Genomic DNA, 57,206 nt, shown 5'->3' on the forward strand with positions numbered 1-57,206 from the left:
AAACCGCTCTATCTCCTGCGATTCAGCCTATAGCGCTGTAGGCGAATTCTTGGTAATTTCCGCATCGGAGATCACCACGGAGTTCTAATAATGAAAAAAGTAATGCTCAAAACCACTTTCAGTCTCGCTGTTGCCGTGGCATCCACGCAAATTTTCGCCAGTGGCTTTGCCCTTAACGAACAAAGCGTCAGCGGCATGGGCACGGGTTTTGCCGGGCGATCCTCTTCTGCCGAAGATGCCAGCACTGTATTTGGCAACCCAGCCGGCATGTCACGCCTCAAGCGCGAGCAGGTTTCGATCGGCGCAGCCGCCATTGTCGCCAAGTCCGATATCAGCGGCAGCGGCACCTTCGGTGGCAGCAATGACGGGGACATGGTTCCAGTCGTTGCCGTACCCATGGGTTACTACGTCAAGCCAATCGACGACCACTGGGCGTTCGGTTTCGGCGTTTACGTGCCGTTCGGCCTGGTCACCGACTACGAAAGCGGCTTTGCCGGCCGCTACTTCGGCGACGACAGCGAAGTTCAGGTCGTCACCCTGCAACCGACCATCAGCTATGCCTTCAACGACAAGGTTTCGATCGGCTTCGGCCCGACCATCAACCGCATCGATGGCAAGCTGGAATCCGCAACCTTGAACCCTGTTACCCCGGGCACGAACGACGGCCGGGTAAAAATCAAGGGTGACGACACCGCCATCGGCTTCAACGTCGGTGTCCTGGTCCAGGCCACCGACAGCACGCGCATGGGCCTGACCTACCACTCGAAGGTCAAGTACAAGCTCGAAGGCGACACCAAGATCACTGGCACAGGCTTCGGTCCGTTCAGCGGCAACAAGTTTGACGCTTCCCTGGACATCGATACGCCAGAGTCCGTCGACTTTTCGGTCACTCACGAACTCAACGCAGACTGGACCCTGTACGCCGGCAGCACCTGGACCCGCTGGAGCCGCCTGGAAGCCATCACCGTCAACAACGAGGGCGTACCTCCACAGCTGGGCGGCAGCGCCGGCCCGATCGGCATCATCAACGAAGAGCAGAACTGGCACGACACCTGGGCCCACGCCATTGGTGCAGCCTACAAGCTGAACAAGGAATGGACACTGCGCACCGGCCTGGCAATCGACCAGGCGCCAACCAACAATGAAAACCGTTCGCCTCGCATCCCGACCGGCGACCGTACCGTGTTCAGCGTTGGTGCCGGCTGGAGCCCGAACGACGATGTCACTGTCGATCTTGCCTACACCTACCTGTGGGAAGAGGACGTCAATGTCAACGACGCCAGCCCTACCAAAGGCGCTTACGACGCCAAATATGAAAACAGTGCGCACGGTTTCGGTACGTCGGTGACTTACCGCTTCTGATTCAGCACCCGCCACATGTAGATTGGGCCGCGCAGCGGCCCCATGCGCCCCTCGTCCTTTACGGCTTTGAGGCAATGGCCTTCTCGATAGCCGCAATCAACTCCGGGTCATCCGGCTTGGTGAAACTGGAAAAACTGGCAATCACCTTGCCCCGGCGATCCACTACATACTTATAGAAGTTCCACTTCGGCGCACTGCTCTGCCTGGCCAGCACCTTGAACAAGTGCGTGGCCTTGTCACCCCTGATGACCTGCGGTTCGGTCATGGTGAAGGTCACGCCGTAGTTGGCGTAGCAGACCTTGGCCGTCTCGGCGCTGTCCTGGGCTTCTTGCTTGAAGTCGTTGGAGGGCACGCCGATCATTTCCAGGCCCCGCCCCTGATAGGTCTTGTAAAGCGCTTCAAGCCCGTCGAACTGCGGTGCAAAACCGCAATAGCTGGCGGTATTGACCACCACCAGCGGCTTCCCGGCAAAGCGCTCGCACAGGTCGATCTGCTCCTTGCCGCGCAATTTCGGCAGTTGCCCCTGCAACAACTCGGGACAGCTGTCCGCCAGGACAGGCAACGCAGTTATCAGCAAGAACAATGAAAGGACAAGGCGGCGCATGGTCTTCTCCCGGAGCCATTAAATGACTGCAAATTACTCGCCCTGGGCGCCGACTAGCAAGCGCCCATGCCCAATTGCATGAGCGCCAGGCCACCGCGCTGCCAACCCCACCAGATAACGGCGAGCAGCAGCCCGCCCAGGACCAGGCCGCCAAGCCAGAGTCTGGCGCTGATCACGCTGCACCTGGCTGCGCCTGCAGCCGCGCTACGGGGCGCTCGCGCACCGGCCAGTTGAGGGCGGCTGCGATCACACTGAGCAGGATGGATATCTGCCAGACCAAGTCATAACTCCCGGTTTGGTCGTAAACCACACCTCCCAGCCAACCGCCGAGAAATGCACCCAATTGATGGAACAGAAACACTATGCCACCCAGCATAGAGAGATTTCTCACGCCGAACAGTGTGGCCACGGTGCCATTGGTCAGCGGCACCGTCGATAGCCAGAGCAGGCCCATGGCAATACCGAACAGGTAGGCACTGGTGACCGTTACCGGCACCGAAATGAACGCCACGATCACCACCGCGCGAATCAGATAAAGCGCCGTCAGCAAACGCGGCTTGGACATACGGCCGCCCAGCCAACCGGCAAGGTAAGTACCGAAGATATTGAACAACCCTACCAGCGCCAGCACCGTGGTACCCACCGCGGCCGGCAAATGCTGGTCGACCAGGTACGACGGCAAATGCACGCCGATGAACACCACCTGGAAGCCACAGACGAAAAAGCCCAGCGACAACAGCCAGAACCCCGAATGCGAACAGGCTTCGTTGAGCGCCTCACGCAAGGCTTGCTCATGCCCCAGGCTTGGCAGCGGGCGATCACGCAGCAAGCCCACCAACGGCACGATCAGCGCTACCAGCAAGCCCAGCGCGAGCAATGCCGCCGACCACCCCAACCAGCCGATCAACCCAAGGGTACCAGGCAGCATGGCGAACTGACCGAAAGAGCCGGCAGCACTGGCAATGCCCATCGCCATGCTGCGTTTCTCGGCTGGCACGGCGCGCCCGACCACGCCCAGAATCACCGAGAACGATGTACCGGACAAACCCAGGCCAATCAGCAGCCCCGCGCTCAGGGACAACGACCAGGCCGAATCGGACAGCCCCATCAGCACCAGCCCCACCGCATAAAGCACGCCACCGATCACCACCACCCGCGCCGCACCCCAGCGGTCAGCCAGGGCACCGGTGAATGGCTGCGCCAGGCCCCAGATCAGGTTCTGCAAGGCGATGGCGAAGGCGAACACTTCACGGCCCCAGCCGAACTCCGCACTCATGGGCGCCAGGAACAGGCCGAAGCCATGCCTTACGCCGAGCGATAGCGCCAAAATCAACGCACTGCCCAGGAGTATCCAACCGCTGGTACGCCATACCGATGTCATTATTTTCTCTCCAGGCATCCGTGTAGAAATGCGGGTATATACCCGCTTTCAGCAAAAACGATAACGCTTCTACTCCAATAGCTCGAGGGTCGCGAACAACGCATTGCGCCGTTCGACACCGAGCTTGTCCAACAACTGCTGCTGCGCCTCTTCCCAGGCCGGCAATGCTGCCTGAAGGCGCGTGCGCCCCTCAGGGGTCAACAGCACCAGACGATTGCGCAAGTCCTCACCTTCAGACAACTGCACCAGCCCTGCACTCTCGAGCACACGCAGGTTGCGCCCAAGCGTACTACGATCCAGGCCGACCGCTTCGGCCAGGCTGGAAATGCTCGGCTGGTCGAGCCGCTGGATACTGCGCAGCAGGGAAAACTGGGCAACGTTGATCCCGAAGCGTTCGAGCGCATCGTCGTAGTGCCGGCTCACGCCACGGGCCGCGCGGCGCAGATGGGTGCAGAAACATTCGGTCGTCAACATAATGCGTGTATATACCCGCAACTGGCCGAGTGCAAGGACTTTCTCGAAAACCGGGGCTTGAGGAGCAATGGAACCAAACCAACGCAAGCCCTGCCAACATGTGCATTCCAGCGATTGCGACCCACCAGCGCTGATGATTCTGACCCACCAGATTCTTTGGGGTTAAGTGTTTTTCGGAAATTTCCTATTTTCTTCCGATGACCACGACCCCAAGGTACAGCCTGCTAACTTCACATCCTCTCTTTCACTGCCATCGCCCCGATATTCCCCCGGCATAGTGCTCTCGCCGAGGTGAAAAGGGGAAAGCAGCCAAAAAGCGCCCAAGGATTAGGATCATGGAAATGAATGCACCCTTGTACCTCTCGTATACCAACGAAGTCTCCCCCGAATTTCTCCGCACGCTGGACGACTTGCAGGAGGCTGACGCTAAAGCTCAACCCCCTCTCGCCATTTACCGGTTGGCAGCGGATTTTTTGCCGCTGATCGAGGGCTGAGTCATGAGTCGTGGAGCTGTCAACGGAATAGGACAAGGACTGCACGGTGACCTGACGACCACTGGCGCGGTGTGCCTCAGCAGCCTGCCCAATGCGGCACATGGGGGGCGAGGGGTGTTGCGGCTCGGGGATAAAACCACCCCTTGCAAGAAATGCGGCAAAGCCGGCGTCATCGTCGACAGCCTGCCCGCCATGAAATGGCATGGGGTACCGACCGTGCTGCATGGTGCGGAAGTCCGCTGCGGCTGCCCGCTAGGCCGCAACACGCTGATTGCTCCGCTCGAGCGGCCGCAGCGGCCCAGCGCCCGCGCCAATACAGCATCGAACCAAAGCGCTGCGCCACAACCTTCCAATGCTGCGGCGCAATCGGTAAACGCTCCTGCTGCCTCTGCAACAACGAAAGCCCAAGCAGCGCATCCGAAATTTTCCGAGCAAACCACGACTCCCTCTTTCGCCAATCCCTCTGCTTGCAATCACCCAGACCAGATGGAAGCACTGGCGAGTTATATTGCTGGTGAGATGAATCGCAATATCAAGCATCCCGCCGTGCTAAAAATGAAAGAGCTGATCAACTACGACAGCAGAGCGCAGGCAAAGAAATTCCTGGAGCGTCCCTGGTATGCCAGGCTGGCCGGACAACCGAATTTCAACGCGATCGCGTTGGCGAAGAAGCTTGAGGCGATGGCGATCTGGACTAAGCAAGTGGGGCAAAATATGGAGTGGGATCACAAGCCGAAACTGGAGGCGATGTACAACGGTGTCGTCTGGCACAAACAAGGTAAGTACGTGTACTTTTACGACATCTGGTCGAACATCCACTATGGATATGTTGGCATTGCAGGTGGGCTCTCAGAAAGCATGCTACTGGATGGCGCTGGGGCTGAACAAATTGCCTCGGACACCGTGCGGAAGCTCGAAGAATTACTGAAAAAGCCCGAAGAGAAGAGAGAGCGCCCCGGCCCTCGCCCTACGGCCAGCCCATGGACGGAGCTGCGATCATGGGATGATGTCGCTGATAGAGTGTCGATCAGCATCGGCGTTAAACTCTACAAGCAGCACCCAAACGGCGGGATAACAGCGAAGATGATCATGGACGAAGTGCTGGCAGTTGCTCCAGAAAACTGGGGGGATGGCGTCCGTGTCCACGTCTGCAAGTAAGTCACGATCACGACACTTGAAGTGGCTATGGATTCTGTTGTTGCCGTTGTTGCCATTGTTGCCGCTGCTGCTGATTGCCCTCTGGAATATTATTGTACTACCAACTGCAACCGTCCATTACTCCAAGGAAGGTGTGCTTGAACTGCGGTACATCTGGAACGTGCAACACCGGATATACAAAGGGCGGATGCAACCCGGGGGCGGCACACACGATAACGGCTTCTTATTTCCTGATGATAAGTTTTTTATGGAAATTTACTGGTGGAACGATAACGGACTCCGACACTGCGTCAACATAACCCCGAAGTGGCCCAACACGCACATCTACCTCGACGCCAATGGCGACATTGATCACAGCGAAGGCAGCGGTACGGATTCGGATCGACTAAAACAGTGCATCACGGATACCGCGAACCCTTGAAAGACGCAGAAGCCTGAAAAAATAGGTTTTTCGTTTTTTCCAGCGCCCCCGAGCAGGTGCAGGCCTGATCAACCAGCTCACACTATCTGCAAGTTCGGAAAACCTTAGCGAATGATTTTTTCCGTATTCTGCAGGCTCCATTAGATCAGCGCCCAGCTCAACAACACGGCCAATTCAAGTAATTCCAACAAGGCGCCGGCCGTATCGCCAGTGGTGCCGCCCAGGCGTCGCAACATCAAATGACGCAGCCAGAAGAACACCACGCCCGCCGTCACTACTGCCCAGGCGCCCGGCCAACCCGCCAGCGCCACGCAAACCAGCACCACCACCAACAACACCCCATGTGCCGGGTTGCGCGGCAGATGCGCCGAGAGTGCTTGCCCCAGCCCACCCGCACGCACATAAGGCGTACTCAGGAACAGCCCGAGCATCGCCGCGCGACCGATGACCGGCGCCAGGATCAGGGCAATGCCCTGTTGCGCCTCGATCAGTGCCAGCAGGGCGCAGAACTTCAGCAACAGGACCAGCACCAGGGTTACCACGGCAATCGGCCCGCTGCGTGGGTCCTTCATGATCTCCAGGGTACGCTGGCGATCACCGAAGCCGCCAAGCCAGGCATCGGCGCTGTCGGCCAGGCCGTCCAGGTGCAGCCCACCGCTGAGCATTACCCAGGCGCTGAGCAGCAACGCCGCATGCAGCAGCACCGGTGCGCCGCCAAGCAGCTGGTCGAGCACCCAGAGCAGCAGCCCGAACAACAATCCCACCAGCGGGTAGTACAACAAGGATTTGCCCATTTCCCCAGGCTCAGGCATCCCTGGCAGACGCACCGGCAGGCTGCTGAGAAACTGCAAGGCAATCCAGAATGGCAGCATGGTCAGAGGCGCTCGCTCAGCGTGCAGTGCTCACCTACGCGGAGGTGGAACAGGCTGCCGTAGCCGACCTCGACCTGCAGCAACTGTTCGCGCGGCAACCCACGCGCCCGGGCCAGCAGCAGGCGCATCACCCCGCCATGGCTGATCAGCAAGACGCGCTCACCGGCAAACGTCCGCTGCAAGCGCTCGACTGCCGCCAGCACCCGCGCGGAGAAATCGGCGACCGGTTCGCCTTGCGGCGGTGTGAAGCCATAAGGGTCAGCCCAGAACAGACCCAGCCCACGCTCATCGGTGAGCATCAAGTCCGCCGCGCTGCGCCCCTCCCAGTCACCAAAATGCAGCTCCTGCAGGTCCTTGTCCAACTGCAAGGGCAGCGCCAGGCGCTCGGCCAGCTCCTGGGCGAACAAGGCGCAGCGTTGCAGTGGCGAACTGATCAGGCGGTCCCAGGGGCCGCCCTGCTCGACCGCCGCGCGCATCTGCGCCCAGCCGGTCTCGGTCAGGGCGTCGTCGAGGCTGCCACGCAGGCCACCGCCGAGTTCGGTTTCACCGTGGCGCAGCAGGTCCAGATGCAGAATCATTGGCCGCGATCGGCGACGGCCGCCTCGGCAAACGTCGCCATCTGCCCGTGCAGGTCGCAGGCCAGGCGCAGCAAGGGCACTGCCAGGGCGGCACCACTCCCCTCACCCAGGCGCAAACCGAGGTCGAGCAGCGGTTGGGCTTGCAGCGTCTGCAGAATGTGCCAATGGCCAGGCTCGGCACCGCGATGACCGAACAGTAGCCATTGCCGGCACTCAGGATTCAACCGCACCGCCACCAGTGCCGCCACGCTGCAGATAAAGCCATCGACCAGCACCGCCACGCCGGCCTGGGCACAGGCCAGATAAGCACCGACCAATGCTGCGATTTCAAAACCGCCAAAGCAGAACAACCGCGACAAGGGATCGCCCGGCAAGGCCGCATGCTTGTGCAATGCCCCCTCAATGACCTGGGCCTTGTGGCTGACACCCGCCGCATCGAGGCCGGTGCCGGGGCCGACCAGATCGGTCACCGGGCAGCCCAGCAGTGCGCACGCCAGCGCACTGGCTGCCGTGGTGTTACCAATCCCCATTTCACCGCCGATGAACAGCTGCGAGCCGGCCGCCACAGCACGCAGCGCGCTCTCGCGTCCGGCCTGCAATGCCTGCAGCCCCTGGGCCGGGGTCATGGCCGGGGTCTGGGCAAAGTTGGCCGTGCCGGCGCCGATGCGCACATGGCGCACGCCGGGCAAATCATCGAGCGGGGTCGCCGTGCCCAGGTCGATCACTTCCAGCTGCGCATTCAACTGCCGCGCCAGCACACTGATTGCCGCGCCGCCGTTGACGAAGTTGTGCAGCATCTGCCCGGTGACGGCTTGCGGATACGCAGAAATACCTTCGGCCACCACCCCGTGGTCTGCGGCAAAGATCGCAATCCAGACCTGATCCAGGTTCGGCTTGACCCGCCCCTGCAACCCGGCCAGTTGCACGGCAACCGTTTCGAGCTGGCCCAGTGAGCCGGCGGGTTTGGTCAGCTGTTGCTGGCGCGCCAGTGCTTGTTGGTGAGCGTCGCGATCAATCGGTCGACAATCCTCCAGCCACCAGGAGTGACTCATAATGCAGGTCCTTTCAAGGTAAGGGGCAGGCCTGCCACCGTCAGCACCACGCGCTGGCAGCGCTCGGCGATGGCCTGGTGCAACCAGCCGGATTCATCGACATAGCGCCGGGTCAATTCACCCATCGGCACCACGCCCATGCCGGTTTCATTGCTGACCAGAATGATCTCGCCAGGCAACTCGAGCAGGCACTCGAGCAGCGCCTGGCGTTCGTCTGCCAGACGCTGGGGGTTATCGAGCATCAGCAGATTGGTCATCCACAATGTCAGGCAATCGACCAGCAGGCAGCGCTCGGGCCGGGCGTTTTCACGCAAGACACGCGCCAGTGCCAGCGGCTCTTCGATCAGTGCCCATTCGGATGGGCGTCGCTGGCGGTGCATCTGCACCCGCTCGTTCATCTCACCATCAAGCGGTTCGCTGGTAGCGATATAGGTCACGGCCAGCGTGCTTTGCATCGCCAGTTTCTCGGCCAGGCGGCTCTTGCCGGAGCGAGCGCCACCGAGGATCAGTTGCAGCATGTCAGTGGGTTTCCTGTTCCAGCCCGCACAGCTTGCTCAGCTGCCGGGTATCCAGATGCTGCTCGACCAGATCGGCCAGGCGCTCGATATCCAGTTCGCGCAGCGCGTGATAGTCGACTTCCTGCACATCGCGCAAACCGGCCCAGCGCAACAATGCGCTGCACGAGGGGCCCGATTCGAACAGGCCATGCAGGTAAGTGCCGAGCACCTGCCCGTCTTCACTCATGGCGCCGTCGCAGCGGCCATCGTCCAGCTGCACCGCGGCCCGCTCCAGGGCGGCGCCCCGGGTGACCCCGGCATGGATTTCATAACCGCTGACGGCCGTATCCTCAAGCAGCAGCCGGCCACGCACATTACGCAGCTGCTTCTCGGCTTCGAGCGTCGTGGTGAAATCCAGCAGACCCAGCCCAGGGCTGGAACCGGCGGCGCCTTCAAGGCCCAGCGGGTCATCCAGTTGCCGGCCGAGCATCTGCAACCCACCGCAGATGCCCAGCAGCTTGCCGCCGTAGCGCAGGTGACGAGCAATTGTACTTTCCCAACCCTGGCTACGAAGGTGGGCCAGGTCGCTGCGCACGCTTTTGGAGCCGGGCAGAATGATCAGGTCGGCAGGCGGAATGCTGTCGCCCGGGCCGATGAACTGAAGGTCGACCTGCGGGTGCAGGCGCAGCGGGTCGAAATCCGTGTGATTACTGATCCGTGGCAGCACCGGCACGATGACCTTGAGCACTTGCGCGGCCTTGTCCGACTGGCGCCGGTCGATCCCGTCCTCGGCCTCCAGGTGCAGGTCCAGCACATAGGGCAGCACGCCGATCACCGGCTTGCCGGTGCGCGCCTCCAGCCAGTCCAGGCCCGGTTGCAGCAGTGCGATATCGCCACGAAAGCGATTGATGACAAAGCCTTTGACCCGCGCCTGTTCGCTCGGCGAGAGCAACTCCAGGGTGCCGACCAGATGCGCGAAAACCCCGCCGCGATTGATGTCGGCGATCAACAACACCGGGCAATCCACCGCTTCGGCAAAGCCCATGTTGGCGATATCGCCCGCGCGCAGGTTGATCTCCGCCGGCGAGCCTGCACCCTCGACCATCACCACCGGATACTCGGCGCTCAAGCGCTGGTGCGAGGCCAGCACTGCCTGCATCGCAATGGCCTTGTAGTCGTGATAAGCCACCGCGTTCATGCTGGTGACCGCGCGGCCATGGATGATGACCTGGGCCCCGGTGTCGCTATTGGGCTTGAGCAGGACCGGGTTCATGTCGGTGTGCGGTTCAAGGCCCGCCGCCTGGGCCTGGACCGCCTGGGCCCGGCCAATTTCGCCGCCGTCGGCCGTCACCGCGCTGTTGAGCGCCATGTTCTGCGGCTTGAACGGCACCACGCGCACGCCCTGGCGCGTCAGCCACCGGCACAACGCCGTCACCAGCGTGCTTTTGCCGGCATCGGAGGTGGTGCCTTGCACCATCAGGGTGGTCATGAAATGTCCTTGAGATAATCATCGAGCGCCTGTTCGAGGCGCTGCCAATCGGCTTCCTCGGCAGGCAGGCCGAAACGCAGGCTGCTGCTCTGTACAAACAGGCGCAGCAAGATCCCGCGTCGAGCCATGAATTCGTGCAACTGCTCGGCGCGATCGGTCACCAGCCACTGGAACAAGTCGCAGCCACCCTGCGGGTTCAGGCCAAAGCGGCCGAGCAGTTGCGCCAAGCGTTCGCTGGCCTGGGCACAGCGCAGAATCTGCTGCTGATGCCCTTGCTTGTCGAGCAGACAATCCTTTCCCAACACCCGGGTCGGCCCGCTGACGGCCCATGGGCCTATCTGTTCGGCCAGCAGGTTCAGTAGCTTGCGCTCGGCCAGGACGAACCCCAGCCGCACACCGGCCAGGCCGAAAAACTTGCCGAACGAGCGCAGTACAATCAAGCCGATCAGCCCGGTACAGGCCGCCAGGCTCAACCGCGGCGTGTTGTCCATGAAGGCTTCATCGACCACCAGCCAGCCGCCGCGCGGCGCCAGGCGAGCATGCCACTCGAGCAACCGCTCAGGCGGCAGCATGCGCCCGGTCGGGTTGTTCGGGTTGACCACCACCAGCACGTCGAGGCTGTCGAGAAAGAAATCCACTTCCGCTTCGCTGATCTCACGCACGACATGCCCACCGCGTCGCCAGCCTTCGGCGTGCTCGGCATAACAGGGCGAGAGCACCCCTACCTTGCCACTGCGGCGCAAGCGCGGCAGCGCCTGGATCGCGGCCTGCGAGCCCGGCACCGGCAGGACCTGGCTGGCGCCGTAGTAGACGCACGCCGCCACTTCGAGGCCATCGTCGGTTTCCGGCAGGCGCGCCCAGGCGCGCACCGGGATCGGCGGGATATCCCACGGCCAGGGCGCAATGCCGCTGGACAGGTCCAGCCATTGATCCAGCGCGATACCGTACAGCTGAGCGGCGCGCTGCAGGCGACCACCGTGTTCAAGCATAAAACTCAGCCCCCAGGCACAAAATCAGCAACCACAACCAGACACCATGACGGACCAGGCGCCAGCCGCGTTCGATCGCATCGGCATCGGCCGCCGGGCCTTCGCCCAATTGCGCGCGCTCGTGCAGTTCGCCGTGATAGACCGCCGCGCCGCCCAGTTCCACGCCCAGCGCACCGGCACCTGCCGCCATCACCGGGCCGGCGTTGGGGCTGTCCCAGGCCGGCGCCTGGGTCCGCCAGCATTTGAGTGCCAGCCGGGTTTTGCCCAGCAACGCGTAGGTCAAGGCAACCAGCCTGGCAGGAATATAGTTGAGTACGTCGTCGATACGCGCAGCGGCCCAGCCGAACCGTTCGAACCTCTCATTACGATAGCCCCACATCGCATCGAGTGTGTTGCTCAGGCGGTAGAGCACGACACCGGGTGCACCGGCCACGGCAAACCAGAACAAGGCGGCGAACACCGCATCGCTGCCGTTTTCCAGCACCGACTCGGTAGCCGCACGGGCCACGGCGGTGGAATCGAGCTCGCGCGTCTCGCGGCTGACCAGATACCCCACGCGCACGCGCGCCTCATCCAGATCATCACGGCGCAGCGCCTCGGCGACCGGCGTGATGTGTTCGCCCAGGCTGCGCAGGCCAAGGGCACAATACAGGGCCAGAATCTCGACGATCCAGCCGATATAGGGCAGCCATGACAGCAGTGTCGCCAGCAGCGTCAGCGGGATCACCGCCAGGAACCAGGCGGTCACGCCGTGGCTGCGCCAACCGCGGCCACCGGCATTGAAGCGCTGCTCGAGACGATCGGCAAGGCGCCCGAAGGCCACCAGCGGGTGCCTGCGCTTGGGCTCACCCAAAAGCGCATCCAGCGCCACCCCGGCGACACTCAGCAACGCCACGCTCATCGATTCACTCCCCAATGGTTTTCATACAGCATGTCGGATAACGGCTTGGGCTCGGCCCAGCCTTCCAGGGCCAGCATGGGCGCCGGATAGAACGCCTCGACCGGCCCCAGGCAAAGGATTGCCAGCGGCTTGGCGCCTGCCGGCAGGCCGAGCAATTGGCTCAGGGCCTGCGGCTCGAACAGTGACACCCAGCCCATGCCCAGGCCTTCGGCGCGGGCCGCCAACCAAAGGTTCTGGATAGCGCAGGACAAGGACGCCATGTCCATTTCCGGCAAGGTCCGGCGGCCGAAGATATGCCGCTCGCGGTCATCGGCAAGCGCGGCAACCAGGACCTCGGCACAGTCGTTGATGCCTTCGACCTTGAGTTTCATGAATTCGTCGGAACGCTCGCCGAGGGCGTCGGCCGTACGCACCCGCTCCTCTTCGACCAGTGCCTGGATGCGTTGGCGCAATGCCCGGTCGCTGATGCGGATAAACCGCCATGGCTGCATCAGGCCGACGCTTGGCGCCTGATGGGCCGCGGCCAGCAACTTCGCCAACAGCGCCGGCGCAACGCTGCCACCGACGAAATGACGCATATCGCGCCGCTCGGCGATCGCCCGGTAGACCGCCGCCCGTTCATCCTCGCTGAATGCGTGCTCGCTCATGGCTTGAACAGCGCCGCCACCGCCTGGGGGTTGGAGGGAAAGTAGAAATGCACATAGGACGCGGTCAAGCGCCCGCACCGATAGACCGCCTCGGCGCCACGCCCGCCGTTGGGGCTCTGGCCCCTGGCGATCGGCGCAAGTTCGGTACTGGTCAGGGAGTGATGATAGGTATGCCCGCGCAAGCTCCCTTCCGGCAGTTCGACCGCCTGCAGGGCCAGGGCTGCCAGACGCTTCTGCATCACCGCCTCGCCCTTGAGCAGGCCGGCCAGCTCAGCGCGCTGGCCCTGGACATCGGTCAGGGCATCGAGCAGGTAGAGCATGCCACCGCACTCCGCCAGCAGCGGCTTGCCCGCTTCATGGTGGGCACGTATATCGGCGAGCATGCTGGCATTGTCCGCCAGGGCCAGGTGATGCAGCTCCGGGTAGCCGCCAGGCAGGTACAGGCTATCGGCGCACGGCAATGCCCGATCGTGAACCGGCGAGAAAAACGTCAGTTGCGCGCCCATCGCTCGCAGCAGGTCCAGGCTTGCGCCATAGGTAAAGGCAAACGCCTCGTCCCGCGCCACGGCGATGCGCACGCCGGCCAACAATGGCTCGACGGCGACCGGCACAGGTGCCGCGAATTCCACCGGTGGCGGCAGGGCCGACTCGCAGCTTTCGGCCAACGCGGCGGCGGCCGCATCGAGGCGCACATCCAGGTCATTGAGTTCGCTGGCCTGGACCAGGCCCAAGTGCCGGCTCGGCAGTTCGATACCGGTTTCCCGAGACAAGCCGCCATACCAGCGCAAGCCTTCGGTCAGGCTGCCTTCGAGCAGTTGGGCATGTCGCACGGTACCGACCCGATTGGCCAGCACCCCGGCAAACGGCAGGTCCGGCTGATAGCGCGCAAGGCCCAACGCCAACGCACCGAAGGTCTGGGCCATGGCCGTACCGTCGATGACGGCCAGCACCGGCACACCGAAGTGGCGCGCCAGGTCGGCGCTCGAAGGCGTGCCATCGAACAGGCCCATGACCCCTTCGATCAAAATCAGGTCAGCTTCGGCAGCAGCCTCCCAGAGCAGACGCCGACTCTCGTCGGCACCGACCATCCACAGGTCCAGCTGATACACCGGCGCACCACTGGCGCGCTCGAGGATCATCGGGTCGAGGAAGTCCGGGCCGCACTTGAACACCCGCACCTTGCGCCCCTGGTTACGGTGCAAGCGGGCCAGTGCGGCGGTCACGGTGGTCTTGCCCTGGCCGGAAGCCGGCGCGGCGATCAACACCGCCGGGCAATGACGCGCATCACTCATAGTTCGATGCCTTTCTGGGCACGAATGCCGGCCTGGAACGCGTGCTTGAGCATGCCCATTTCCGTGACGGTATCGGCCAGTTCGATCATTTCGGGCTTGGCGGCGCGGCCGGTCACTACCACATGCTGCATGGGTGGGCGTGCCTGCAGGTCGCCGAGCACCTGATCGAGGTCGAGGTAGCCGTGCTTGAGGGCGATGTTCAGCTCGTCGAGCACCACCAGACTGATCGACGGATCGCTCAGCAACTGGCGGGCCACCGCCCAGGCTGCTTCGGCCGCGGCGATATCGCGCTGGCGATCCTGGGTTTCCCAGGTGAAACCCTCGCCCATGACATGGAAGCGAACCTGCTCTGGAAAGCGCCGGAAGAACAGCTCTTCACCGGTGCTGGTGCGGCCCTTGATGAATTGCACGACACCACATTGCATGCCGTGGCCCATGGCCCGGGCGAGCATGCCGAAAGCGGAGCTGCTCTTGCCTTTGCCGTTGCCGGTCAATACCAGCAACAACCCACACTCGTTCGGCGCATTGGCAATGCGCTCGTCGATCACGGCCTTTTTGCGCAGCATGCGCGCCACATGGCGCTCATCACGTTCGGTGGTTTCAGTCATCGCAGCTCTCCGCTAACGCGCAGATGGCCGGCATCGACGAAGCACCACGACAGACGGGGCGCCAGCCCTGGCCTGGTGGCAGGAAATCGTCAATGCCGCTCTCACCCGCGCGACAGATGGATGGATCAAAGCAGACGCAGCGTGCGGCGGCCGTGCCCGGATCGGGCCCGGCGCGCGTCAGGCTGCGTGATGCCGTGGGATGTTTCAGGCCGGTCTCCGGGCTCATGAGTGGGGTGCGCACACCCAGGTCACACGCCTTCCCGGACCCGAACCGCATCCAGTGGCCACTGCGCGACCTTGACTCATTTACCGTTGCGGGGGCAGCGCCGGAATCGCGCGCCATGCACGCCCACCGGCTTCCCTGTTTCACTCCGGCAACCGAAACGATTGCAGAGCACCTGGAACAAGTCGCGAAGGTTAGAGGGTTGGGGATGGAGCGTCAATTATTGGTGGCCGATGACGTGGGCAACAAAATCTGGCGGGTAACGGCTGCCCGGTGACGCTCAGCGTTTACGGCACAGGGTCAGGCCATCGCCCAGTGGCAAGAGCGAAAGATCGACGCGCGAGTCATCCTTCAAGGCGCGATTGAGCGCCTGGATGGCCCGGGTATCGGCGCTGTCGGGTTCGCTCTGCAGCACCCGACCGCTCCATAATGTGTTATCGAAAATGGCCAGGCCGCCAACCCGCAGCAGACGCAAGGCGTATTCCAGATAAACCGGGTAGTTGGCCTTGTCGGCGTCGATGAAGATCAGGTCGAAACTGCCGCCCTGACCTTGCCCCTCCAGTTGTGCGAGGGTGTCCAATGCCGGCGCCAGGCGCAGATCGATCTTGTCGGCCACCCCCGCCTGCTGCCAATAACGCAGGGCCGTCTGGTTGTAGTCTCCCGGAAGATCACAGCAGATCAATCGCCCCTGCGCCGGCATCGCCTGAGCCATGCACAGGGCGCTATAACCGGTGAACGTGCCGACTTCAAGCAGCCGCTGCGCCCCGATCAAGCGCACCAGCAAGGCCAGGAACTGACCCTGTTCGGGCGCAACCTGCCAACGCGCCATGGGCATCGCCTGGGTTTCGGCTCGCAATTGTTGCAGCAGCGGTGTTTCGCGCAGCGAGACGTCCTGCAGGTAGTGGTACAGCGCGTCGTCCAGGTAGAGCGTTTGGGCGGTCATGCCGGCCTCCCTTTGTCAGGGGTTACGCGCCAGGCTGGTCGGCTGCAGGACGCGCTTGGCGTTGAGGTAGGTCTTCTGCCAGTAGGCATTGGACAGGTAATCCAGGCGTACCGTACCACCAGTGGCCGGCGCGTGGACAAAGCGCCCTTCGCCGACGTAGATACCGGCATGGCTGACCTGCGACCCGCCGTTGGTGGCAAAAAACACCAGGTCGCCGGATTGCAGCGCATCGCGCCCGACTTCGGGAGCGCGCAGGCCGATCATTTCACGGGTAGAGCGCGGCAGGGAAATACCGGCAGCATCACGGTAGACGTAACCGATCAGCCCACTGCAGTCGAAGCCCGAGTCCGGTGTATTACCGCCCCAGCGATAGGGCGTGCCGACCAGGCCCAGTGCACGAAACAGCACATCTTCGGCAACCGGCGAGAAATATTGTTGAGGGGCCATGACGGCCGGCTCGGTGACCCGAGGCGACGGGGCATGACTGCTACAGGCACCGAGCAGTGCTGCGAAAAGAACAAGGGCAAAGCGCGCAGCCATCGACATAAACAGAACAATCCTGATCTGATCCGGCTTACTCCGCCGAGAGCCTGGCCATGTGCCAGGAGGTTATAACCCGTTAATACTAGTTGCTATTGCCAAAAACGCACACGGCGACGTGCTTTTTTGAGCTACGTCGCCGTTTTTGCTGCGAAACTGCTGAGCTTAATTGCGCGAGATAACCGTGCTCGGGGCCATGGCCAGCGCACGCTTGGCTTCGATAAAGGTCTTGCTCCAGTAGCGGTCGCCAAGGCTGTCGATGCGCACGCCACCGCTGCGGCGGCTGCTGGAGTGAATGAACTGATCATCGCCCAGGTAGATGCCGGCATGGCTGACACGACCACGACCGTTGGTGCTGAAGAACAGCAGGTCACCGGGCTTGAGGTTGTCGCGAGCGACCAGCGGAGCGTTCACGTTGATCATTTCACGCGTGGAGCGCGGCAGTTTCAGGCCAGCCTCTTCGCGGAACAGGTAACCGATGAAGCCGCTGCAATCGAAGCCGGACGTCTCCGAGGTGCCGCCGAAACGGTAGCGGGTACCGATCAGGGACATGCCACGCTCGAGGATGCTGTCAGCCAGGGCGGGCAGTTGGTAAGGCTTGCTGCTGGAGAATTCGGTCAGCTCTTTTTCGCTCATGAGCTCTTCCTGGAGAATCAGGGAAGGCTGAGCCGAAGCATTGGCGGTAACCGGGTTGCTGACCTGCTGTTGCGAAACCGGCGTATGAGCCGCGCAGCCAAAAAGCAGGGTAACGAGTGCGAGGGGCACGAGGGGTGCGAAGCGCTTTAGCATGGGCACGACCGTGTCAAAATCCATAAGAAGGCGCGACTATGCCTTCTCTCATTCTCATTTGCAAATTCAATCGAAAAAAATGTGACTTGTGAGTTTCCCCATAACCTCTAAGGCCCTCCCCCTCAGATAAATGTCCATGTCACCACTCAGTTCGGTCGGCACCGGATTTATCTCGATCGTGAAGCCACCGCTGGCCCGCGTGCGCAACACCGGTTCGTGAATATAAGGGAAGCTGGCGGTGGTGCCAATCACCAGCACGGCATCGAAACCCAAGGCCATCTGCTTATACAGGGTTTCCAGCGCAGGCTCGGGCAGCAGCTCCTCGAACAGGACCACCGGCGGGCGCAAAATGCCCGAACAGACCCGGCAAAGCGGCGGCAAGGGTTGCTGCAGATGCTCTTGCAAGGCATCGCTGACCGCACCACAGGACTGACAATAAAGCGGGGACAGCTGCCCGTGAATTTCAATCAGGCGCTGCACCGGGCTACCGGCTGCACGGTGGTAGCCGTCGATATTCTGCGTCAACACCCAACAATCGGGCTTGGCCTGCTGCAAGCGGGCGATGGCCTCATGCGCCGCGTTCGGGCGCGCACCCAGGCAAGCGGTGCCCAATTGGGCCAGGTATTTCCAGCACAAGGCCGGATTACGCTGCAGCATGGGGCCGGACAAGGCCTGCTCGATCGGGATGCCTTCAGCCGTTACGCCGTTATACAGCCCACCCAGGCCCCGATAGGTCGGCAGCCCGGAATCGGCGGAAAGCCCCGCACCGGTAATGATCAGGATGCGCTGGGCCCGGCGCAGCACGGCGGCGGCCTGGGCAATCAGCTGTTGATCTACCAACCCAGGGTTTCTTTGAGAAAGGGGATGGTCAGCTTGCGCTGGGCCTGAAGCGACGCCTGATCGAGGCGCTCGAGCAAGTCGAACAAGGCGCTCATGCTGCGGGTGCCGCGGGTGAGGATGAAATGCCCGACTTCATCGGTCAGGTGCAGGCCGCGGCGCGAGGCACGCAGCTGCAGGGCGCGCAGCTTGTCTTCATCGGACAAGGCACGCATCTGGAAAATCAAGGCCATCGTCAGCCGCGACTTGAGGTCGGGCAGCTTGATCGGCAACTCACGCGGTGAGCTGGAAGCGGCGATCAGCAAGCGCCTGCCGCTGTCGCGCAAGCGGTTGAACAGGTGAAACAGGGCTTCTTCCCAGTCCGGCTTGCCGGCGACCGATTGCAGGTCGTCCAGGCAGACCAGCTCGTACTGCTCCAGGTTGTCGAGCAGCTCGATGCCGCGATCGATCAGTTGCGCCAAGGGTAGGTAAACCGCCGGTTCGCCCATTTGCTCGAACCGCAGGCAAGCTGCCTGCAACAGGTGAGTGCGCCCCACGCCCTGCTTGCCCCACAAATAAATCAGGCTTTCAGTCCACCCGGCGTCGGCTTCGCAAAGTCGCTCGACGTAGCCTAGGGCTGCGGCATTGGCGCCTGGATAGTAATTGACGAAGGTTGCGTCATCACGCAGACGCACACCTAGGGGCAGCTGAATCGGTTTCATGCTGGCTGAACAGTTCAAGCGAACCGTAAGGGGCCTCTGTGTAAAGTTAGCAAAGTTTATACCCGTGAAGCCGGGTGCACAATGCAACAGACCACAAGCAAAATCAAAGGTTTGCGGTCACTGCACAATTATTTGAGGGCTATTTGACATCATTCTTGCCACGCCAGGGGCCGCAACCCCCGGCGTGCGGCTACAAATCCGGATCAATCTCACCGCCGTACATATCCGACTCTTTATAGAGATCATTGATGTGTCGCAGCAGCACCATGATCACCGCTGCCACCGGCAAGGCCAGCAACACGCCGGTAAAACCGAACAATTCACCGCCAGCCAGGATGGCAAAAATCACCGCCACCGGATGCAGGCCGATACGATCACCCACCAACAGCGGCGTCAGCACCATGCCCTCGAGCATCTGGCCGACCATGAACACCGCAACGATACCGAGCAAGGGGTACAGATCACCGCCAAACTGGAACAGCCCGGCAATCGTCGCCGCGCCGATGCCGATTACAAACCCCATATAAGGCACGATGGCGGCAAGGCCGGCGAGCATGCCGATCAACAGCCCCAGCTCCAGGCCCACCAGCATGAGCCCGCCAGCGTAGATCACGCCGAGCGCCACCATTACCATCAACTGCCCACGCACGAAGGCACCGAGCACTTCATGGCACTCGCCGGCAAGCGTCACCACCTGCGCTTCGCGCTGGCGCGGCAACAGGCGGCGAAGCTTGGCCATCATCAGGTCCCAGTCACGCAACAAATAGAAGCTCACCACCGGAATCAACACCAGGTTCGCCAGCCAGCCGAGCAAGGCAAGGCCCGAGGCCGTGGCCTGGGTCAGCACGACGCCGACGATGTCGGTGGTCTGCCCCATGTGCTCGGATATCGCCGCCTTGATCTTGTCAAACTTCCAGAAGCCATCGACCAGCCCCAACCGGACCTGCACCCAAGGCAACGCCGTGTGCTGCAACCAGTCGAGCATTTGCGGCGCCAGCTCGTACAGGCGCACCAACTGCCTGGCGAGCATGGGTATCAGCACCAGCAGCAAGAGCGCCAGGATCAGGCTGAACAGCGCGAACACCACGATCACGCCCCAGGTGCGCGACAGCCCTCGCCGCTCCAGTCGATCGACCAGCGGGTCGGCCAGATAGGCCAAAAGAATACCGACCAGAAAGGGCGAAAGGATCGGGTGCAGCCAATATACAAAGGCTGCGAACACCAACACCACAGCCAACCACACCCAGCGACGCGTATCAGTCATCAAAGGCTCCAGACCCAAAGTCAAACCAGGGTGCACTTACCAACGAAAGCGCAGGCCCGTGAAAGGTTGTGGCGCAGCCACGGGTGGCGCGCCCGGGGTTGCGGCAGGGACGGTCGCAACCGGTGCGGTCGGTGCCTCGGCGGGAAGCTCCTGCAATTTGGCCAGGCCCAGCTGAGCCCGCAGCTGATCGGCGCTGCCGGTCACCTGGTAGGTGAGTTTGTCCCCCTCGACGCTCTTCAGGCGCGAGCCGTAAGGTTCGAGTATCCGGCTCAGTTCGGCATAACGCTCAAGGTTCATGCCCTGAACTTGCAGCAGCATGACGCTGCTGGCCCCGGGCTTGGCGACGAAGCGCGGCGCAAGGCGGCCATGAATGGCCAGCATCACCGCATCGGCCAATGCTGCCGGGTCGGCGCCCTGGACAGTGCCCTGCTCACGCTGATCGCCCAGCCACAGGCGCCAGGTGGCCTGCCATTGACCGTTGGCCTCGGTGGCGTGCACCGCCAACAAGGCATCGGCGTCATACCGTGCGGAAGCCGCGCGCAGGGGCGCAGGGTCAGTACCCTCAAGGTTCTGGGCGGTGGCAACGACCTGTTCGTCAAGGTCCGCCAGTGGCAAGCGCAGTGGCAGCCCGCGATGCTGGGCAGCACGGCGCAGCGGCTGGGCGCTGCCCTGGCCGTCGCCGACCAGGCTGGAGCCTTCGGAGCTGTCATTGAGCCACCAACCGAGAATGGCCGGACGGTTGTTGCCCCATTTTGCCAGGCCGGCCTTGCGCAAGGCCCGGTCGGTGGTCACCGGGTCGAAATCCACCAGCAGCGACTCGGGTGGGCCGGCTTCGTAGCCGAACTGGCTGATGATTTGCTGCGGGTCCTTGCGCAATTCGGCGAGGCCTTCGCTCTGGAATGCCTTGGGGTCGCCGGTCAGGCGCAGCACCAGCGTCTCCAGTGCCCGTTGGGTGGCCTGGGCCTTCTCCTCGGCGGATTGGCCATCGACCGGTTCGCGCACCTGGTACAGGTTGCTGACGGTTTCGGCATGCCCGGACAGGCTGAGCAGGAATAAGCAGCTGACCAACAAGTATTTACACAGACGCATGAAGGGTTCCCGACGGGCAGAGACGCGAGCCTGGCAAGCCGCGTGCAAACGATTGAACAGCCATTGTGACCACACTTTCGAGCAAAACATTCAAGCCGCCAGCGCAAGATTTTGTCACGAAGTCACTGCTATACCTTATACAGCCCCCGGCGCGCCAACCAGTCGGAGAGTTCAAGCAAATATTTTTCTGCCATATCGGGCCTGCCCGTCGGCCTGAGGATGGCCGCTACCGGGTAACCCTGATAAAATCGCGCGCCTTCGCAGACCGGAGACGGTCAGGCAGCGGGAACAGAAGGCTGTTCCGCAATCCCTGACAGGTCACGGTCGATTCCACGAATCCCCCCTAAAGGCCTGGATCATGAGCAAGCAACCCTCCCTGAGCTACAAGGACGCCGGTGTAGACATCGACGCCGGTGAAGCATTGGTCGAACGCATCAAGAGCGTCGCCAAGCGTACTGCGCGCCCGGAAGTCATGGGCGGCCTGGGCGGTTTTGGCGCCCTCTGTGAAATCCCGGCCGGCTACAAACAGCCGGTTCTGGTCTCCGGTACCGACGGCGTCGGCACCAAGCTGCGCCTGGCGCTGAACCTGAACAAGCACGACAGCATCGGCATCGATCTGGTCGCCATGTGCGTCAACGACCTGGTGGTATGCGGCGCCGAGCCGCTGTTCTTCCTCGACTACTACGCCACCGGCAAGCTCAACGTCGACACCGCGGCCCAGGTCGTTACCGGCATCGGCGCCGGTTGCGAACTGTCCGGCTGCTCGCTGGTGGGCGGTGAAACCGCTGAAATGCCCGGCATGTACGAAGGCGAAGACTACGACCTGGCCGGCTTCTGCGTCGGCGTGGTGGAAAAGGCCGAGATCATCGACGGCTCCAAAGTCGCGACCGGTGACGCACTGATCGCCCTGCCATCGTCCGGCCCGCACTCCAACGGTTACTCGCTGATCCGCAAGATCATCGAAGTCTCCGGTGCCGACATCGAGAACATCCAGCTCGACGGCAAGCCGCTGACCGACCTGCTGATGGCCCCGACCCGCATCTACGTCAAGCCGCTGCTCAAGCTGATCAAGGATACCGGCGCGGTCAAGGCCATGGCCCACATCACCGGTGGCGGCCTGCTCGACAACATCCCGCGGGTACTGCCAAAAGGCGCCCAGGCCGTGGTCGACGTGGCCAGCTGGCAACGTCCGGCAGTCTTCGACTGGCTGCAAGAGAAAGGCAATGTCGATGAAACCGAGATGCACCGCGTGCTGAACTGCGGCGTCGGCATGGTCATCTGCGTGGCCCAGGACCAGGTCGACACGGCCCTGAACGTATTGCGCGAAGCCGGTGAGCAACCATGGGTCATCGGCCAGATCGGCGTCGCCGCCGAAGGCGCAGCCCAGGTCGAGCTGAAAAACCTCAAGGCGCACTGATGCCCACAACGATGCCCGCAACCTGTGATGTAGTGGTGCTGCTGTCGGGCACCGGCAGCAACCTGCAGGCGCTGATCGACAACCTCCAGGCCGGGGACAGCCCGGCCCGCATCGGCGCGGTGATCTCCAACCGCGCTGACGCCTACGGCCTGCAACGTGCCCGCGATGCGGGCATCGAGGCCCGGGTGCTCGATCACAAGGGGTTCGAGGGTCGCGAGGCCTTCGACGCCGCCCTGATGGAACTGATCGACGGCTTCAATCCAAAGCTTGTCGTGCTGGCCGGGTTCATGCGCATTCTAAGCGCCGACTTCGTCCGTCATTATCAGGGCCGCCTGCTGAACATCCACCCTTCCCTGCTGCCCAAATACAAAGGCCTGCACACCCATCAACGGGCGCTGGAAGCCGGCGACCACGAGCATGGCTGCAGCGTGCACTTCGTCACCGAGGAACTCGATGGCGGACCGCTGGTCGTACAAGCTGTAATACCGGTAGAGTTGGACGACACACCAGAGACCCTGGCACAGCGGGTTCATACCCAGGAACATCAGATTTACCCGCTGGCCGTACGCTGGTTCGCCGAAGGCCGTTTGAGCCTCGGCGATCAAGGTGCACTATTGGATGGCCAGCCCCTGGCGGCCAGCGGCCACTTGATTCGACCCTAGGAGATTTTATGCGTCGCGCCCTGCTTTTCGCTGTCGCTCTGCTCGCACTGCCCGTACACGCGGCGGACCTGAAGCCCTTCTCCGCCAGCTACACCGCCGACTGGAAGCAGCTGCCCATGAGCGGCACCGCCGAACGCAGCCTGAAAGAAACCGGCAGCGGCGTCTGGACCTTGAGCTTCAAGGCCTCGATGATGATTGCCAGCCTGACCGAAGTCAGCACCCTGCGCGTCGACAAAGATGTACTGATGCCACAGTCCTACCACTTCGAACGTGGCGGCCTGGGCAAGGCCAAGAAAGTCGACCTGGATTTCGACTGGTCATCGAAAAAGGTCACCGGCACCGACCGCGGCGATGCCGTCAATCTGCCGCTCAACCGTGGCATCCTCGACAAATCGACTTACCAGCTGGCCCTGCAACATGACGTTGCCCTGGGCAAGAAGAGCATCAGCTACCAGGTGGTCGACGGTGACGAAGTCGACACCTACGACTTCCGCGTACTGGGCACGGAAACCGTCGAGACCAAGGCCGGCAAGGTCGATGCGATCAAGGTCGAGCGCGTGCGTGACCCGACGCAAAGCAAGCGCATCACCGTGCTTTGGTTCGCCAAGGACTGGGACTACCTGCTGGTCCGCCTGCAACAGGTCGAGACTGACGGCAAGGAGTACAACATCATGCTTCAGGACGGTACAGTTGATGGCAAGGCTGTGAAAGGCAACTGAAGCTGATGGGCCATACAAGGGCCCTGCCTTGTCAGATTGGATAGACCTCAATCTGCGATGTACTCAAGGAATGCCCCCGTATTGAAAGGTATGGGGGCATTTTTTTATGGCCAGCGTACTAAAAGTGCCGAATTTGTAGGAATAGGGGACAGACCACGATTTCGCAATCGTCAAAAAATCGTGGTCTGTCCCCTATTTCCACCCCTGAACATCCAATTGTATTGGCTCGCGGGACCAATACTTTCTCTACCGACCAAAAGAACAGTCGCTTCTTCTAGGGCCGCTACTGCGTCTTTTACTCCAATTAATAAGTTTCAAACAATTGAATCAGGCTTATACCCATCAATCAGATAAACATCTGCAACATCGCAATCCGGATAAACCCACTTATCCCAATTAGAAATCAACCAAGCCTTACTTACTCCACCACCATCCAAACAGCCTTCTTTGGGAAGACGAATCAATATCAGCCCAGCTTTATATCCTGAACTTATCATCAACCCATATGGCCTATCTTCATCCTGCGTTTCAAAAATCATAAAATCAACACACTTTTCATAAGGCCACTTCCCAGGAACCCTCAATATACTTCCGCGCAAAACAAAATCCCCCTCAACCGCAATCAACTTAAAATATTCTCCCATTTTACCTCACCCTTAAATCATGACCACCTGACCTATCAGGCAGCTTAGTTTGACTTAAACCAAAATCAACCTCTCCCAAATGCTTGCCGCTCTTTGAGCTCACCACTTCAAAGCGCCCATGCTGCGTATCTAATGCGTATAAATTGCCATCCTTCCCTTTATAAACATCACGACCATTTAATTTAGACAACTTATTATCTTTTACCATGCCATTAGCTGCTGTAATAACTGATGCAACACTCTTAATTTGAGCAACCCTTTCTCCCGGTGGTAGATAGGACAAACCTTTCTCGAACTGAGCAACAGTCTGATTACCTGGTAGAAGTAGGGAGTTATTACCTTTTACACCGACAACCCGTCCCGCCGCCTTATCACCAACAATACCTAGCAAAAACCCCGCCATCAAGACGCCGCCGCCGATGAGCTGTCGCTCACCCGGATTCGCTGGGTCTAGAGGGCGACCTTCAATTTCCTCCGCAAGCCTCTGGCCGGCCAGATTGTTCAGCTCGACAAATTTTTCGCCCAGTGGGGAGCCGCTCAGTACCTCATTCAGCGCATAAGTAATCACCCCCTTCGGACCTTGTGCTGCCGCCAGGATGATGTTGACCGCATTGATCTGGTCGGGATGCTCCTGCAGGTAATTATTGATCTTGACTGCTTTATCGAGTACCTGCTGCTGAACCGTTGGTCCCTCGGCATTCACATCAGTCGGCGCAAGCTCTATCGCGCCTGCAAGATCGATCCCAGCAGCGATCAAACCGTTCTGCGCTTGCTCCAAGTCCGCAGGCTTGAGGTCATTGATTTTCTTCAGCTCAGCCAGCACACCATTGCGGACTTGCGGATTGGAAAGTATGTCGCGGGCCTCCTGCCGGCTGTAGCCCGCTGCGATCAATGCATCCAGCGCTTGTCCGACGATTTCTTCGCCTCCCGCCTTGACGGCGGAGGCAGGCAGTCCTGGGTGCAACAGTGTGTCGAGTTGATTGAGAGTCCCACTGATCAACGCGCCCGCCTGGTCAAAGTTGGCGATCGCTGCCTGGTCGTAGTACTGGAGCTCGTTCCCCCACCGCTCTGCGGTCTCCGTCGGATGCGCAACACCCTCCAGCGAAGACTTGCTGATATAAAGATCGGTCTGTTCTTCGTGATCCTTGGTGACCTCATAGGCCTTGTTGATGTCGCGGTTCAGCCCAGCGCTGGAGTCCTGCCCTGTTTGCGCATCGTTGCGAACGACAATGTCACCTGCACCCACGGTCGCGCGGACGATTTGCTCGCGGTCCTTTTCGTAGTTGTACCCGCTGACGCTCCAGGCAGTGCCACCGCGTTCGCCCCGACCTTCCATACTGCCGTCAGTGGTGATGGTGTTGGCCGTGGCGGCTTTGCTGTCGCCGCCGCTCCAGCCCCAACTGCCACCAACGTTGATGTAGTAGTTGTGCTCCTTGTCGACGCCTTCGATGTCGCGGAAACCGAGGGTGTTGGTGTCGAGTTTGAGGTTGCCGCTGTCGGAGGCGATGAGTGCCCCATCGAGCTGAGTGTGATTTTCGGTGCGGATGTCCAGCTTGTCCTTGGCGGTAATGCTGGTCTGCTGCTCGACCCAGTCGGTCTTGCCGGTGGCCTTGCCGGTGCCAACCGAACCACTGAGACTCCCGCCCGCCAAGCCAACACTCACCGTGGCACTGACGTCCAACTGCTTACCGCTGACCTCGCCCGTATCCGGCAGAGAGGCAACGGTGAGATTACCGCCAACACGGCCAATAACATCGTACCGCGCAAGGTTGCGACGGCGATGGTGGTGTCATTGCCGCTGTTGAAGCGCAGTTGGTCCCCGGCAAAGAGGTAGGCTTGCTGCTGCTTCTGGCCGTCGCGCTCCAGCTTGCCTCGGCCCATGTCGACGCTGGCGTAAACGGAAATGAGGTCCTTGCCGCCGACAGCAGGAATAGGGGAAGCAGGAATAGGGGACAGATCACGATTTTGCAATCGTCAAAAAATCGTTCTCTGTCCCCTATTTCCCCTGTCCCCTATTTCCCCGGCGCGAGGCTGGTGTTGGGTGATAGCATCACTGTACATCTCGTGCTATCAAAAGCGCGCGATCTATCATTTCCAAAGTGATATACGGAACAAACCCTAATCTGTCACCCTGTTCGAAGCTGCGTTGATAGCTTGCAAGGCGGCCTACGTCTCCAGCCATCGCCAAAGCAGCCAAATGCCGCAACGGCATAGCCCCCTTCGAGTTTGTTGGCAAAGCTCTATAAGCTGCCAAGCCTTTTTCTATATCTTGAGCAGAAGCCCAAGATATAGCCGCTTGAGAAAGTCTAGTTACATCATCCAATGAGAAATCGACTATTTTCTCCGGCACGTCATTGCTCACAATTATTGGATCGAAACCTCCAGCCTCACCCAATATAAATTCAACAGTCTCTGTAAAAGTCTTCGTAGAAAGGGACGGCATTAATGAAACCCTGAAATGGTCAGAACGCTTCCCTATAGCCGGAATAATCTGAACCTGCACCTTGCCAAGGTCCATGAGGCAAAAATAGTCTCCAACCTCATCTTTTCTGCATCTCCAGCCAAGCTCTTCTAGGGTTGGCAATATTTCCTTTTCTTTCACTTCTTAGCCCCTGGGAAGTTCATTGTCTCAACCGGAATTCCATTGGGATAACCTTGCTCTCTGAGTGGCTTGCCTGGAATTAGACCAAAATCTCTCGCCACTTTCCCTCGCGGAATGGAGCTACCATCACGAATCTGCGGAAAAATTTCAGACTGGCGAATACTAAGATCAGTACTACCAGTCTTGACCTCAATAATACGAATACTTCCATCGGGCGCTCTCGCCACAATGTCTGGCCAGCAGCGACCAACTCCGCATGCACTGTCAAAAGAAACTTCCTTCTGGCTCACTTTATATCCATGAGAATAGCGAAGAGCCTCCCTTTCTCTGGAATCTGATCAATCACATAGCTGGGAGCACGATGAAGCGGGTCATATTTAAGCGCACTTCCGACAGGTTGTGCATTTCTTATTTCTTGGGCTGCATAACCTGCACGCTGCCTCTCGAAAAGAACGACATTTGATGCAGAGCCCGTCCCTTTACACTATCTACATAGCTTTAATCTCTGAGACCAGAGCCAAAAATTCAGACTCAGTTAACTCAAACTCCTCGCCCTCCTCCATTGCCATCAGTGTGAGCAGTGCACGATCCATAGATGCTGTAATTTCTAGACCATGGTCTTGATAAATTTCGAACGCCACTTTAGCAACCCTAGCGACATCGAAACCTCTAACCATTGTTTTTTCTAGATCCATAGCCAGATCAGCTTGTGAATACATTATTTCCAGCTCTCCAACTCTGCACCTGTAGGGGGATAGTGCTGCGCGCTAACTGGCTGCCCATTAATACTCTTAGGGTGAACCCGAATGACATTTCCTGAATGATCATAGCTTTCCATCCATTGCCTGGTGGAGCCAGTCGCAGGACTGTACTCTGTGGCAAACGATGCGCCACGAGTAGTGCCTTCAGTTCGAGCAGGTACTTCCTGTGTGTAATAACGAATTCGTCCATCAGGGAGCGTCTTCGTGACAGCTGCTGTCTGTTGTGCCTTCTGCAACCCTGAAAGCTTTGCCCTCAAAGCAGCTTGAGCATTAACACTTGCAGCCTCACTTGATACTGCTGCGGTTCCTTTTGCGCCGACAACCCTCCCCGCCGCCTTCTCACCAACAATACCTAGCACAAACCCCGCCATCAAGACGCCGCCGCCGATGAGCTGTCGCTCACCCGGATTCGCTGGGTCTAGAGGGCGACCTTCAATTTCCTCCGCAAGCCTCTGGCCGGCCAGATTGTTCAGCTCGACAAATTTTTCGCCCAGTGGGGAGCCGCTCAGTACCTCATTCAGCGCATAAGTAATCACCCCCTTCGGACCTTGTGCTGCCGCCAGGATGATGTTGACCGCATTGATCTGGTCGGGATGCTCCTGCAGGTAATTATTGATCTTGACTGCTTTATCGAGTACCTGCTGCTGAACCGTTGGTCCCTCGGCATTCACATCAGTCGGCGCAAGCTCTATCGCGCCTGCAAGATCGATCCCAGCAGCGATCAAACCGTTCTGCGCTTGCTCCAAGTCCGCAGGCTTGAGGTCATTGATTTTCTTCAGCTCAGCCAGCACACCATTGCGGACTTGCGGATTGGAAAGTATGTCGCGGGCCTCCTGCCGGCTGTAGCCCGCTGCGATCAATGCATCCAGCGCTTGTCCGACGATTTCTTCGCCTCCCGCCTTGACGGCGGAGGCAGGCAGTCCTGGGTGCAACAGTGTGTCGAGTTGATTGAGAGTCCCACTGATCAACGCGCCCGCCTGGTCAAAGTTGGCGATCGCTGCCTGGTCGTAGTACTGGAGCTCGTTCCCCCACCGCTCTGCGGTCTCCGTCGGATGCGCAACACCCTCCAGCGAAGACTTGCTGATATAAAGATCGGTCTGTTCTTCGTGATCCTTGGTGACCTCATAGGCCTTGTTGATGTCGCGGTTCAGCCCAGCGCTGGAGTCCTGCCCTGTTTGCGCATCGTTGCGAACGACAATGTCACCTGCACCCACGGTCGCGCGGACGATTTGCTCGCGGTCCTTTTCGTAGTTGTACCCGCTGACGCTCCAGGCAGTGCCACCGCGTTCGCCCCGACCTTCCATACTGCCGTCAGTGGTGATGGTGTTGGCCGTGGCGGCTTTGCTGTCGCCGCCGCTCCAGCCCCAACTGCCACCAACGTTGATGTAGTAGTTGTGCTCCTTGTCGACGCCTTCGATGTCGCGGAAACCGAGGGTGTTGGTGTCGAGTTTGAGGTTGCCGCTGTCGGAGGCGATGAGTGCTCCATCGAGTTGAGTGTGGTTTTCGGTGCGGATGTCCAGCTTGTCCTTGGCGGTAATGCTGGTCTGCTGCTCGACCCAGTCGGTCTTGCCGGTGGCCTTGCCGGTGCCGACCGAACCACTGAGACTCCCGCCCGCCAAGCCCACACTCACCGTGGCACTGACGTCCAACTGCTTACCGCTGACCTCGCCCGTATCCGGCAGAGAGGCAACGGTGAGATTACCGCCAACCCGGCCAATAACATCTTTACCGCGCAAGGTTGCACCGGCGATGGTGGTGTCATTGCCGCTGTTGAAGCGCAGTTGGTCCCCGGCAAAGAGGTAGGCTTCCTGCTGCTTCTGGCCGTCGCGCTCCAGCTTGCCTCGGCCCATGTCGACGCTGGCGTAAACGGAAATGAGGTCCTTGCCGCCGACAGCGATGCCCACTTCACCACTACCGCTGTGGCGGTTTGACTGATTGTCGGAATCGTTCTGTGCAGCCCGGATGTTGAGGTCATTACCGGCGTGCAGGTCGATATCGCGGCCAGCCTTGACCTGCGTGCCAATCAGGGTCAGGTCGTTGGCGGCATCAAGGGTTATGTCGCGCCCGGCTTGCAATTGGCTCGGCGTGCTGCTGCCTTGCCACTGCTCTTCGGCGGCTTCACCTCGACTGCCGCCAACGCCAACGCGTGCGCTGCCACTGCTGGTCTGGCCATTGATGCCGCCCTGGCTGCGGGTGTTTTTACTGACGCTGCCGTCCACGCCATGGGCCACGCCGAGGGTGATGTCCTTGCCCACCAGGGTGATATCGCGTCCAGCGTCCAGCTGACTACCCTTGATGTTGATGGTGTTGCCGGCGATCGCCGTGATGTCACGCCCCGCACTGAGGCTGGAAGGGCTATTGCCCTGGCTTTCGTAACTATCACTGCTGGTTTGCCGCGAAGGGCCGAAATGGGCTGAAGTGGTCGGCCCGGAGGTGAACTGATTCGCGGCGTCGACGGCGCCGAGCACGCTCGAGCCTTTGCTGATGTTGTTGTCGCCCTTCCCGACACTGCTCAGGGCATCGACCGTGTTGCCCACGTTGTGGCTGACATTGGCGGTAAGGCCCTGACGCTCCCGGCTTCGGCTTTCTTCCTGTAGGGAGTACTCGCTCGCCGTGTCGATCGAGAGGTTACGTCCGGCCCGCAATTTGATGTCGCGCTCTGCCGCCAGGTCCGATCCCTGTTGGTTGTAATCGCGTCCGGCCTGAACATTGATGTCTTGGCCGGCGACCAATTGACTGGAGACTGCAGTGCCTTGGGCGCTGCGGTCCTTGTTGTTGAGCTGCTCGGCCCCGGCGAAATCGGTGAACCCGTTTCGGTCGCTATCGACTGCGACGCCAACCCGCTTCTCGGTTTTCCACTGGCGCTGATCCTGGCTATTCTCACCTGCCAGGATATTCACATCACGCCCCGCGCCAACGGTGAGATTGCGCTCGGCAGCGATACCGCTACCGACTACGTTCACGTCCCGGCTGGCTCGCACCAGCGCGTCACGACCAGCGCTGACCTGGCTGCCAACACTATCGGAACGGGTACTTTCCTGACCGGCGTTATCCTTACTGGCAACCGAGAGAAAGTTGTCGGAGAGCGATAGGCCGACCTTGTTCTTGTATTTGTCGTTATAGCTGTAGGCGCTGTCGTTGGCCGCACCGAGAGTGACATCGCCACTGGGATCAAGTAGCCCGGCACGCAGCTCCACATCGCGCTCACCACGCATTTGGCTGGCATTCAGGACGATATCCTTCCCGGCAGCGACCACTACGTCATTGCCTGCCGACAACTCGCTGCCAACCTGGGTGGTGGCGGTGTTCAACTGGGCCTGGCCACTTTTGGACAGGCCGCCAAAACCCGACTTGCTTTTGCTGTAGGACGAGCCGTGCGCCTCTTGTGCGGACAACACACTGATATTGCCTTGTCCGCCAACCAGCAGGTCATTGCCCGCCTTGAGCTGGCTACCCACCACCGCAACATGGCGACCGCCGTTGAGGCTGATGGCGCCTTGGCTGTCCTGGCTGACGTTGACCGTCAGATCCTTGCCAGCCTGAATGACCGAGGCGACGTTAGTGCTGTCGTAGCTTTCGCGCTGTTGGCTTTTGCTTCTCCCGAACGACCCCTTCGTTTTCTTCGAATAAAAGGAGTAATCCTCATTCTGCGCAGAGAGGATGCTGACATCGCGCTCGGCATCCAGAGCGACGGAACCGGCTCCCTGGACTTGGCTACCGACCACAGCGAGGTCCTGGCCTGCGCTGATCGATATATCGCCACCGGCATTGAGGGTGGTGGATTGCTGCTGGACGTGGTCCTCCTGAGCCGTGACCTTCTTGGTCTTGCCGTAGCGGTGGCTCTCATTTGCGGCCGACGCCAGGGTGACATCACGGCCTGCCGACAAGGCCATGTCACGAGTGGCGTCGATGCGGCTGGCGATGGCGGTGAGGTCACGACCTGCGTCCATGACCATGTCACGGCCTGCGCTGAGGCTGGAGCCCTGTTGGGTGATTTGTTCGTTCAGGTAACGGCTACCGTAGGTATCGCTGCTGCGCTCCTGTAGCGAACTAATATTGATATCGCGACCGGCATGGATTTCCGTGTCACGACCACTCTGCATGACACTACCGATGCTGGAGAAATCACGGCCGGCATCAATCGTGAGGTCGTGGGTCGCTTCAATCCGCGAAGCGCTGTCGAGGTAGTCGCGATGTTGGCTCTTGCCTTCATGACTGAAGTCAAAGCCCGTGACACTGCGCTCGTTGATCACATCGCCGCTGATGCTGGTGAGGCTGACGTCGCGCCCGGCGATGAGGCCGCCGGCCTTGTTGCTCAGGGTGTTGCCGGCCAGCAGGTCGAGGCGCTCGCCGGCTTCGACCAGGCCGCTGTTGACCAGGTCGTTGCCGGCCCTGGCGGCCAGGCTGCTGCTGGCGCGCAGGGTGCCGGCGTTGTTGAGGTCGTGCCCGGCGATCAGGGTCACGTCGCTGCCCTGGATCAAGGCGCCGTTGGCGGCCAGGCGGTTGTTGGCGTTGGCCAGGTACAGCACCGGCACCAGCACTTGCTCGCCGTTGACCTCGGCCGTTTCCAGCCAGACGATGTCGTGGGTCAGCGCGGCGACCTGCGCGGCGGTGAGCGACACGCCGAGCGCCAGGTTCAGCGCGTTCTTGCTGGCGATGGCGTTGTTCATCAGGTAGCGGAACATCGCCTCGTCCGAGGCCTGGCCGTCGATGAAGCGCTGGCCGGTGCGGGCGACCACGGCTTGCTGGATCAGCCTCTGTTCGTAGAAGCCGTCGCCCAGGCGCTTGGCGCTTTGGTCGGGGTCATAGCCGAGGTTGGACAGCAGGTAGTCCGAGCTCATGAACTGCTTGAGGTCGGTGAGTACCGGGTTGGTTTCGATCAGGTACTTGTGCGGTTTGGATTGGGTGCTGCCGAGCAGGCCCTGGACTTTGGCAACGCTCAACGGGCCCGTCTGGCCGTCGGGAGCGCTGGTGTTGATGCCCCGCCCCCGTGCATCCGGCAGGGCTTGCTGACGTTGTGCCGCGCCGACGCTGGCACCGCCCAGGGTCCAGCTTTGCGGGCCGTTATCGACTGCCGTCGCGCCTTGCCCGCTGAGGCGGAACAGGCCGTTCTGACCGGTTGGCAGGTTGAAGCCGGGAAGCGCCAGCGGGTTGACTTGCTGCTGCGCAAGGTCGGGCGGCAGTTGCCTGTTCACCTGGATGATGGTTGGAGTGCCCGTTCCGGCGGCTCCGGTACTCGCATTGCGGTTATTGCCAGTTACGGGCGCAGCCCACGAACGTTCAACACCGTTGCTGATTTTGTTGCTGGCATTGATGGTGACATTGCCGCCGGCCTGAATGACGGCCGGGACGAAGCTCGTCCCCGCAGCTACGACTCTTTGCTCAGCAAATACCGATGCATTTTTTATAACCGCCGGCGCTTCAGTTCTCAGGCCCGAGGAGTAAAGAGAATCGCCCAAGTGAAGGGTGCGCTTGATGTCATGACCACCGCCAAAATTGAGAGTGATGGTTCCAAAACGTTGAAAAACACTGTGCTCACGCGGTGGGCCGCAGCATGTATACGCTTCAGGAGCAACCATTGACTCCTGACCAGCTGTCGTCCAAAAATGAAAATCCTTATTATACTCAGCGTCGTTATATTTATTATATTCGATCAAACCCTCAAAAACATCCACACTGTGAGTTGGATAATCCAGGCACTTCAGATCTACATAATCACCCAAGGCACTCCCAGCATTCTCAAAATTGGCAACACTGATGCTTATATCTTTAACCGCTCCAACCGTGGAGTTATGATTTTTAAAACTACCGCCTTGAACATCTAAATTCCCACCAGAGAATAAACTGCCTGCCTTTGAATTTTCATCCGCGACAACAATTGACCGGTACTTCTGCGCCCATACGAAGTGAGAGTCTTTCTCACCGGTATATCGGGTCCCTGGCGAGTCGCAGTTATAGCAACGGATGCCGATGGCAGAAGAGTACAACTCAGACGCAACGCTAAAATTCGCTCTGTCATTGACAATAGTGTCGGCCCTGATAGAGAAATCCCCCGCACTCTCAATCACGCCGGATATATTTTCCAACAAGGCCGATCTAGCTCCATTTACATCCCTGGCTATTCCAACCCTGCCCATACTGTAAATATCTGACAATTTATTGGTGATGCTATTGGCGCGTATCGCCATATCGCCACCGCTAAAAATCAGCGCTCCTGCATCATTCAGCAAAGTAGTCGCATTGATCTGAAGTTTTGCCGCGCTTGCGAGCGTGCCGTAGTTATTCAGCGTGCCGGCGTTGACGGTCAGCGAATTGGCGGATGTCAGCCGGCCCAGATTGGTCAGCAGCCCTCCCACATTGACTTGCGTCGCCCCGCCGCCCGCGATGCTCGCGGTTGCGGGCAGGTACAACTGCCCGGCTTCCAGGGTCAGGCTACCCAGGCTGCTCACTCGACCATTGCCGGCATAGGTGCCGGCCAGGCCCAGGTACAGGCTGCCGTCACTGGCGATCAGCCCATCGTTGTTCCAGTTCACGCCAGTGCCGACCAGGCTGGTCGAGGCCAGCAATTGCCCGCTGGCGGTCTGGCTGAAGGTGTTGACGTTGACGTTCAGCCGCCCGGCCTGGATCACGCTGCTGTTGGTCCAGCTATTGGCATTGAGGGTCAGGCCGCCACGGGTGACCAGGCTGCCACCGGCATTGATGACGTTGGCGGTGGTGATGTCAAAGGTGCCGTTGCCGACGTGAAGCAACGTGCCGCCCGTATTCAGGAAGCCGCCGGCGGCCAGGGTCAGGTCCGTGTTGGCGCTTTCGAGGTTGCCGTTGCGGTTGTCGAACAGGCCGCCGATCAGGAAGCGGGTTGTGCCGCTGGTGCCGAGGGCGCGGAGTTGGCCGGTCTGGTTGTCCAGGCTGGCGGCATTGAGCGTCAGGGTGCTGTCGCTTTCGATAATGCCGAGGCGGTTGTTGAGGACACCGGCGAGGCTCAGGTCGACTCGATTGCCGGCGATCTGGCCAGCGCTATTGTCAAGACTGTTGCCCGTGACAGCGATCCGACCTTCTGCGTAAAGACCGCCGCTGCGATTGTCAATGTTACCGCTATTGATGATCGCATCGCCCGATTGCGCAGCGATGCGCCCGCCACGGTTGTCGATGCCCGCCAACGCTGTCAGGCTCAGGCGTTGGGCCTGGGTGATGCCGCCCTGGTTGTTGTTGGTCAAGTCGTAGCCGTTTTTCAACACCCCGGTGATGTGGGCGGTAAACGCGGCTTGCAGGCTGGACAACACGCCACCGCGGTTGTCGAGGTTGACGGCTTTGATGTTCAGGTCGCCACTTTGTGCCAGGATCCTTCCGCTCTGGTTGTCGATATCGCCTGTGACGTTGACGCCCAGGTCGCCCTGGCTTTGCAGCGTCCCCTTGCTGTTGGCGAAGCTCGCGGCTTGCAGTTGCAGGCCGCCGTTCTGGCTGTAGATCAGGCCGTCGGCGCTGTTCTGCACGGCGCCAGTGGCGGTCAGGGTGAGTTGCTCGGTGGCCGCGACGGTACCGCGATTGCGGTTGTCCAGCCCGCCGGTGAGCAGCGTCATCAGCCCCTGGCTGGCCAGTTGGCCGCCCTGGTTGTTGATCTGGCTGGCCCGCTGCAGCAGCAACGGGCCGGCGCTGGCGAGCTTGCCGCTGGTGTTGGTCAGGGCGCCGAGCAGGTCCAGGGTGACGGCCCCATTGCCGATCAGGCTGCCACTGCTGTTGTCCAGCGAAGTGCCGGTGAAACCGAGGGCCTGCTGGGCGCTGATCGAGCCGCTGCTGTTGTCGAGGGCCATGGCCTGAAGGGTCAAGGCCGCGCCACTGTCGATCAGGCCACCCTGGGCATTGTTCAGCAGGTCGCTGACGGTCAGGGTCTGGTCGCTGCCGCTTTGCAGGATGCCGGCATTGCTGTTATCGAGGCTTGCCGCATTGACGGTGAGGGTTTTCTGGCTGACCAGCGCGCCAGCGCCACTGTTAAGCAAGGCGCCATCGACGCTGACGGCCAGATCGCCGTTGCGGCTGGAGAGCGTGCCATTGTTGCGGTTGTCGAGGCTGCCGGCGGCGACGCCGAGGCCCTCCCAGCCCGAGATCAGGCCATTCTGATTGAGCACGGTGGTGCCGTCGAGGTCCAGTTGCTGGCTGCTGATCAGTTTGCCTGCGCGGTTGTCGAGGGTGCGGCCGGCCAGGTTGTAGCTCTGGCTGCTGGAGATTTCGCCGCCCTGGTTGTTCAGGTCGCGCAGGTGGCCGATGCTCAGTTGCCCGGCCGTGGTGATCAGGCCGGCGGCGTTATTCAGGTCACCACTGGCATTGCCGAAGTCGATGGCAATGGCGCTGCCGAGCAAGGCGCCGCCGTTCTGGTTGTTCAGCGCGGCGCTGTTGATGTTCAGCGATGTCGTGGCGCTGATCAGCCCCTGGTTCTGATTGTCGAGCAGGCCCGCGACTGTCAGGTCGAGCTTGTCGCGGCTGGTCAGGGTGCCGCCGCTGTTGTCCAGGCTGCCGGCACCGACTGTGAGCAGCCCTTCGCTGCTGATCAGGCCGCCGAGGTTGCTCAGCGCACCATCGAGCCTGATATCCAGCACGGACAGGGCGCGGATGGTGCCACTTCCGTTGTCCAGGCTCAAACCATTGAAGGTGGCGCTGCTGCGACTGAACAACAGGCCCTCGGCCTGGTTGACCACGTTAGTGACGGTCAGGCCCAGTTCAGTGCCGGCGATGACTTTGCCGCCGTCGCTGTTGTTCAGATGCTGACCGAAGACCTTAACGCCAGTAGCGCTGGAGATTTCGCCGGCGCGGTTATCGACGTTATCGACACGGACTGTCAGTGCCTTGGCTGCGCCGACCAGACCGCCGTTGCGGTTGTCGAGGCTGGTGCCGGTCAGGCTCAGGTTGCCCTGGGCGACCAATTCACCGCCTTGCTGATTGAGGGTGGCAATCTCGGCGGTAAGGTCCGCCTTGCTGGAAATACGCCCGCCGGCGTTGCTCACTTCATTGACCTTCAGGCTCGTCGCGCCGCCACCGCTGACCAGGCCACCCTGGCCGTTGAGTAAGCGGTCGGCGGTCACACCCAGGCTGCCGGTGCCAAGCACGCGGCCTTGATTGCGGTTGTCCAGGGTCGATGCCGTGACTTGGGTACGGTTTTGCGCGCTGAGGGTGCCGCCGCTGTTGTCGAGGGTCTGGCTCACGCGGGCGTCGAGATCGCGGCTGGCGATCACGCTGCCGGGGTTGCGCAGGGTCTGTGCTTTCAGGCTGACGTCGCCCGTGGCGTTGCGGCTGTTGTCGGCATTGACGCCGGCTTCGATGATGCCGTTGTTGGTCAACTGGCCGCCGGCGCTCAGGGTGATGCTGTCGCGAGCCGCGAGGCTTTGCTGGTTGGTTAGGGCGCCCTGGGTCTGGACGCTGACGGCGCTGCCGGCGTAGACCGGTCCCTGCGCGTCGAGGCTCGCAGCCTTGAGATTGACCGCGGCGCCAGCAGCCGTCTGGGCGATGCTCAGGTGGCCGTTGGCATCGATCTGGATATCACCGCCACTGGCGGCCAGGTTGCCCGCCAGTTTCACCCCGACCCCAGCTTCGGTGCCCACCAGTTTGATCGCCCCGGCGTACATGCCGCCCAAGGCCGAGGAGTCGATGGCCAGTTGCGGTTTGTCACTGCCATCATCGGCCCGGGCGGTGGCGTTGAGAGTCTGTGCGTTGACGTCGTTGCGTCCGGCCACGATGGTCAGGTTTTTCGCCTGGATCTCGGCATTGATTTTCGCGCTGCGGGTGATGATTTCGAAGCTGTCGACGTTGTTGGCGTTCAGCCCGACGCCGTCGATGGAGACGCTGCCCTGATCGACCTGAAAACGATCGAGGCGACCATTGTCCAACACTGGTTTGCCGGTTGTCAGGGTCACGCGCGGGGTGTTGATGAAACCGCAGCCGTTGCAGCTGATGCCGTAGGGGTTGGCGACGATGACGCGAGCCGATTGCCCCGCCACTTCGGTGTAGCCGCGCAACTGGCTGGGGCTGCCGCCGTTGACTTCGTTGAGGATGGTTTGTGAGGCGACTTGGTTGGTGAGGTTGGGATTGCCGACGATGATCCCGCCCAATTGCGTCGCGCCGGTCTGCGCCGCGACGTTGTTGAGGATCACACCCTGGGTGCCGACGTTGTAATCGTGAAACTGGTTATGGGATAGACCGCTGCCATTGGGGGTGGCGATGTTGATGATGGGTACGCCGTTGCCCGCCTGACCGAGACTGGTGCCTGGCGCACTGACGACGATGCCGTCCGCCTGAGCCAGCAGCGGTTGCCAGAACATGACGTTGGCCAACAGGAATGCCAACCCGCGCTTGGGCATCCCGCAGAAACGCTCGCGAGAAATCAGGGCAGCAGAAGGCTGGCGAGCCAGAAAGGCAACGTGGCGAACGTCCATGTCGAGAATCTCGGGAAAGCGAAAATTAAATGAACAGGTCCATACGGAAGTAAATCGGCGCTTCGCGCTCGGTCAGCGCATCCGGTCGTTCCAGGGAATGGGCAAAGGTCACGCTGGCGGCCAGGTGCTGGCCACGGGCGAACAGCTCGACCGAGTTACTGGACATGCGCCCGTGTTGCTCGCCGTTGAAGCGGTCGCCGCGAATCACACCCTGGTCGTAACCGAGGCTGGTGCCATATTCGGCGAACGCGGGGCGCAGCCATTCCAGAGTCACCGGACGGCTCCAGCGCAAGTCGGTGCGCCAGTAGCCGCCGCTGTCGCCGGACAAGGATTGATCCTTGTAACCGCGGATCGACGACTGCCCGCCAAGGCTGGTGCGTTGCGGGCTGAACAACACGTCTTCGCTGCGCTGGCCGGCCATCAGGCTGCTGAAGCTGAACGACTCGCCCCAAGGCATCGGCGCGTTCGACGTCCAGGGCAACGGCGATCCAGGCCCCGGCGAGCCGGACGCGCGCTACCGCAAATACACCGCCACCGTGAGCTACTTGCAGCCGTTCAATTGATGCCGAACTGCGCTTCGCTGAGGCGATTGCTGCTCAGCGCCAGCTTGCTGTCTTCGATGAAGTTGTTGGTGCGCAGGTAGGCCAGGCCGGCGCTGAGGGAGGTCTTGCTCATGGCGTCGCGGTGGATCACCCCCTCGGCGCGCAGCTGATGGTTCTGGCTGTCGCCGGTCTGCTTGAAGTTGAAGCCGTTGGCCTGCGCCTGGGAGCGGTATTCACTCTGGCTGTAGGTGTAACTGAAGTTCCACCAACCCCACGGCAGATTGTAATAGAGCATGGCATTGTTGGAGGTGTGCTGGTGATCGGTCATCGCATCGTGACCGCCACGCAGCATCAACTGATCGGCCAGGCCCAGCGGGCTATCCCAATCCAGGGTGGTGCCCCACTGCTGTTCACCGGTGCTGCGCTGGCCGTCGTTGCTGCGCGACAAGCCCGTGCGCCAGGGCTTTTGCGGGGTGTTTTTGACCAGCACTTCGCTACCGCCGACGGCTTTGCCAGGGACCAATTCCATCTGTGCCTGATTCGACGGCAGACGGTTCAGTTGATCGACCAGTTGTTCGATCTCGCGCAGGTTGAGCAAATCACCGGTCTTGCCGGGAAAAGCCATCGCCAGTTCACGGTCCGACAGCTGGCTGCCGTCCACGCCCTTCAAGCCTTCGAGCTTGCCCTCAACCACCAACACCCTCAGGTGGCCACTGGATAGATCCTGTTGCGGCAGATAGGCGCGGCTAGTCACCAGGCCTTTCTCGATGTAGTGATCGGTGATGACCTTGAGCAATTCGTTGAGCTGAGTCACGCCCAGGCACTGGCCGATATAGGGTTTGAGCAAACGCTCGCGCTCAGCGGCAGACAGGCTGTCCGCGCCCTTGAGCTCAATGTCTTTGATGGGGAAACAGCGGGTATCGGCAGGGGCTGTGGGTGCTGTGGGCGCAGCTTCTTTGCCGGGTAGTTCCTTGAGTTCTTCGAGACGTCGGCGCTGTTCTTCGAGGAGTCGATCCTGGCGGTCGCGGATCAGGTCTTGTTCACCGGGGGTGGGAATGGGGGCGGCGTGGGCCAGGTTCAGCGGACTTAGACACAGCAAAGCCAAGCACAACCTCGCCACGAGGGCGGGTGGGTACATGTTCGATCCCTCGACACGACGAATGATATCAATATAGTGGCACCATGTTAGATTGCCATCATTCTGACGTCAATCGAATGAACTACCATTTATCTGGAGAATCGGCTTGGAAGCTCGCGAAAGGTTCGGAGCCGCTTTTTTTCGCGGCCAGGGCCGCTCCCACAAGTTTGTCAGCAATCTGAAACCCCGCTTGAGCGGCAATGCTGTTCACTTAAGCCGCAGCTAGATAGTTTTTGGACTGCCGACCTACGGTGTAAGCCAGAAAAAACGCCGCTATCCCAAACTGGGTACGCGGCGTTTTTCCTTAACTGAACAGCATTGCGCTTGAGCGGGGTTTGTTGTTTACCACATCAGGTCATCAGGGATCTGATAGGCCGCATACGGATCATCCGCATCCGGCGCTTCGGTCGAGGTGTTGAGCAGGACGATACGACGTGGGTCGCGTTCCTGGATCTTCACTGCCGCTTCACGGGGAATCACTTCATAACCGCCACCATGGTGCACGATCGCCAGCGAACCGCTGCTGAGCTTGCTGCGCATCAGGCTGTTGACCGACAGGCGCTTGACCTTCTTGTCGTCAACGAAGTTGTAGTAGTCCTCGGTGGCCAGCTTCGGCAGGCGCGACACTTCGATCAGTTGCTTGATCTGTGCGGCACGAGCCTTCTGCTCGGCCTTTTCCTGCTGCTGGCGGTTGAGCTCCTGGTCGCGCCTGGCCTTTTCAGCCATGGCCTCCTGGGCCGCACGCTGCTGGGAGTCATCGACTTCGACCTGGCCTTTGTGCTCCAGGCGCTTTTGCTTCTGTTTCTCTTTGCTGACCTGCTTGACCTGCTTTTGGTTGACCAGACCGGCTTTCAGCAATTGGTCACGTAGGGAAAGGCTCATGGTGCTCACTCACTTATGCAACGGCTCAGCCACAGCTGGGCTGGTTCTTTTCCTGACGTTTGGCTTCGCCCCACAGAGCGTCCAAATCTTCGAGGGTGCAATCTTCTATGGGACGCTGGGTGTCGCGCAATGCCTGTTCGATAAAACGGAAGCGTCTTTCGAACTTGGTACTGGCACCACGCAGCGCGGTTTCCGGGTCGACTTTCAAGTGGCGAGCCAGATTGACCACCACAAACAACAGGTCGCCGACTTCCTCGGCGATGGCCTGGCCATCGTTATCGGCCATGGCTTCGAGCACTTCATCGAGCTCTTCACGTACCTTATCCAGCACCGGCAAGGCATCCGGCCAGTCGAAACCGACCTGCGCCGTGCGCTTTTGCAACTTGGCTGCGCGCGACAAGGCCGGCAGCGCCACCGGCACGTCGTCGAGCAAGGACAGCTGCTCAGGCTCCGACGCCTTTAGCGCGCGCTCCTCGGCCTTGATTTCTTCCCAGCGCTGCTTGACCTGGGCTTCGTCCAGCCGCGGGGTATCGGCCGGGGCATACAGCTCACCGGTAGGGAACACGTGCGGATGGCGACGGATCAGCTTGCGGGTGATGCTATCGACAACGCCGGCGAATTCAAAGCGGCCTTCCTCCTGCGCCAGCTGGCTGTAGTAGACCACCTGGAACAAGAGATCGCCCAACTCGCCCTGCAAATGCTCAAGATCGCCGCGCTCGATGGCGTCGGCGACCTCGTAGGCCTCCTCCAGGGTGTGGGGCACGATGCTGGCGTAGTCTTGCTTGAGGTCCCACGGGCAGCCGAACTGCGGGTCGCGCAGGCAGGCCATCAGGTGGAGCAGGTCTTCGAGTTTATACATCCAACATCTCTCTTTGATTGGACGGCCCCATCGCTGGCAAGCCAGCTCCTACAGGGACCGCGTACCCATGTAGGAGCTGGCTTGCCAGCGATTCGATCTCAAGGCGTACGATTACGCCGGGTCTCGATGATGTTCGGCAACTGGGAAATGCGCCCCAGCAACCGGCCCAATGCATCGAGCCCCGGAATCTCGATCGTCAGCGACATCAGCGCCGTGTTGTCTTCCTTGTTCGAGCGGGTGTTGACCGCCAGCACGTTGATCCGCTCGTTGAGCAAGACCTGGGAGACGTCACGCAACAGCCCCGAGCGGTCGTAGGCACGGATCACGATGTCCACGGGATAAGTGAGCACCGGCACCGGCCCCCAACTGACCTGGATGATCCGTTCCGGCTCACGCCCGGACAATTGCAGCACCGAGGCACAGTCCTGGCGGTGGATGCTTACCCCACGCCCCTGGGTGATGTAGCCGACGATGGCATCGCCCGGCAGCGGCTGGCAGCAGCCGGCCATCTGCGTCATGAGGTTGCCGACGCCCTGGATCTGGATATCGCCTCGCTTGCCCGGCTTGTAACCGGTGGCCTTGCGCGGGATCAGTTCCAGTTGCTCGTTGCCACGCTCCGGCTCGACCAGTTGTTGCGCCGCGTTGACCAGGTGCGCCAGGCGCAGGTCGCCCGCACCGAGGGAGGCGAACATGTCCTCGACGGTCTTGAGGTTGGCCTTTTCCGCCAGCCGCTCGAAATCAACCTGCGGCAGGCCCAGGCGATTGAGTTCGCGCTCGAGCAGGGTCTTGCCGGCGGCAACGTTCTGATCACGCGCCTGCAGCTTGAACCAGTGAACGATCTTGGCCCGCGCCCGCGAGGTGGTGACGTAGCCCAGGTTGGAGTTCAACCAGTCACGACTCGGGTGGCCGTGCTTGCTGGTGATGATCTCGACCTGTTCGCCAGTCTGCAGGCTGTAGTTCAACGGCACGATACGCCCGTTGATCTTGGCACCGCGGCAGTTGTGGCCGACTTCGGTATGCACCCGATAGGCGAAGTCCAGCGGCGTCGCCCCCTTGGGCAGGTCGATGGCATGCCCGTCCGGGGTGAACACGTAGACCCGGTCCGGCTCGATGTCGATGCGCAACTGCTCGGCCAGGCCGCCGATATCGCCGAGTTCTTCGTGCCACTCGAGAACCTGACGCAGCCAGGAAATCTTCTCTTCGTAGTGATTGGAACTGGACTTGACGTCGGTGCCCTTGTATTTCCAATGCGCGCAAACCCCCAGCTCCGCCTCTTCGTGCATGGCATGGGTACGGATCTGCACTTCCAGCACCTTGCCCTCGGGACCGATCACGGCGGTGTGCAGTGAGCGATAGCCGTTTTCCTTGGGGTTGGCGATGTAGTCGTCGAACTCTTTGGGGATGTGCCGCCAGAGGGTGTGAACGATCCCGAGCGCGGTGTAGCAGTCGCGCATCTCCGGCACCAACACACGCACCGCGCGCACGTCGTAGATCTGGCTGAACTCCAGGCCCTTGCGCTGCATTTTTCGCCAGATCGAATAGATGTGCTTGGCCCGGCCGCTGATATCGGCCTTGACGCCGGTCTCCAGCAACTCGTTCTGCAGCTGGGTCATGACCTCGGAAATGAAGCGCTCGCGATCCAGCCGCCGCTCGTGCAGCAACTTGGCGATCTGTTTGTACTGCTCGGGCTCCAGGTAACGGAAGGACAGGTCCTCCAGTTCCCACTTGATATGACCGATACCCAAACGGTGCGCCAATGGCGCGTAGATATCGAAGACCTCACGGGCTACCCGATGACGTTTCTCGTCGTCGGCGCTTTTCACGGCGCGAATCGCACAGGTGCGCTCGGCCAGCTTGATCAAGGCCACGCGAACGTCGTCGACCATGGCCACCAGCATCTTGCGCAGGTTTTCCACCTGCGCCTGAGAACCCAGCACCAGCGATTGACGCGGGCTGAGACTGGCGCTGATGGCGGCCATGCGCAGCACGCCGTCGATCAGCTTGGCGACCACCGAACCGAAACGCTGGGTGACCTCGGCCAGGGTGACCTTGCCTTCGCGCACGGAACGGTAAATGACCGCGGCGACCAGGGAATCCTGATCGAGCTTGAGGTCGGCGAGGATCTCTGCGATTTCCAGGCCTGCCTGAAAACTCGAAGTCCCGTCGGCCCAGGAATGCTTCGCCGTGTTGCCTTGCTTCTCGACTTGCTGAGCGTACTCGCAGGCCGCTTTCAGGGCTTCCCGGTCCAGCGCCAGATCGACGCTCACAACATGATCGAGCCATGCATCGAGATTGATACTGCCGTCGGTGTTGATCGGCTGGTGTGCTCTCACCTGTACCATCTTGCTTACCTTCCCTACGGCGCTTTTACGCTGCGCCTACAGTCGCTGGCTTTACCCCTGCTGGGCCGGCAGGGGTATGCGTTCACGCGCCAGTCGGATTAGACGAGCTTCCTAGCTCGCTTCAAATAACGCCATCGCCTCGACATGCGCTGTCTGCGGAAACATATCGAGAATTCCGGCACGTTTTAACCGGTATCCCTGCCTCAACAATTCGACCGCGTCGCGGGCCAAAGTTGCCGGGTTGCAGGACACATACACCAATCGTTTGGCACCCAGGGTGGAAATCTTGCGCACTACTTCGAAAGCACCATCGCGTGGTGGATCCAAGAGTACCGCAGAAAAGCCTTGAGCGGCCCAGCCTGACGCTAGCAAAGGCTGCGATAAATCGGTGTGAAAAAACTGAATATTATGCAAATTATTGCTGGCAGCATTCGCCGCTGCACGCTGCACCATGGTTGCCACCCCTTCGACCGCCACCACTTCGCGCGCCTGTTGCGCCAATGGCAAGGCGAAGTTGCCCAGGCCACAGAACAGATCCAGCACTCGCTCGTCGGCCTTGGGTGCCAGCCACTCCAGGGCTTGGGCGATCATGGCGGTATTGACCGCGGCATTGACCTGAACGAAGTCCCCCGGCCGATACGCAAGTTCCAGGCGCCATGGCTCCAGCGCAAACCCCAGCGCCTGGTCCGGATCGGCCGGTTGCGGCTCGCCTTCGCCATGCAGCCACAGCTGGGCCGAATGCTCGTCGCAAAACGCTTCGAGCACGCGTCGGTCAGCGTCGGCCAATGGCGCGGTGTGCCGAACGAGCACAGCCAGGGATGTACCACTGAACAGTTCCACATGCCCCAATACCTGGGGTTTGCTGAAGCGGCGCAACATGGCCGGCAACTGTTGCATGATGGGTCGCAAGGGTTGTACCAGGACCATGCAGTCATCGATGCCGACGATGTCCTGGCTGGCTGCGGCACGGAATCCGACATCGAGCTTTTTCGCCTTGGCGTCCCAACGCACGGCGACCCGGGCCCGGCGGCGATAGCCGAACTCGGGACCCACCAGCGGCGCAGCCCACTCCTGCGGCTCGATACCGGCCACTCGCGCCAATTGCTCGGCGAGCATGCGCTGTTTCAGGGCAAGCTGATCGGCATGAGCAAGGTGCTGCACGCTGCAGCCACCGCAGGTGCCGGCATGTGGGCAGGGTGCGGGCCGGCGCATGGCACTGGCCTGGAAAATACGCTCTACGCGTGCCTCGACCACTTTTGCGTGGGCATTGAGCACCCGCGCCTCGATCTCTTCGCCGGCCAGTGCGCCGACGACGAACCAGGTACGCCCCTCGAGGAAGGCAATGCCGCGCCCATCGTTGGCGAGCCGTTCGATGGTAAGGCGCTGCTTCTTGCCCGTGGGAATCTGCGGTGCCCGGCTACCGCCCGCAGGCTGGAAGCGCAGGCCGGCATTACGCTTGGCCATCAGTTGGTCGCATCGAAAATGCCGGTCGACAGGTAACGGTCGCCACGGTCGCAAATGATCGCAACGATCACTGCATTTTCCACTTCGCGCGACAGGCGCAAGGCCCCCGCCACTGCACCACCGGAGGACACGCCGCAGAAGATGCCTTCTTCGCGCGCCAGGCGACGCATCACGTCTTCGGCTTCGGCCTGGGCCATGTCCATCACGCGGTCAACGCGGGCGGCATCGAAAATCTTCGGCAGGTATTCCTCCGGCCAGCGGCGGATACCCGGAATGGCCGAGCCTTCCATCGGTTGCAGGCCGACGATCTGCACCGCCGGGTTCTGCTCCTTGAGGTAACGCGAGACGCCCATGATGGTCCCGGTGGTGCCCATGGAGCTGACGAAATGGGTAATGGTGCCTTCGGTCTGGCGCCAGATTTCCGGGCCGGTACCGAGGTAGTGCGCCTCGGGGTTGTCGATGTTGCCGAACTGGTCGAGCACCTTGCCGCGCCCTTCTGCCAGCATCCGCTCGGCCAGGTCGCGAGCGCCTTCCATGCCTTCTTCCTTGCTGACCAGGATCAGCTCGGCGCCATAGGCGGTCATCGCCGCCTTGCGCTCGGCGCTGGAGTTGTCCGGCATGATCAGGATCATCTTGTAGCCCTTGATCGCCGCCGCCATGGCCAAGGCGATCCCGGTATTGCCCGAAGTCGCTTCGATCAGGGTGTCGCCCGGCTTGATCTGCCCGCGCGCTTCGGCGCGGCTGATCATCGACAACGCCGGGCGGTCCTTGACCGAACCTGCCGGGTTGTTGCCTTCGAGCTTGAGAAGGATGGTGTTGCTGCTGTCACCGGCCAGGCGTTGCAGGCGGACCAGTGGCGTGTTGCCGACGCAATCGGCGATGGTTGGGTACTGCAGGGTCATGGCGTATTCGCAATCCGGACTGCGGGGGGGTCTATCATACCGGCAAATGCCGCGAGTCCATATCACGCAAAGTGTGGCGCTTATGGCTGAACGCTATAAGCCTCGCCACCAGCAGCACGGCGAGTTTGCAGAACAGAGAATGCTTGCCAGGTACCTCAGCCGTCCTGTTCGGCGGCGCTCAGGACGTAGCCCTTGCCCCAGACGGTACGCACTTGCCGCTCGTGGTACCCGATGGCCTTGAGCTTGCGGCGAATCTGGCTGACATGCATGTCCAGGCTACGGTCATGCTGGACATAGCCGCGTTGCAACACCTGCTGATAAAGGAAGGGTTTGCTCAGTACCTCTTCGCTGCTGCGATGGAGGGTCTCCAGCAGGCGGTATTCGCTGGGCGTAAGACCGGCCCATTGCTTTTCATGGCTGACGTCGCAGGCCTGCTCATCAAAGTTCAAGCCCGCGGCCTCCTCGCGCGATGGCTGTCCATGACGCCGCTCGAGCGCCACCCGGCGCAGGATCGCCTCAACGCGCACATGCAGCTCGGCCATACTGAAAGGCTTGGGCAGGTAATCATCGGCACCGCGCTTGAAGCCGGTGATGCGATCGGCTTCTGCCCCCAGCGCCGACATCAGGATCACCGGCGTTGCACTGCGCTCACGCAGGTGCGCCAGCACGTCCAGACCATTCATGCCCGGCAGCAGGATATCCATCAGCACCACGTCGAAATGCTCGCGCCGGGCGATATCCAGCCCCTCGCGGCCATTCCGGCACCAGGTGACCTGGAAACCACAGCGCCCCAGTTGCTCGTGCACATTAGCGCCAAGCACTGGGTCGTCTTCGATGGCAAGGATGTTTGGTGTGCTAACCGATACGGGAGTCATTGGCTTATGCTAGTAATTCTCAATCGTTGATTATTCAGGATAAGCGCCCTCTGCGGCAACTCAAGCCGACAAAAAGTCGAGTGCATTAGCCTCTCAGTCGCGGTAGTTTTCCGGCATGGCCCGCGCGCGGGAATTCGGACGTTGTGGGGTGCAGGAGAGTGGCGTGCTAAATAAACTGGGTATCAAAGGCCGCGTGCTGGTGCTCGCCTTGGTGCCGGCCAGCCTGATGGCACTGGTCCTGGGCGGCTACTTCACCTGGCTGCAGCAAATGGAATTGCAAACCCAACTGTTGAAACGCGGCGAAATGATCGCCGAGCAACTGGCGCCGCTGGTGGCCCCGGCCCTGGTCCGCAAGGATGCCCCGCTACTGGAGCGCATTGCCTCCCAGGCGCTGGACCAACCGGACGTGCGCGCCGTCTCGTTCCTGACGCCCGATCGGCGCGGGCTGGCCCATGCCGGCCCGAGCATGCTCAACCAGCCACCGACCGGCGACCTGATGCACCTGCTGCAACGCAGCGGCAGTGACGCGACCCGTTACCTCTTGCCGGTGTTCGGTCATCACCGCGACCTGGCCGGCGAAACGGTGCCCGAGGAAACCGACCGCCTGCTCGGCTGGGTCGAACTGGAACTGTCCCACGACGGCACCCTGCTTCGCGGCTATCGCAGCCTGTTTGCCAGCCTGCTGCTGATCAGTTTCGGCCTGGCCGGCACAGCCCTGCTGGCCCTGCGCATGAGCCGTTCGATCAACGGGCCGATCAGTCAGATCAAGGAAGCCGTCACCCAGTTCAAGGACGGCAACCTGGAAAAACGCCTGCCCGCGCTCGGCAGCTACGAACTCGACGAACTGGCGGCCGGCATCAACCGCATGGCCGGCACCCTGCAAAACGCCCAGGAAGAACTGCAGCACAGCATCGACCAGGCCACTGAAGACGTGCGCCAGAACCTCGAAACCATCGAGATCCAGAACATCGAACTGGACCTGGCACGCAAGGAGGCCCTGGAGGCCAGCCGCATCAAGTCGGAATTCCTCGCCAACATGAGCCATGAGATCCGCACGCCGCTCAATGGCATCCTCGGTTTTACCCATCTGTTGCAGAAGGGCGAACTGACGCCGCGCCAGCTCGACTATCTCAATACCATCGAAAAGTCCGCCGACAGTCTGCTGGGAATCATCAACGAGATCCTCGACTTCTCCAAGATCGAGGCCGGCAAACTGGTGCTCGACAGCATTCCGTTCAATTTGCGCGACTTGTTGCAGGACACCCTGACCATCCTCGCCCCTGCCGCCCATGCCAAACAGCTGGAGCTGGTCAGCCTGGTGTATCGGGACACGCCCCTGTCGCTGATCGGCGACCCGCTGCGGCTCAAGCAGATTCTGACCAACCTGGTCAGCAACGCGATCAAGTTCACCCGCGAAGGCACCATTGTGGTCCGGGCCATGCTCGAAGAGGAGAACGAGGACAGCGTCCAGCTGCGCATCAGCGTGCAGGACACGGGCATCGGCTTGTCCACCCAGGATGTCCGGGCGCTGTTTCAGGCGTTCAGCCAGGCCGACAATTCCTTGTCCCGGCAACCGGGCGGCACCGGCCTGGGACTGGTGATCTCCAAGCGCTTGATCGAACAGATGGGCGGCGAGATCGGTGTCGACAGCACGCCGGGCGAGGGTTCGCAATTCTGGATCAGCCTGAGCCTGCCCAAGGCGCGTGACGATGATGACGACCTGCCCACTGCGCCCCTGCGCGGCCGACGCATCGCAATCGTCGATGGCCATGAACTGGCCTGCCAGGCTTTGCAACACCAACTGGAAGACTGCGGCCTGGAAGTCAGCGCATTTTCCTCCCTCGATAAATTGCACAAGGGCGTCATGGCCGCGCGTGCGGCTGCAAGCCCCATCGACCTGGCAGTGCTCGGTGTCACTGTCTACGACATGCCGCCCGAACGCCTCGGCCACCATATCCGTGAGCTGGAGCAGATTGGCTGCCAGGTATTGGTGTTATGCCCCACCACCGAACAGTCGCTGTTCCACCCCTGGGTACCCAATGCCCACAGCCAGTTGCAGGCCAAGCCCGCCTGTACCCGCAAGCTGCGGCGCAGCCTGGTCGAGCTGATCAACCCCCGGCGCGTCGCCAGCCAGAACAGCGAACCTTCGCTCAACCGTATGCCCCAGGTACTCTGCGTCGACGACAACCCGGCCAACCTGCTGCTGGTGCAGACGCTGCTCGAAGACATGGGCGCCAAGGTCCTGGCCGTCGACAGCGGCTACAACGCCATCAAGGCCGTGCAGAATGAAAGCTTCGACCTGGTGTTGATGGACGTGCAGATGCCTGGCATGGATGGCCGCGAAACCACCGAAAAGATCCGCCTCTGGGAGAGCAGCCAGCCCGGTGCGGCGCTGCCGATCGTGGCGCTGACCGCCCACGCCATGGCCAACGAAAAGCGTTCCCTGCTGCAAAGCGGCATGGACGACTACCTGACCAAACCTATCAGCGAGCGGCAACTGGCCCAGGTCGTGCTGAAATGGACCGGCCTGGCCCTGCGCAGTCAACGCAATGAGCGCGCAAGCGAATCGGTGGCACTGCAAACCGAGTTGCCGGTGCTCGATCCGGAAGAAGGCCTGCGCCTGGCCGCCGGCAAGTTCGACCTGGCGACCGACATGCTGGCGATGTTGCTGGCCTCGCTGGATGCCGACCGTGAAGCCATCCGTGCCGCCCGCGAAGCGCGCGACCGAACCGCCACCATCGAGCGCGTCCATCGCCTCCATGGCGCCACACGCTATTGCGGCGTGCCGCAACTGCGGGCGGCCTGCCAGCGCAGTGAAACCCTGCTCAAGCAAGACGATCCGGACGCCCACGCGGCCCTCGACGAACTGGACCAGGCCATCACCCGCCTGGCGTCGCAGGCGCGCGTCAGCGCCTGACCTGTAGCAAGCGCAGGCATACCGGGCGTGGCGCGCTGCGAAACCCTGGGCGCCATCGCCAGCACTACGCTGGACAACATTGCCCGCTGGGCGGTAGGCAAACCACAGAATCTGGTCGAGGGTTGAACAGGCGAGCGTGCTAGCATATCGCGCAGATTTGGAGGACCCATGGTCGAACACGATTTTCGCTACAGCCTGCTCAACCCGCATCACACCCTGATCGAATGCCGCGCCCTGGCACCGGGACGCTATCAAGTCACCGGCAACGGCGGTTCGATCCACCATGACGACGTTCTGCTGGTCACGCTCAAGGGCAGCAAGACGTTGTCCATGCGCCTGACCGTGGAAAAGGTCCGTCATCTGATCAACCCGCCGGGCCAATGGGTCGCGGTCGCTCGCGGCCCGGTCTTCGCCGAGCTTGCGATCCATCAGTGGCAGGTCAACTGCGACAGCTGCCAGACCGAACTGGATTTCGAGTTCGCCGTGGATGCCAAGCTCGGCAGCAAGGCGCAAAAGCCTGCTGCCGTCGCGCGCATTGCCGAGCTGGGCTGGACTACACAGGGTGAGAAACACCAGTGCCCGAAATGTCGGGAGAAGAGCCAGTGAAACCCACGCTGTTGATCGGTTTGCTGGGCAGCACCTTGCTGGGCTGCGCCGCAGAGCCGATGAAACTGGAGCAGGAACGCAGCTACGTGCTGGAATGGATCGGCGAACGCCCGCTGATGGACTACAGCCACTTGACCCTGACCCTGGCCGAAGACGGCCGCGCCTATGGCAATGCCGGCTGCAACCATTGGTTCGCACCCTACACGCTGCAAGGCAACAGCCTGACCTTCGGCAAGGTCGGCAGCACCCGCAAGATCTGCGCACCGGCGTTGATGGAGCAGGAGCAGCGTTTCCTCAAGGCGCTGGAAACCGTGCAGCGCTGGGATATCTCGCCGATCGAGCAGGTGCGGTTCTGGCCGGCGCAGGGCAAGCCGCTGCGGTTCTGGCCGGAAGAAGGCTGATCCGATAGCAGTGGCGCCCCCATCGCTGGCAAGCCAGCTCCCACAAAGGTCCGGTGCACGACACATACCCTGTGGTGGCTTGCCCGCGATGAGGCCGGCCGGGTCAGTCTAGGCCCCCTTCAACGCCGTCAACTTCGCCGACAACCCCGCCGCCGTCTGCTCACCGAGCAACTGGTCGCGAATCTTGCCCTTGTCATCGATGATGTAGGTCACCGGCAACGCCTCGCTTCTCGGCAGATCCAGGCGCTCGCCCGGGTCATCGGCCAGCACGGTGAAGCTGATACCCAGCGCCTCGCTGGCCTTTTTCAGCTCCTCGCCCCGCAAGGAATCGAAATTGACGCCCACCACCGTCACCCCCTTATCCTCCCACTGCTTGGCCAAGGCATTGAGTTCAGGGATTTCCGTACGGCACGGGCCGCACCATTCAGCCCAGTAGTTGACCACCACCCAGCGGTTGTCCAGGCGCTCGGCGGCAACCGTCTGTCCATGCTGGTCGAGTCCGTAATCTGCGCCACAACCGCCAAGCAACAGGCTCGCAGTAATGGCCAATGCTGCCGCGAAACGCCTTGTCATGGGTCAATCCTTCTGGTGGATGCATGCAAAATGCAATTTAGCTGCGAGCAATGACCTCGTACGGTTCAGACACGGCTCCAGCATGGTTAGAATAGCCGCCACCTTACGCAAGATGCGACTCGAACATGACCGACTTGACGCTTTATCACAACCCGCGCTGCTCGAAATCCCGTGGCGCGCTGGAGCTGCTCGAAGCGCGTGGCCTGACCCCCACCGTGGTTCGATACCTGGAAACCCCGCCAGACGCCGCCACCCTGCAAAGCCTGCTGGGCAAGCTCGGCATCGGTGCCCGCCAACTGCTGCGCACCGGCGAAGACGAATACAAAAGCCTTGATCTGGCCAACCCCGCGCTGAGCGAAGCGCAACTGATCGCGGCCATGGTCACTCATCCGAAGCTGATCGAACGGCCGATCCTGGTCGTCGGCGACAAGGCCGTGATCGGTCGCCCGCCAGAGAAAGTGCTGGAGATCCTGGCGTGAGCAGCCCCTACATCCTTGTTCTGTATTACAGCCGGCATGGCTCGACCAGTGAAATGGCCCGGCAGATTGCCCGGGGCGTCGAGCTGGCCGGGCTCGAAGCGCGCGTGCGCACGGTGCCGGCCATCTCGACAGAGTGTGAAGCGGTCGCCCCGGACATCCCGGAACAGGGTGCGCTGTATGCCAGCCTGGATGACCTGCGCCATTGTTCTGGCCTGGCCCTGGGCAGCCCGACCCGCTTCGGCAACATGGCGGCGCCGCTCAAGTACTTCGTCGACGGCACCAGCAGCCTCTGGCTCAGTGGCGGCCTGGTCGGCAAACCGGCGGCGGCGTTTACCTCCACCGCCAGCCTGCATGGCGGCCAGGAATCGACCCTGCTGTCGATGCTGTTGCCCCTGATGCACCACGGCATGCTGATCATGGGCTTGCCCTACAGCGAGTCGGCGCTGCTCGACACCCGTGGCGGCGGCACGCCTTACGGCGCCAGCCACCACGCCGGGGCTGACGGCAAACGCAGCCTGGACGAACACGAAATCGCGCTGTGCCGCGCCCTCGGCCAACGCCTGGCCACTACCGCCAAACTGCTGGAGAACACGCGTGGCTAAAAAGCCGAAAATCCTCCCCTCCCTGGAGTGGCTGGCGCCGCGCCTGCGCATCAGCCGGGCGCTGAGCCTGGCCTGCTTCTTTGCCCTGATCCTGTTGTTGACCGCCAACAACCTGCTGTTCGCCGACCTGCATGGCGCCCGCACCGGCGTGATCCTGGCCATCGAACTGGTACCGCTGGCCTTGCTCCTGCCCGGCATCGTGCTCGGCAATGCCCGCGCCCACGCCTGGGCCTGCTTCGTGGTCAACCTGTATTTCATCAAGGGCGTACTGGCGGCGTTCGATCCGTCACGTTCGATTTTCGGCTGGTTGGAAGTGCTGCTCAGCCTGGCGCTGTTCGTCAGTGCGCTGCTGTACGTGCGCTGGAAGTTCCAGCACGACCGCAAGCTGGCCGGCGAAGGCCTGGCATAACGACAACGGGAGCGGGCATGCAAGACTACAAATGGATGTATGAATACTGCCTGAACCGCTTCGGTTCAGCGGCAGCACTCGAGGCTCGGCTGCCGGTGCCCCGCACAGACGCGGCCCTGCGCGACATCAGCGCCGACCGCTACCTGTCCATGCTCGCGCTCAGGGTCTTTCGCGCTGGCCTGAAGCACAGCCTGGTCGATGCCAAATGGCCGGCGTTCGAGCAGGTATTCTTTGGTTTCGACCCGGAAAAGGTCGTACTGATGGGCGCCGAACACCTGGAGCGGCTGATGCACGACGAGCGCATCATCCGTCACCTGGGCAAGCTCAAGAGCGTGCCGCGCAATGCCCAGATGATCCTCGACGTGGCCGCCGAGCATGGCAGCTTCGGCGCGTTCATCGCGGCGTGGCCAGTCACCGATATCGTCGGGCTCTGGCAATACCTGGCCAAGCACGGCAATCAAATGGGTGGGCTCTCGGCCCCACGGTTCCTGCGCATGATCGGCAAGGACACCTTCATCCCGACCGACGATATGGTCGCCGCGCTCAACGCGCAAAAGATCATCGACAAAGTGCCCACCAGCCAGCGCGACCGGGCCCGGGTGCAAGAGGTCTTCAACCAGTGGCATGCCCAGAGCGGTCGGCCGCTGTGTCAGCTCTCGACCATGCTGGCGTTCACGGTCAACCATTGACCCGACCGGCTCAGACCCACCAGTAGCGCACCAGGTGAAAAAAGATCGGTGCGGCAAAACAGACCGAATCCAGCCGATCGAGCATGCCGCCATGGCCTTCGATCATGTGCCCCCAATCCTTTACCCCGCGATCGCGCTTGATCGCGGACATGACAATGCCACCGGCAAAGCCCAGCAGATTGATCAGCAATGCGATAAACAGCGATTGCCAGAAGCTGAACGGGGTAATGAACCACAGGCACCCGCCAATCAGCGAAGCCAGCGCGATGCCACCGACGAAACCCTCAACGGTCTTGGACGGTGACAGTTCAGGGGCGATCTTGCGCTTGCCGAACAGCTTGCCACAGACGTACTGCAATACATCCGAGAGCTGCACCACAATCACCAGATAGGCAATCAACAACAGGTTGCGGCCCTCGAAGCCGGCGATGTCCAGGGTCAGCAAGGCTGGCACGAAGGACACGCAGAACACCGCGATCATCAGTCCCCACTGCACCTTCGACGTGCGCTCGAGAAAGTTCGTACTGTCCCCGCCCATCGACGCCAGGATCGGCAACAGCAAAAAGACGTAGACCGGGATGAAGATCGAAAACAACCCGTACCAGTCCGCCGCGATCAACAGGTATTGCAACGGCAACGCCAGGTAAAAGGCCGCCACCAGCGCCGGGTAGTCGCTGCGACGAGTCGGGGTGAGGGTCAGGAACTCGCGCAGGGCATAAAACGACACGGCATAAAACAACAGGATCACCGCCCAATGCCCCAGCCAGAAAGCGATGCCGATGACCACGACCATCACCCACCAGGCATTGATCCGGGCATTGAGATTGTCGATGACCGCGTTGGGGGTATCGCCCGAACGCCACTTGAGCACCCGGCCAACCAGCGATGCCAGGACCAGGATCGCGCCGATACCGGCGAACAACATCAGTGTCTGCTTATCCATTAATGCTGCTCGGGGTCGAGGGCCAGCAGCGCTTCTCGGCTGCGAAAGAGAAAGTCTTCCTTGCTTTCACCTGGCTCCAGTTGCAAGGGCGCGCCGAAACTGGTGGTACACAACAGGGGCAATGGCAACACCCGGCCCTTGGGCATGACCCTATTGAGGTTGGCGATCCACACCGGAATCAGCTCGACCTGCCGATAGCGCCAGGCCAGGTGATAGATACCGCTCTTGAATGGCAGCAAGCCATCCTCCGGATTGCGCGTGCCCTCGGGAAAGATGATCAGCGAATTCCCCGCCTCCAGCGCGTCAGTCATGGGCACCAGAGGGTCGTAGGACGGATCCTTATGCTCGCGATCGATCAGCACGCCATAGAACACCCGGCTGATCACGTAGCGGCGGATCGGGCTTTTCTGCCAGTAATCGGCCCCCGCCACCGGCCGCGTCATGCGCCGCAGCGCCGGCGGTAGCGAGGCCCAGAGCAACACGAAATCGCCGTGGCTGCTGTGGTTGGCATAGTAGATCCGCTGCACGGCTTGCGGGGTGCTGCCAAGCCAGAGGCTGCGCGCGCCGGTGATGGTTCGCGCAGCAGCAGTGATACCCAGAGCAACCAAGGATTCGAACATGTATGCGCCTTTATTTTTTGCTTCAAAGCCAAGGAAAAACCAGGATGCCGGCCAACAGCACCAACACTTGCGCACAAACCAGCCCAACCTGGTACCACAACAGTCGCAGCGCTCCCTGCTGACGCTCGAGCCAGGGTCGCCCCGCTCGCGCAGCCGGTTGCAACTGCAGCCTTGCCAGCGCCTGGTCCAGTGCCTCGGTGCGTTCAGCCAGATGCACGGCATCGGCAGCCATCCGCTCGAACAGCTCGGCATCCAGGCCAACCCTCAGTGCCCAGTAAAGCTGCCAGAGCCCCAACAGCACCACGACTGCCACCAATGCCAGGTAAAAAGGAAAGATAGCGCTCATTAGCAGCTGCGCCAGGCCAAACGCCAGTGCCGATAGCATCAATGCCTGGGACAGCAGATCCAGCGCTCGGCCACGGCGCAGCAACGCGGCCACAATCCTCAACTCCATTTCAGTGGGCATGAACATCCTTCAAAGGTGACGGGGCCGCTGCTGCGGTGAGCTGCAGCATAGCCTCCAGTGCCTGATGATGCGCCTGGCGCAGGACGATTCCTGGCCGGGCCGCCGCCACCAGGGCGATGGCCTGCTCGACACTGGCCGCCCGCCCGCTGTGCAGGAGCCAGGCAACGACCGCCGTCGCGCTGCGCGAATAGCCCAGCGCACAACACACCAGCAGCGACCCTTCTGTACGCAAGGTTTCGATGGCCTCTGCCGCCTGCAGGCAGCTTTCGGCGCTGGGTGCACACAGGTCCAGCAGGGCAATCGAGCGATAAGGGTAGCCGCGGGCATCGAGCGGCAGTTCTGCGCACAGGTCGACGACGGCCTTGAAAGGGCTGGCGCGCAAGGTTCGCCGTGTGAGAATAGGCCCCAGCCAGACATCGGTGCAGACTTGATCGGGCTGCGGCTTGCGACGAGTCCAAAACCGTGAATTGAGCCAGGCCGTCGCCAGATAAGGCGCGAGCAACCAGGTGACCGCGGCGCTCAACCGGCCATCAGCCTGTTTCTGAAAGCCCGAAGCACCAAAGTAGAGATAGTTGAAGGCGACCATCGCCAGTGCCACCCCTGGCCACAACAGCCAGAGCCAGCCCCCACCCAGCGCAAACGCAGGCAGGCTGCACAGCATGGTGCCGAGCCCATAATACAGTGCCAGGCGCAGGCGTTTGGGGTCGCGGGCCAGGCGACCGCAAAGCAAGGGGCCGGGCCGATCATCCGGCCAGAGCCAGACGCAGAACCAGCCTGCCAGCACGCCTGTCGGCAGGTCGATGAAATGATGTTGCCAGGTGGTCAGCACCGACACGCCGATCAAGGCAAACCAGAGGTGCACCAGCGCGTGCCAGAACCCCTGGCTATGCCGGCTGTAGCAGACCCACAGCACCACCAGCAAGGCGATGTGCAAGGACGGCGCCTGGTTGAAGGGCTTGTCGAACCCGGCCAGCACCGCGAACAACCAGCCGAATACGCCGCTCATTTCCGGTCGTTCGAAGGTAAAACGCAACGGCCAGAGCAGGAAGCAACTGACCGCGATCAG

Annotated in this window: 51 protein-coding genes, 2 pseudogenes and 1 riboswitch (1 of these 54 cut by a window edge); of the genes and pseudogenes, 14 read left to right on the plus strand and 39 right to left on the minus strand. The window is 61.3% G+C overall.

Features of this window, described 5'->3' with window-relative positions:
• Window positions 1-90: 90 nt before the first annotated feature.
• On the plus strand, window positions 91-1,362 hold the full coding sequence (locus NVV94_RS20135; RefSeq protein WP_258444129.1) for an OmpP1/FadL family transporter: 1,272 nt from the start codon (window positions 91-93) through the stop codon (window positions 1,360-1,362).
• Window positions 1,363-1,420: 58 nt separating this feature from the next.
• Here the strand turns inward: NVV94_RS20135 and NVV94_RS20140 are convergent, their stop codons facing one another.
• The 4 genes from NVV94_RS20140 to NVV94_RS20155 all read right to left on the minus strand — a co-directional run bounded on the left by NVV94_RS20140 (window position 1,421) and on the right by NVV94_RS20155 (window position 3,821).
• Window positions 1,421-1,966: a glutathione peroxidase gene (locus NVV94_RS20140; RefSeq protein WP_258444130.1), complete on the minus strand. Its 546-nt coding sequence runs from the start codon at window positions 1,964-1,966 to the stop codon at window positions 1,421-1,423.
• 53 nt (window positions 1,967-2,019) lie between these two features.
• A complete protein-coding gene (locus NVV94_RS20145) occupies window positions 2,020-2,142 on the minus strand; it encodes a hypothetical protein (RefSeq protein ID WP_258444131.1) in 123 nt (40 codons plus the stop codon).
• Complete coding sequence (locus NVV94_RS20150; RefSeq protein ID WP_258444132.1) at window positions 2,139-3,347, minus strand: MFS transporter; 1,209 nt, start codon at window positions 3,345-3,347, stop codon at window positions 2,139-2,141. The genes NVV94_RS20145 and NVV94_RS20150 overlap by 4 nt, the downstream gene beginning before the upstream one ends.
• A gap of 69 nt (window positions 3,348-3,416) precedes the next feature.
• Entirely contained in the window at window positions 3,417-3,821 is a 405-nt protein-coding gene (locus NVV94_RS20155; protein WP_258444133.1) for a MarR family winged helix-turn-helix transcriptional regulator, read from the minus strand.
• A 335-nt stretch (window positions 3,822-4,156) separates the two neighbouring features.
• Between NVV94_RS20155 and NVV94_RS20160 the strand changes: the two genes are divergently transcribed.
• Genes NVV94_RS20160 through NVV94_RS20170 form a run of 3 tightly spaced genes read left to right on the plus strand, consistent with a single transcriptional unit; the run spans window position 4,157 to window position 5,894 of the window.
• Entirely contained in the window at window positions 4,157-4,315 is a 159-nt protein-coding gene (locus NVV94_RS20160; RefSeq protein ID WP_258444134.1) for a hypothetical protein, read from the plus strand.
• Between the two features lie 3 nt (window positions 4,316-4,318).
• Window positions 4,319-5,473 carry a polymorphic toxin type 44 domain-containing protein gene (locus NVV94_RS20165; RefSeq protein ID WP_258444135.1) on the plus strand — a complete coding sequence of 385 codons (1,155 nt, stop codon included), beginning with the start codon at window positions 4,319-4,321 and terminating at the stop codon, window positions 5,471-5,473.
• Between the two features lie 16 nt (window positions 5,474-5,489).
• Window positions 5,490-5,894, plus strand: a complete 405-nt coding sequence (locus NVV94_RS20170) for a hypothetical protein (protein WP_258444136.1) — start codon at window positions 5,490-5,492, stop codon at window positions 5,892-5,894.
• A 140-nt stretch (window positions 5,895-6,034) separates the two neighbouring features.
• Here the strand turns inward: NVV94_RS20170 and NVV94_RS20175 are convergent, their stop codons facing one another.
• From NVV94_RS20175 to NVV94_RS20255, 17 genes are all read right to left on the minus strand, one after another.
• Complete coding sequence (locus tag NVV94_RS20175) at window positions 6,035-6,766, minus strand: adenosylcobinamide-GDP ribazoletransferase (RefSeq protein ID WP_258444137.1); 732 nt, start codon at window positions 6,764-6,766, stop codon at window positions 6,035-6,037.
• Window positions 6,767-6,768: 2 nt separating this feature from the next.
• Complete coding sequence (gene cobC / locus NVV94_RS20180) at window positions 6,769-7,344, minus strand: alpha-ribazole phosphatase family protein (RefSeq protein WP_258444138.1); 576 nt, start codon at window positions 7,342-7,344, stop codon at window positions 6,769-6,771.
• The gene (gene cobT / locus NVV94_RS20185) at window positions 7,341-8,396 is read right to left on the minus strand and encodes a nicotinate-nucleotide--dimethylbenzimidazole phosphoribosyltransferase (protein WP_258444139.1); all 1,056 of its coding nucleotides are present in this window, start codon (window positions 8,394-8,396) and stop codon (window positions 7,341-7,343) included. Before cobT ends, cobC begins: the two co-directional genes overlap by 4 nt.
• Window positions 8,393-8,914 (minus strand): bifunctional adenosylcobinamide kinase/adenosylcobinamide-phosphate guanylyltransferase, encoded by a 522-nt coding sequence (cobU, locus tag NVV94_RS20190; protein WP_258444140.1) that lies wholly within the window; start codon window positions 8,912-8,914, stop codon window positions 8,393-8,395. Before cobU ends, cobT begins: the two co-directional genes overlap by 4 nt.
• A gap of 1 nt (window position 8,915) precedes the next feature.
• A complete protein-coding gene (locus NVV94_RS20195; RefSeq protein ID WP_258444141.1) occupies window positions 8,916-10,382 on the minus strand; it encodes a cobyric acid synthase in 1,467 nt (488 codons plus the stop codon).
• Window positions 10,379-11,371, minus strand: coding sequence for a threonine-phosphate decarboxylase CobD (gene cobD, locus NVV94_RS20200; protein ID WP_258444142.1), 993 nt, complete (start codon window positions 11,369-11,371; stop codon window positions 10,379-10,381). Before cobD ends, NVV94_RS20195 begins: the two co-directional genes overlap by 4 nt.
• Window positions 11,364-12,272, minus strand: a complete 909-nt coding sequence (gene cbiB / locus NVV94_RS20205) for an adenosylcobinamide-phosphate synthase CbiB (RefSeq protein WP_258444143.1) — start codon at window positions 12,270-12,272, stop codon at window positions 11,364-11,366. The genes cobD and cbiB overlap by 8 nt, the downstream gene beginning before the upstream one ends.
• Complete coding sequence (bluB, locus tag NVV94_RS20210; protein WP_258444144.1) at window positions 12,269-12,919, minus strand: 5,6-dimethylbenzimidazole synthase; 651 nt, start codon at window positions 12,917-12,919, stop codon at window positions 12,269-12,271. Before bluB ends, cbiB begins: the two co-directional genes overlap by 4 nt.
• On the minus strand, window positions 12,916-14,211 hold the full coding sequence (locus tag NVV94_RS20215; RefSeq protein WP_258444145.1) for a cobyrinate a,c-diamide synthase: 1,296 nt from the start codon (window positions 14,209-14,211) through the stop codon (window positions 12,916-12,918). The genes bluB and NVV94_RS20215 overlap by 4 nt, the downstream gene beginning before the upstream one ends.
• On the minus strand, window positions 14,208-14,819 hold the full coding sequence (gene cobO / locus NVV94_RS20220) for a cob(I)yrinic acid a,c-diamide adenosyltransferase (protein WP_258444146.1): 612 nt from the start codon (window positions 14,817-14,819) through the stop codon (window positions 14,208-14,210). The genes NVV94_RS20215 and cobO overlap by 4 nt, the downstream gene beginning before the upstream one ends.
• A gap of 189 nt (window positions 14,820-15,008) precedes the next feature.
• A riboswitch (cobalamin riboswitch) is annotated at window positions 15,009-15,236 on the minus strand.
• Between the two features lie 86 nt (window positions 15,237-15,322).
• A complete protein-coding gene (locus NVV94_RS20225) occupies window positions 15,323-15,985 on the minus strand; it encodes a class I SAM-dependent methyltransferase (RefSeq protein WP_258444147.1) in 663 nt (220 codons plus the stop codon).
• A gap of 15 nt (window positions 15,986-16,000) precedes the next feature.
• Window positions 16,001-16,531 carry a C40 family peptidase gene (locus NVV94_RS20230; RefSeq protein WP_258444148.1) on the minus strand — a complete coding sequence of 177 codons (531 nt, stop codon included), beginning with the start codon at window positions 16,529-16,531 and terminating at the stop codon, window positions 16,001-16,003.
• Window positions 16,532-16,690: 159 nt separating this feature from the next.
• Window positions 16,691-17,314, minus strand: a complete 624-nt coding sequence (locus tag NVV94_RS20235; RefSeq protein ID WP_258444149.1) for a C40 family peptidase — start codon at window positions 17,312-17,314, stop codon at window positions 16,691-16,693.
• A 66-nt stretch (window positions 17,315-17,380) separates the two neighbouring features.
• The gene (locus tag NVV94_RS20240) at window positions 17,381-18,154 is read right to left on the minus strand and encodes an NAD-dependent deacylase (RefSeq protein ID WP_258444150.1); all 774 of its coding nucleotides are present in this window, start codon (window positions 18,152-18,154) and stop codon (window positions 17,381-17,383) included.
• Window positions 18,148-18,852 (minus strand): DnaA regulatory inactivator Hda, encoded by a 705-nt coding sequence (gene hda, locus NVV94_RS20245; RefSeq protein ID WP_258444151.1) that lies wholly within the window; start codon window positions 18,850-18,852, stop codon window positions 18,148-18,150. The genes NVV94_RS20240 and hda overlap by 7 nt, the downstream gene beginning before the upstream one ends.
• Window positions 18,853-19,042: 190 nt before the next feature.
• Window positions 19,043-20,116: an AI-2E family transporter gene (locus tag NVV94_RS20250; protein ID WP_258444152.1), complete on the minus strand. Its 1,074-nt coding sequence runs from the start codon at window positions 20,114-20,116 to the stop codon at window positions 19,043-19,045.
• 36 nt (window positions 20,117-20,152) lie between these two features.
• Window positions 20,153-21,205 carry a DUF2066 domain-containing protein gene (locus NVV94_RS20255; protein WP_258444153.1) on the minus strand — a complete coding sequence of 351 codons (1,053 nt, stop codon included), beginning with the start codon at window positions 21,203-21,205 and terminating at the stop codon, window positions 20,153-20,155.
• Between the two features lie 358 nt (window positions 21,206-21,563).
• Between NVV94_RS20255 and purM the strand changes: the two genes are divergently transcribed.
• The 3 genes from purM to NVV94_RS20270 are packed head-to-tail and all read left to right on the plus strand — an operon-like array spanning window position 21,564 to window position 24,003.
• Window positions 21,564-22,622, plus strand: coding sequence for a phosphoribosylformylglycinamidine cyclo-ligase (gene purM, locus NVV94_RS20260; RefSeq protein ID WP_258444154.1), 1,059 nt, complete (start codon window positions 21,564-21,566; stop codon window positions 22,620-22,622).
• 11 nt (window positions 22,623-22,633) lie between these two features.
• Window positions 22,634-23,284, plus strand: a complete 651-nt coding sequence (purN, locus tag NVV94_RS20265; RefSeq protein ID WP_258447760.1) for a phosphoribosylglycinamide formyltransferase — start codon at window positions 22,634-22,636, stop codon at window positions 23,282-23,284.
• An 8-nt stretch (window positions 23,285-23,292) separates the two neighbouring features.
• On the plus strand, window positions 23,293-24,003 hold the full coding sequence (locus NVV94_RS20270; protein ID WP_258444155.1) for a DUF3108 domain-containing protein: 711 nt from the start codon (window positions 23,293-23,295) through the stop codon (window positions 24,001-24,003).
• A 314-nt stretch (window positions 24,004-24,317) separates the two neighbouring features.
• Here the strand turns inward: NVV94_RS20270 and imm45 are convergent, their stop codons facing one another.
• The 13 genes and pseudogenes from imm45 to NVV94_RS20350 all read right to left on the minus strand — a co-directional run bounded on the left by imm45 (window position 24,318) and on the right by NVV94_RS20350 (window position 47,435).
• The gene (gene imm45, locus NVV94_RS20275; protein ID WP_258444156.1) at window positions 24,318-24,647 is read right to left on the minus strand and encodes an Imm45 family immunity protein; all 330 of its coding nucleotides are present in this window, start codon (window positions 24,645-24,647) and stop codon (window positions 24,318-24,320) included.
• 1,060 nt (window positions 24,648-25,707) lie between these two features.
• Window positions 25,708-26,618 (minus strand): annotated as a pseudogene (locus NVV94_RS27000) (hemagglutinin repeat-containing protein); the annotation flags it as partial.
• A 79-nt stretch (window positions 26,619-26,697) separates the two neighbouring features.
• Complete coding sequence (locus NVV94_RS20290; RefSeq protein WP_258444157.1) at window positions 26,698-27,249, minus strand: DUF6990 domain-containing protein; 552 nt, start codon at window positions 27,247-27,249, stop codon at window positions 26,698-26,700.
• On the minus strand, window positions 27,246-27,539 hold the full coding sequence (locus NVV94_RS20295; RefSeq protein ID WP_258444158.1) for a hypothetical protein: 294 nt from the start codon (window positions 27,537-27,539) through the stop codon (window positions 27,246-27,248). Before NVV94_RS20295 ends, NVV94_RS20290 begins: the two co-directional genes overlap by 4 nt.
• Window positions 27,540-27,737: 198 nt before the next feature.
• Window positions 27,738-27,968: a hypothetical protein gene (locus NVV94_RS20300; protein ID WP_258444159.1), complete on the minus strand. Its 231-nt coding sequence runs from the start codon at window positions 27,966-27,968 to the stop codon at window positions 27,738-27,740.
• On the minus strand, window positions 27,968-38,431 hold the full coding sequence (locus NVV94_RS20305) for a hemagglutinin repeat-containing protein (RefSeq protein WP_258444160.1): 10,464 nt from the start codon (window positions 38,429-38,431) through the stop codon (window positions 27,968-27,970). The genes NVV94_RS20300 and NVV94_RS20305 overlap by 1 nt, the downstream gene beginning before the upstream one ends.
• A 25-nt stretch (window positions 38,432-38,456) precedes the next feature.
• Window positions 38,457-40,111 (minus strand): annotated as a pseudogene (locus NVV94_RS20320) (ShlB/FhaC/HecB family hemolysin secretion/activation protein).
• Window positions 40,112-40,453: 342 nt separating this feature from the next.
• Window positions 40,454-40,993 (minus strand): DUF2058 domain-containing protein, encoded by a 540-nt coding sequence (locus NVV94_RS20325; RefSeq protein ID WP_258444161.1) that lies wholly within the window; start codon window positions 40,991-40,993, stop codon window positions 40,454-40,456.
• 25 nt (window positions 40,994-41,018) lie between these two features.
• Complete coding sequence (mazG, locus tag NVV94_RS20330) at window positions 41,019-41,852, minus strand: nucleoside triphosphate pyrophosphohydrolase (protein WP_258444162.1); 834 nt, start codon at window positions 41,850-41,852, stop codon at window positions 41,019-41,021.
• A 98-nt stretch (window positions 41,853-41,950) separates the two neighbouring features.
• Window positions 41,951-44,194 carry a GTP diphosphokinase gene (gene relA / locus NVV94_RS20335; protein WP_258444163.1) on the minus strand — a complete coding sequence of 748 codons (2,244 nt, stop codon included), beginning with the start codon at window positions 44,192-44,194 and terminating at the stop codon, window positions 41,951-41,953.
• Between the two features lie 111 nt (window positions 44,195-44,305).
• Window positions 44,306-45,658, minus strand: coding sequence for a 23S rRNA (uracil(1939)-C(5))-methyltransferase RlmD (gene rlmD / locus NVV94_RS20340; RefSeq protein WP_258444164.1), 1,353 nt, complete (start codon window positions 45,656-45,658; stop codon window positions 44,306-44,308).
• Entirely contained in the window at window positions 45,658-46,560 is a 903-nt protein-coding gene (cysM, locus tag NVV94_RS20345; RefSeq protein ID WP_258444165.1) for a cysteine synthase CysM, read from the minus strand. Before cysM ends, rlmD begins: the two co-directional genes overlap by 1 nt.
• 155 nt (window positions 46,561-46,715) lie before the next feature.
• Window positions 46,716-47,435 carry a response regulator transcription factor gene (locus tag NVV94_RS20350; protein WP_258444166.1) on the minus strand — a complete coding sequence of 240 codons (720 nt, stop codon included), beginning with the start codon at window positions 47,433-47,435 and terminating at the stop codon, window positions 46,716-46,718.
• Window positions 47,436-47,598: 163 nt separating this feature from the next.
• On the opposite strand from NVV94_RS20350, the gene NVV94_RS20355 reads away from it, so the two are divergent.
• From NVV94_RS20355 to NVV94_RS20365, 3 genes are all read left to right on the plus strand, one after another.
• Window positions 47,599-50,352: a response regulator gene (locus tag NVV94_RS20355; RefSeq protein WP_258444167.1), complete on the plus strand. Its 2,754-nt coding sequence runs from the start codon at window positions 47,599-47,601 to the stop codon at window positions 50,350-50,352.
• Between the two features lie 168 nt (window positions 50,353-50,520).
• Entirely contained in the window at window positions 50,521-50,958 is a 438-nt protein-coding gene (locus NVV94_RS20360) for a hypothetical protein (protein WP_258444168.1), read from the plus strand.
• Entirely contained in the window at window positions 50,937-51,359 is a 423-nt protein-coding gene (locus NVV94_RS20365; RefSeq protein ID WP_258444169.1) for an META domain-containing protein, read from the plus strand. Before NVV94_RS20360 ends, NVV94_RS20365 begins: the two co-directional genes overlap by 22 nt.
• A 108-nt stretch (window positions 51,360-51,467) precedes the next feature.
• On the opposite strand, the gene NVV94_RS20370 is transcribed toward NVV94_RS20365, so the two are convergent.
• Window positions 51,468-51,932: a TlpA disulfide reductase family protein gene (locus NVV94_RS20370; protein ID WP_258444170.1), complete on the minus strand. Its 465-nt coding sequence runs from the start codon at window positions 51,930-51,932 to the stop codon at window positions 51,468-51,470.
• 125 nt (window positions 51,933-52,057) lie between these two features.
• On the opposite strand from NVV94_RS20370, the gene arsC reads away from it, so the two are divergent.
• From arsC to NVV94_RS20390, 4 genes are read left to right on the plus strand one after another with little or no spacing between them, the layout of a single operon-like run.
• Window positions 52,058-52,411, plus strand: a complete 354-nt coding sequence (gene arsC / locus NVV94_RS20375) for an arsenate reductase (glutaredoxin) (protein ID WP_258444171.1) — start codon at window positions 52,058-52,060, stop codon at window positions 52,409-52,411.
• A complete protein-coding gene (gene wrbA, locus NVV94_RS20380) occupies window positions 52,408-53,013 on the plus strand; it encodes an NAD(P)H:quinone oxidoreductase (RefSeq protein WP_258444172.1) in 606 nt (201 codons plus the stop codon). Before arsC ends, wrbA begins: the two co-directional genes overlap by 4 nt.
• Entirely contained in the window at window positions 53,006-53,422 is a 417-nt protein-coding gene (locus NVV94_RS20385) for a DUF2069 domain-containing protein (RefSeq protein ID WP_258444173.1), read from the plus strand. The genes wrbA and NVV94_RS20385 overlap by 8 nt, the downstream gene beginning before the upstream one ends.
• A 17-nt stretch (window positions 53,423-53,439) precedes the next feature.
• Complete coding sequence (locus NVV94_RS20390) at window positions 53,440-54,111, plus strand: DNA-3-methyladenine glycosylase I (RefSeq protein ID WP_258444174.1); 672 nt, start codon at window positions 53,440-53,442, stop codon at window positions 54,109-54,111.
• Window positions 54,112-54,121: 10 nt separating this feature from the next.
• Here the strand turns inward: NVV94_RS20390 and NVV94_RS20395 are convergent, their stop codons facing one another.
• The 4 genes in view from NVV94_RS20395 to NVV94_RS20410 are tightly spaced (at most 22 nt apart) and all read right to left on the minus strand, a layout consistent with a single transcriptional unit that may run on beyond the window.
• Window positions 54,122-55,054, minus strand: coding sequence for a phosphatidate cytidylyltransferase (locus tag NVV94_RS20395; protein WP_258444175.1), 933 nt, complete (start codon window positions 55,052-55,054; stop codon window positions 54,122-54,124).
• Complete coding sequence (locus tag NVV94_RS20400; protein ID WP_258444176.1) at window positions 55,054-55,674, minus strand: 1-acyl-sn-glycerol-3-phosphate acyltransferase; 621 nt, start codon at window positions 55,672-55,674, stop codon at window positions 55,054-55,056. Before NVV94_RS20400 ends, NVV94_RS20395 begins: the two co-directional genes overlap by 1 nt.
• 22 nt (window positions 55,675-55,696) lie before the next feature.
• The gene (locus NVV94_RS20405; RefSeq protein WP_258444177.1) at window positions 55,697-56,140 is read right to left on the minus strand and encodes a hypothetical protein; all 444 of its coding nucleotides are present in this window, start codon (window positions 56,138-56,140) and stop codon (window positions 55,697-55,699) included.
• Window positions 56,130-57,206, minus strand: partial view of a phosphatase PAP2/dual specificity phosphatase family protein gene (locus NVV94_RS20410; RefSeq protein WP_258444178.1) — the 3' portion only. 291 nt of this gene lie beyond the right edge of the window; only the last 1,077 of its 1,368 coding nucleotides appear in the window; its start codon lies off the right edge, out of view; it ends in the stop codon at window positions 56,130-56,132. Before NVV94_RS20410 ends, NVV94_RS20405 begins: the two co-directional genes overlap by 11 nt.

The organism is Pseudomonas sp. LS1212 (genome assembly GCF_024741815.1).
Lineage (GTDB): Bacteria > Pseudomonadota > Gammaproteobacteria > Pseudomonadales > Pseudomonadaceae > Aquipseudomonas.

Excerpts from the sequence above, each read along its gene's own strand:
- NVV94_RS20135 (WP_258444129.1), top strand. The coding sequence starts at position 91 with ATGAAAAAAGTAATGCTCAAAACCACTTTCAGTCTCGCTGTTGCCGTG.
- NVV94_RS20140 (WP_258444130.1), bottom strand. The coding sequence starts at position 1,966 with ATGCGCCGCCTTGTCCTTTCATTGTTCTTGCTGATAACTGCGTTGCCT.
- NVV94_RS20150 (WP_258444132.1), bottom strand. The coding sequence starts at position 3,347 with ATGACATCGGTATGGCGTACCAGCGGTTGGATACTCCTGGGCAGTGCG.
- NVV94_RS20155 (WP_258444133.1), bottom strand. The coding sequence starts at position 3,821 with ATGTTGACGACCGAATGTTTCTGCACCCATCTGCGCCGCGCGGCCCGT.
- NVV94_RS20160 (WP_258444134.1), top strand. The coding sequence starts at position 4,157 with ATGGAAATGAATGCACCCTTGTACCTCTCGTATACCAACGAAGTCTCC.
- NVV94_RS20165 (WP_258444135.1), top strand. The coding sequence starts at position 4,319 with ATGAGTCGTGGAGCTGTCAACGGAATAGGACAAGGACTGCACGGTGAC.
- NVV94_RS20175 (WP_258444137.1), bottom strand. The coding sequence starts at position 6,766 with ATGCTGCCATTCTGGATTGCCTTGCAGTTTCTCAGCAGCCTGCCGGTG.
- cobC (WP_258444138.1), bottom strand. The coding sequence starts at position 7,344 with ATGATTCTGCATCTGGACCTGCTGCGCCACGGTGAAACCGAACTCGGC.
- cobT (WP_258444139.1), bottom strand. The coding sequence starts at position 8,396 with ATGAGTCACTCCTGGTGGCTGGAGGATTGTCGACCGATTGATCGCGAC.
- cobU (WP_258444140.1), bottom strand. The coding sequence starts at position 8,914 with ATGCTGCAACTGATCCTCGGTGGCGCTCGCTCCGGCAAGAGCCGCCTG.
- NVV94_RS20195 (WP_258444141.1), bottom strand. The coding sequence starts at position 10,382 with ATGACCACCCTGATGGTGCAAGGCACCACCTCCGATGCCGGCAAAAGC.
- cobD (WP_258444142.1), bottom strand. The coding sequence starts at position 11,371 with ATGCTTGAACACGGTGGTCGCCTGCAGCGCGCCGCTCAGCTGTACGGT.
- cbiB (WP_258444143.1), bottom strand. The coding sequence starts at position 12,272 with ATGAGCGTGGCGTTGCTGAGTGTCGCCGGGGTGGCGCTGGATGCGCTT.
- bluB (WP_258444144.1), bottom strand. The coding sequence starts at position 12,919 with ATGAGCGAGCACGCATTCAGCGAGGATGAACGGGCGGCGGTCTACCGG.
- NVV94_RS20215 (WP_258444145.1), bottom strand. The coding sequence starts at position 14,211 with ATGAGTGATGCGCGTCATTGCCCGGCGGTGTTGATCGCCGCGCCGGCT.
- cobO (WP_258444146.1), bottom strand. The coding sequence starts at position 14,819 with ATGACTGAAACCACCGAACGTGATGAGCGCCATGTGGCGCGCATGCTG.
- NVV94_RS20225 (WP_258444147.1), bottom strand. The coding sequence starts at position 15,985 with ATGACCGCCCAAACGCTCTACCTGGACGACGCGCTGTACCACTACCTG.
- NVV94_RS20230 (WP_258444148.1), bottom strand. The coding sequence starts at position 16,531 with ATGTCGATGGCTGCGCGCTTTGCCCTTGTTCTTTTCGCAGCACTGCTC.
- NVV94_RS20235 (WP_258444149.1), bottom strand. The coding sequence starts at position 17,314 with ATGCTAAAGCGCTTCGCACCCCTCGTGCCCCTCGCACTCGTTACCCTG.
- hda (WP_258444151.1), bottom strand. The coding sequence starts at position 18,852 with ATGAAACCGATTCAGCTGCCCCTAGGTGTGCGTCTGCGTGATGACGCA.
- NVV94_RS20250 (WP_258444152.1), bottom strand. The coding sequence starts at position 20,116 with ATGACTGATACGCGTCGCTGGGTGTGGTTGGCTGTGGTGTTGGTGTTC.
- NVV94_RS20255 (WP_258444153.1), bottom strand. The coding sequence starts at position 21,205 with ATGCGTCTGTGTAAATACTTGTTGGTCAGCTGCTTATTCCTGCTCAGC.
- purM (WP_258444154.1), top strand. The coding sequence starts at position 21,564 with ATGAGCAAGCAACCCTCCCTGAGCTACAAGGACGCCGGTGTAGACATC.
- purN (WP_258447760.1), top strand. The coding sequence starts at position 22,634 with ATGCCCGCAACCTGTGATGTAGTGGTGCTGCTGTCGGGCACCGGCAGC.
- NVV94_RS20270 (WP_258444155.1), top strand. The coding sequence starts at position 23,293 with ATGCGTCGCGCCCTGCTTTTCGCTGTCGCTCTGCTCGCACTGCCCGTA.
- imm45 (WP_258444156.1), bottom strand. The coding sequence starts at position 24,647 with ATGGGAGAATATTTTAAGTTGATTGCGGTTGAGGGGGATTTTGTTTTG.
- NVV94_RS20300 (WP_258444159.1), bottom strand. The coding sequence starts at position 27,968 with ATGTATTCACAAGCTGATCTGGCTATGGATCTAGAAAAAACAATGGTT.
- NVV94_RS20305 (WP_258444160.1), bottom strand. The coding sequence starts at position 38,431 with ATGGACGTTCGCCACGTTGCCTTTCTGGCTCGCCAGCCTTCTGCTGCC.
- NVV94_RS20325 (WP_258444161.1), bottom strand. The coding sequence starts at position 40,993 with ATGAGCCTTTCCCTACGTGACCAATTGCTGAAAGCCGGTCTGGTCAAC.
- mazG (WP_258444162.1), bottom strand. The coding sequence starts at position 41,852 with ATGTATAAACTCGAAGACCTGCTCCACCTGATGGCCTGCCTGCGCGAC.
- relA (WP_258444163.1), bottom strand. The coding sequence starts at position 44,194 with ATGGTACAGGTGAGAGCACACCAGCCGATCAACACCGACGGCAGTATC.
- rlmD (WP_258444164.1), bottom strand. The coding sequence starts at position 45,658 with ATGGCCAAGCGTAATGCCGGCCTGCGCTTCCAGCCTGCGGGCGGTAGC.
- cysM (WP_258444165.1), bottom strand. The coding sequence starts at position 46,560 with ATGACCCTGCAGTACCCAACCATCGCCGATTGCGTCGGCAACACGCCA.
- NVV94_RS20350 (WP_258444166.1), bottom strand. The coding sequence starts at position 47,435 with ATGACTCCCGTATCGGTTAGCACACCAAACATCCTTGCCATCGAAGAC.
- NVV94_RS20360 (WP_258444168.1), top strand. The coding sequence starts at position 50,521 with ATGGTCGAACACGATTTTCGCTACAGCCTGCTCAACCCGCATCACACC.
- NVV94_RS20365 (WP_258444169.1), top strand. The coding sequence starts at position 50,937 with ATGTCGGGAGAAGAGCCAGTGAAACCCACGCTGTTGATCGGTTTGCTG.
- NVV94_RS20370 (WP_258444170.1), bottom strand. The coding sequence starts at position 51,932 with ATGACAAGGCGTTTCGCGGCAGCATTGGCCATTACTGCGAGCCTGTTG.
- arsC (WP_258444171.1), top strand. The coding sequence starts at position 52,058 with ATGACCGACTTGACGCTTTATCACAACCCGCGCTGCTCGAAATCCCGT.
- NVV94_RS20390 (WP_258444174.1), top strand. The coding sequence starts at position 53,440 with ATGCAAGACTACAAATGGATGTATGAATACTGCCTGAACCGCTTCGGT.
- NVV94_RS20395 (WP_258444175.1), bottom strand. The coding sequence starts at position 55,054 with ATGGATAAGCAGACACTGATGTTGTTCGCCGGTATCGGCGCGATCCTG.
- NVV94_RS20400 (WP_258444176.1), bottom strand. The coding sequence starts at position 55,674 with ATGTTCGAATCCTTGGTTGCTCTGGGTATCACTGCTGCTGCGCGAACC.
- NVV94_RS20405 (WP_258444177.1), bottom strand. The coding sequence starts at position 56,140 with ATGCCCACTGAAATGGAGTTGAGGATTGTGGCCGCGTTGCTGCGCCGT.